Annotated in this window: 59 protein-coding genes, 1 tRNA gene and 1 pseudogene (2 of these 61 running past the window's edge); 42 read left to right on the forward strand and 19 right to left on the reverse strand. The window is 57.9% G+C overall.

Going from position 1 to position 55,661, the window contains the following annotated elements; genetic code table 11:
* From ICA16_RS05750 to norR, 5 genes are all read right to left on the reverse strand, one after another.
* Positions 1-700 carry the 5' portion of a YkgJ family cysteine cluster protein gene (locus ICA16_RS05750; RefSeq protein WP_210700198.1) on the reverse strand. 50 nt of this gene lie to the left of the window's left edge, so 700 of the gene's 750 nt are visible here — the first part of the coding sequence; its start codon is at positions 698-700; its stop codon lies beyond the left edge, outside the window.
* An 83-nt stretch (positions 701-783) separates the two neighbouring features.
* A complete protein-coding gene (locus ICA16_RS05755) occupies positions 784-1,110 on the reverse strand; it encodes a hypothetical protein (protein ID WP_210700199.1) in 327 nt (108 codons plus the stop codon).
* Between the two features lie 156 nt (positions 1,111-1,266).
* Positions 1,267-1,749, reverse strand: coding sequence for a GNAT family N-acetyltransferase (locus tag ICA16_RS05760; protein WP_210700200.1), 483 nt, complete (start codon positions 1,747-1,749; stop codon positions 1,267-1,269).
* A 3-nt stretch (positions 1,750-1,752) separates the two neighbouring features.
* Positions 1,753-2,655 (reverse strand): chemotaxis protein CheV, encoded by a 903-nt coding sequence (locus tag ICA16_RS05765; RefSeq protein ID WP_042560964.1) that lies wholly within the window; start codon positions 2,653-2,655, stop codon positions 1,753-1,755.
* 193 nt (positions 2,656-2,848) lie between these two features.
* Positions 2,849-4,405 carry a nitric oxide reductase transcriptional regulator NorR gene (gene norR / locus ICA16_RS05770; RefSeq protein ID WP_210700201.1) on the reverse strand — a complete coding sequence of 519 codons (1,557 nt, stop codon included), beginning with the start codon at positions 4,403-4,405 and terminating at the stop codon, positions 2,849-2,851.
* Between the two features lie 165 nt (positions 4,406-4,570).
* Here norR and hmpA point away from each other — a divergent pair, with 165 nt between their 5' ends.
* The 8 genes from hmpA (at position 4,571) to ICA16_RS05810 (ending at position 13,000) form a co-directional block, all read left to right on the forward strand.
* Entirely contained in the window at positions 4,571-5,752 is a 1,182-nt protein-coding gene (gene hmpA / locus ICA16_RS05775; protein ID WP_210700202.1) for an NO-inducible flavohemoprotein, read from the forward strand.
* A gap of 254 nt (positions 5,753-6,006) precedes the next feature.
* Positions 6,007-6,516, forward strand: a complete 510-nt coding sequence (locus ICA16_RS05780; RefSeq protein ID WP_150604334.1) for a disulfide bond formation protein B — start codon at positions 6,007-6,009, stop codon at positions 6,514-6,516.
* A gap of 825 nt (positions 6,517-7,341) precedes the next feature.
* On the forward strand, positions 7,342-8,283 hold the full coding sequence (cyoA, locus tag ICA16_RS05785; RefSeq protein WP_210700203.1) for a ubiquinol oxidase subunit II: 942 nt from the start codon (positions 7,342-7,344) through the stop codon (positions 8,281-8,283).
* A 3-nt stretch (positions 8,284-8,286) separates the two neighbouring features.
* Positions 8,287-10,317 carry a cytochrome o ubiquinol oxidase subunit I gene (gene cyoB, locus ICA16_RS05790; protein ID WP_150604332.1) on the forward strand — a complete coding sequence of 677 codons (2,031 nt, stop codon included), beginning with the start codon at positions 8,287-8,289 and terminating at the stop codon, positions 10,315-10,317.
* 3 nt (positions 10,318-10,320) lie between these two features.
* Positions 10,321-10,944 (forward strand): cytochrome o ubiquinol oxidase subunit III, encoded by a 624-nt coding sequence (gene cyoC, locus ICA16_RS05795; protein WP_042560958.1) that lies wholly within the window; start codon positions 10,321-10,323, stop codon positions 10,942-10,944.
* On the forward strand, positions 10,944-11,279 hold the full coding sequence (gene cyoD, locus ICA16_RS05800; RefSeq protein WP_150592687.1) for a cytochrome o ubiquinol oxidase subunit IV: 336 nt from the start codon (positions 10,944-10,946) through the stop codon (positions 11,277-11,279). The genes cyoC and cyoD overlap by 1 nt, the downstream gene beginning before the upstream one ends.
* A 10-nt stretch (positions 11,280-11,289) precedes the next feature.
* A complete protein-coding gene (gene cyoE, locus ICA16_RS05805) occupies positions 11,290-12,177 on the forward strand; it encodes a heme o synthase (protein WP_150604331.1) in 888 nt (295 codons plus the stop codon).
* 331 nt (positions 12,178-12,508) lie between these two features.
* Complete coding sequence (locus ICA16_RS05810) at positions 12,509-13,000, forward strand: RidA family protein (protein WP_095191598.1); 492 nt, start codon at positions 12,509-12,511, stop codon at positions 12,998-13,000.
* Between the two features lie 70 nt (positions 13,001-13,070).
* Here ICA16_RS05810 and ICA16_RS05815 read toward each other — a convergent pair whose 3' ends face one another.
* Both ICA16_RS05815 and ICA16_RS05820 read right to left on the reverse strand, forming a co-directional pair.
* Positions 13,071-13,775 carry a hypothetical protein gene (locus ICA16_RS05815; RefSeq protein ID WP_150604329.1) on the reverse strand — a complete coding sequence of 235 codons (705 nt, stop codon included), beginning with the start codon at positions 13,773-13,775 and terminating at the stop codon, positions 13,071-13,073.
* A 437-nt stretch (positions 13,776-14,212) separates the two neighbouring features.
* On the reverse strand, positions 14,213-15,016 hold the full coding sequence (locus tag ICA16_RS05820) for an HNH endonuclease (RefSeq protein WP_210700204.1): 804 nt from the start codon (positions 15,014-15,016) through the stop codon (positions 14,213-14,215).
* 109 nt (positions 15,017-15,125) lie between these two features.
* On the opposite strand from ICA16_RS05820, the gene ICA16_RS05825 reads away from it, so the two are divergent.
* Positions 15,126-16,007, forward strand: a complete 882-nt coding sequence (locus ICA16_RS05825; RefSeq protein ID WP_210700205.1) for an exonuclease domain-containing protein — start codon at positions 15,126-15,128, stop codon at positions 16,005-16,007.
* Here the strand turns inward: ICA16_RS05825 and ICA16_RS05830 are convergent.
* Positions 15,969-16,376: a GNAT family N-acetyltransferase gene (locus ICA16_RS05830; protein WP_210700206.1), complete on the reverse strand. Its 408-nt coding sequence runs from the start codon at positions 16,374-16,376 to the stop codon at positions 15,969-15,971. The two genes, ICA16_RS05825 and ICA16_RS05830, sit on opposite strands and share 39 nt — an antisense overlap.
* 48 nt (positions 16,377-16,424) lie before the next feature.
* Positions 16,425-17,330, reverse strand: a complete 906-nt coding sequence (locus tag ICA16_RS05835; protein WP_210700207.1) for a LysR family transcriptional regulator — start codon at positions 17,328-17,330, stop codon at positions 16,425-16,427.
* A 102-nt stretch (positions 17,331-17,432) separates the two neighbouring features.
* Here ICA16_RS05835 and ICA16_RS05840 point away from each other — a divergent pair, with 102 nt between their 5' ends.
* Positions 17,433-18,617 carry an aspartate aminotransferase family protein gene (locus tag ICA16_RS05840; RefSeq protein WP_210700208.1) on the forward strand — a complete coding sequence of 395 codons (1,185 nt, stop codon included), beginning with the start codon at positions 17,433-17,435 and terminating at the stop codon, positions 18,615-18,617.
* Here ICA16_RS05840 and ICA16_RS05845 read toward each other — a convergent pair.
* The 5 genes from ICA16_RS05845 to ICA16_RS05865 all read right to left on the reverse strand — a co-directional run bounded on the left by ICA16_RS05845 (position 18,614) and on the right by ICA16_RS05865 (position 22,554).
* Positions 18,614-18,868, reverse strand: coding sequence for a Txe/YoeB family addiction module toxin (locus tag ICA16_RS05845; protein WP_150604325.1), 255 nt, complete (start codon positions 18,866-18,868; stop codon positions 18,614-18,616). The genes ICA16_RS05840 and ICA16_RS05845 overlap by 4 nt on opposite strands.
* Positions 18,865-19,119, reverse strand: a complete 255-nt coding sequence (locus ICA16_RS05850; protein ID WP_150604324.1) for a type II toxin-antitoxin system prevent-host-death family antitoxin — start codon at positions 19,117-19,119, stop codon at positions 18,865-18,867. The genes ICA16_RS05845 and ICA16_RS05850 overlap by 4 nt, the downstream gene beginning before the upstream one ends.
* Positions 19,120-19,350: 231 nt before the next feature.
* On the reverse strand, positions 19,351-21,270 hold the full coding sequence (locus tag ICA16_RS05855) for an alkaline phosphatase D family protein (RefSeq protein ID WP_210700209.1): 1,920 nt from the start codon (positions 21,268-21,270) through the stop codon (positions 19,351-19,353).
* A gap of 71 nt (positions 21,271-21,341) precedes the next feature.
* Positions 21,342-22,070, reverse strand: a complete 729-nt coding sequence (locus tag ICA16_RS05860) for a hypothetical protein (protein ID WP_210700210.1) — start codon at positions 22,068-22,070, stop codon at positions 21,342-21,344.
* 109 nt (positions 22,071-22,179) lie between these two features.
* Positions 22,180-22,554 carry a hypothetical protein gene (locus tag ICA16_RS05865; protein WP_150616416.1) on the reverse strand — a complete coding sequence of 125 codons (375 nt, stop codon included), beginning with the start codon at positions 22,552-22,554 and terminating at the stop codon, positions 22,180-22,182.
* 121 nt (positions 22,555-22,675) lie between these two features.
* Between ICA16_RS05865 and ICA16_RS05870 the strand changes: the two genes are divergently transcribed.
* Together ICA16_RS05870 and ICA16_RS05875 are read left to right on the forward strand one after the other, a co-directional pair.
* The gene (locus ICA16_RS05870) at positions 22,676-23,425 is read left to right on the forward strand and encodes a hypothetical protein (protein ID WP_210554959.1); all 750 of its coding nucleotides are present in this window, start codon (positions 22,676-22,678) and stop codon (positions 23,423-23,425) included.
* An 86-nt stretch (positions 23,426-23,511) separates the two neighbouring features.
* Positions 23,512-24,150, forward strand: coding sequence for a hypothetical protein (locus ICA16_RS05875; protein WP_210700211.1), 639 nt, complete (start codon positions 23,512-23,514; stop codon positions 24,148-24,150).
* A gap of 13 nt (positions 24,151-24,163) precedes the next feature.
* Here ICA16_RS05875 and ICA16_RS05880 read toward each other — a convergent pair whose 3' ends face one another.
* A complete protein-coding gene (locus ICA16_RS05880) occupies positions 24,164-24,493 on the reverse strand; it encodes a hypothetical protein (protein ID WP_210554961.1) in 330 nt (109 codons plus the stop codon).
* A gap of 281 nt (positions 24,494-24,774) precedes the next feature.
* Here ICA16_RS05880 and ICA16_RS05885 point away from each other — a divergent pair, with 281 nt between their 5' ends.
* The 3 genes and pseudogenes from ICA16_RS05885 (at position 24,775) to ICA16_RS05895 (ending at position 25,709) form a co-directional block, all read left to right on the forward strand.
* Positions 24,775-25,062: a hypothetical protein gene (locus ICA16_RS05885; protein ID WP_210554962.1), complete on the forward strand. Its 288-nt coding sequence runs from the start codon at positions 24,775-24,777 to the stop codon at positions 25,060-25,062.
* Between the two features lie 150 nt (positions 25,063-25,212).
* Positions 25,213-25,455 (forward strand): annotated as a pseudogene (locus ICA16_RS28325) (HNH endonuclease signature motif containing protein); the annotation flags it as partial.
* A complete protein-coding gene (locus ICA16_RS05895) occupies positions 25,452-25,709 on the forward strand; it encodes a bacteriocin immunity protein (RefSeq protein WP_210700213.1) in 258 nt (85 codons plus the stop codon). The pseudogene ICA16_RS28325 and the gene ICA16_RS05895, both read left to right, overlap by 4 nt.
* Positions 25,710-26,072: 363 nt before the next feature.
* Here the strand turns inward: ICA16_RS05895 and ICA16_RS05900 are convergent.
* Positions 26,073-26,157, reverse strand: a tRNA-Leu gene (locus tag ICA16_RS05900).
* 108 nt (positions 26,158-26,265) lie between these two features.
* On the opposite strand from ICA16_RS05900, the gene queA reads away from it, so the two are divergent.
* From queA to ICA16_RS05930, 6 genes are all read left to right on the forward strand, one after another.
* Positions 26,266-27,330 (forward strand): tRNA preQ1(34) S-adenosylmethionine ribosyltransferase-isomerase QueA, encoded by a 1,065-nt coding sequence (gene queA / locus ICA16_RS05905; RefSeq protein ID WP_150604306.1) that lies wholly within the window; start codon positions 26,266-26,268, stop codon positions 27,328-27,330.
* A 14-nt stretch (positions 27,331-27,344) separates the two neighbouring features.
* A complete protein-coding gene (gene tgt / locus ICA16_RS05910; protein WP_191627681.1) occupies positions 27,345-28,460 on the forward strand; it encodes a tRNA guanosine(34) transglycosylase Tgt in 1,116 nt (371 codons plus the stop codon).
* Positions 28,461-28,503: 43 nt separating this feature from the next.
* Positions 28,504-28,842 carry a preprotein translocase subunit YajC gene (gene yajC, locus ICA16_RS05915; RefSeq protein ID WP_007916913.1) on the forward strand — a complete coding sequence of 113 codons (339 nt, stop codon included), beginning with the start codon at positions 28,504-28,506 and terminating at the stop codon, positions 28,840-28,842.
* 64 nt (positions 28,843-28,906) lie between these two features.
* Positions 28,907-30,775 carry a protein translocase subunit SecD gene (gene secD / locus ICA16_RS05920; RefSeq protein ID WP_150604304.1) on the forward strand — a complete coding sequence of 623 codons (1,869 nt, stop codon included), beginning with the start codon at positions 28,907-28,909 and terminating at the stop codon, positions 30,773-30,775.
* 9 nt (positions 30,776-30,784) lie between these two features.
* Complete coding sequence (gene secF / locus ICA16_RS05925) at positions 30,785-31,699, forward strand: protein translocase subunit SecF (RefSeq protein WP_150604303.1); 915 nt, start codon at positions 30,785-30,787, stop codon at positions 31,697-31,699.
* 120 nt (positions 31,700-31,819) lie between these two features.
* Complete coding sequence (locus ICA16_RS05930; protein ID WP_150592708.1) at positions 31,820-32,368, forward strand: glycine zipper 2TM domain-containing protein; 549 nt, start codon at positions 31,820-31,822, stop codon at positions 32,366-32,368.
* 263 nt (positions 32,369-32,631) lie between these two features.
* Here ICA16_RS05930 and suhB read toward each other — a convergent pair whose 3' ends face one another.
* Entirely contained in the window at positions 32,632-33,450 is an 819-nt protein-coding gene (suhB, locus tag ICA16_RS05935; protein ID WP_150604302.1) for a type III secretion system regulator SuhB, read from the reverse strand.
* A gap of 145 nt (positions 33,451-33,595) precedes the next feature.
* Here suhB and trmJ point away from each other — a divergent pair, with 145 nt between their 5' ends.
* From trmJ to ICA16_RS06040, 21 genes are all read left to right on the forward strand, one after another.
* Positions 33,596-34,366, forward strand: coding sequence for a tRNA (cytosine(32)/uridine(32)-2'-O)-methyltransferase TrmJ (gene trmJ / locus ICA16_RS05940; RefSeq protein ID WP_210700214.1), 771 nt, complete (start codon positions 33,596-33,598; stop codon positions 34,364-34,366).
* A gap of 3 nt (positions 34,367-34,369) precedes the next feature.
* Complete coding sequence (gene cysE / locus ICA16_RS05945) at positions 34,370-35,146, forward strand: serine O-acetyltransferase (protein ID WP_210700215.1); 777 nt, start codon at positions 34,370-34,372, stop codon at positions 35,144-35,146.
* Positions 35,147-35,393: 247 nt separating this feature from the next.
* Positions 35,394-35,885 (forward strand): Fe-S cluster assembly transcriptional regulator IscR, encoded by a 492-nt coding sequence (gene iscR / locus ICA16_RS05950; RefSeq protein WP_150592710.1) that lies wholly within the window; start codon positions 35,394-35,396, stop codon positions 35,883-35,885.
* A gap of 47 nt (positions 35,886-35,932) precedes the next feature.
* Complete coding sequence (locus tag ICA16_RS05955; protein WP_150604301.1) at positions 35,933-37,147, forward strand: IscS subfamily cysteine desulfurase; 1,215 nt, start codon at positions 35,933-35,935, stop codon at positions 37,145-37,147.
* Positions 37,148-37,247: 100 nt separating this feature from the next.
* Entirely contained in the window at positions 37,248-37,634 is a 387-nt protein-coding gene (iscU, locus tag ICA16_RS05960; RefSeq protein WP_042560931.1) for a Fe-S cluster assembly scaffold IscU, read from the forward strand.
* A gap of 34 nt (positions 37,635-37,668) precedes the next feature.
* Positions 37,669-37,992 carry an iron-sulfur cluster assembly protein IscA gene (gene iscA / locus ICA16_RS05965; RefSeq protein WP_003227904.1) on the forward strand — a complete coding sequence of 108 codons (324 nt, stop codon included), beginning with the start codon at positions 37,669-37,671 and terminating at the stop codon, positions 37,990-37,992.
* Between the two features lie 8 nt (positions 37,993-38,000).
* Positions 38,001-38,522, forward strand: a complete 522-nt coding sequence (hscB, locus tag ICA16_RS05970) for a co-chaperone HscB (RefSeq protein WP_210554980.1) — start codon at positions 38,001-38,003, stop codon at positions 38,520-38,522.
* 51 nt (positions 38,523-38,573) lie between these two features.
* Positions 38,574-40,439 carry a Fe-S protein assembly chaperone HscA gene (hscA, locus tag ICA16_RS05975; protein WP_210554981.1) on the forward strand — a complete coding sequence of 622 codons (1,866 nt, stop codon included), beginning with the start codon at positions 38,574-38,576 and terminating at the stop codon, positions 40,437-40,439.
* A complete protein-coding gene (gene fdx / locus ICA16_RS05980) occupies positions 40,439-40,780 on the forward strand; it encodes an ISC system 2Fe-2S type ferredoxin (RefSeq protein WP_150592713.1) in 342 nt (113 codons plus the stop codon). The genes hscA and fdx overlap by 1 nt, the downstream gene beginning before the upstream one ends.
* Before the next feature lie 14 nt (positions 40,781-40,794).
* The gene (iscX, locus tag ICA16_RS05985) at positions 40,795-40,995 is read left to right on the forward strand and encodes a Fe-S cluster assembly protein IscX (RefSeq protein ID WP_150604298.1); all 201 of its coding nucleotides are present in this window, start codon (positions 40,795-40,797) and stop codon (positions 40,993-40,995) included.
* Between the two features lie 87 nt (positions 40,996-41,082).
* Positions 41,083-41,508, forward strand: a complete 426-nt coding sequence (ndk, locus tag ICA16_RS05990) for a nucleoside-diphosphate kinase (RefSeq protein WP_042560926.1) — start codon at positions 41,083-41,085, stop codon at positions 41,506-41,508.
* 28 nt (positions 41,509-41,536) lie between these two features.
* Positions 41,537-42,685 (forward strand): dual-specificity RNA methyltransferase RlmN, encoded by a 1,149-nt coding sequence (gene rlmN, locus ICA16_RS05995; RefSeq protein WP_042560925.1) that lies wholly within the window; start codon positions 41,537-41,539, stop codon positions 42,683-42,685.
* Between the two features lie 12 nt (positions 42,686-42,697).
* Entirely contained in the window at positions 42,698-43,456 is a 759-nt protein-coding gene (gene pilW / locus ICA16_RS06000) for a type IV pilus biogenesis/stability protein PilW (protein WP_150604297.1), read from the forward strand.
* The gene (locus ICA16_RS06005; RefSeq protein WP_210700216.1) at positions 43,456-44,499 is read left to right on the forward strand and encodes a RodZ domain-containing protein; all 1,044 of its coding nucleotides are present in this window, start codon (positions 43,456-43,458) and stop codon (positions 44,497-44,499) included. The genes pilW and ICA16_RS06005 overlap by 1 nt, the downstream gene beginning before the upstream one ends.
* 3 nt (positions 44,500-44,502) lie before the next feature.
* On the forward strand, positions 44,503-45,612 hold the full coding sequence (gene ispG, locus ICA16_RS06010) for a flavodoxin-dependent (E)-4-hydroxy-3-methylbut-2-enyl-diphosphate synthase (RefSeq protein ID WP_150592716.1): 1,110 nt from the start codon (positions 44,503-44,505) through the stop codon (positions 45,610-45,612).
* A 33-nt stretch (positions 45,613-45,645) separates the two neighbouring features.
* The gene (gene hisS, locus ICA16_RS06015; RefSeq protein WP_016984369.1) at positions 45,646-46,935 is read left to right on the forward strand and encodes a histidine--tRNA ligase; all 1,290 of its coding nucleotides are present in this window, start codon (positions 45,646-45,648) and stop codon (positions 46,933-46,935) included.
* A 41-nt stretch (positions 46,936-46,976) separates the two neighbouring features.
* A complete protein-coding gene (locus tag ICA16_RS06020; protein ID WP_150601800.1) occupies positions 46,977-47,618 on the forward strand; it encodes a YfgM family protein in 642 nt (213 codons plus the stop codon).
* Complete coding sequence (gene bamB, locus ICA16_RS06025) at positions 47,611-48,762, forward strand: outer membrane protein assembly factor BamB (RefSeq protein ID WP_042560919.1); 1,152 nt, start codon at positions 47,611-47,613, stop codon at positions 48,760-48,762. Before ICA16_RS06020 ends, bamB begins: the two co-directional genes overlap by 8 nt.
* Positions 48,763-48,901: 139 nt before the next feature.
* A complete protein-coding gene (gene der, locus ICA16_RS06030; RefSeq protein WP_042560918.1) occupies positions 48,902-50,371 on the forward strand; it encodes a ribosome biogenesis GTPase Der in 1,470 nt (489 codons plus the stop codon).
* A gap of 291 nt (positions 50,372-50,662) precedes the next feature.
* Entirely contained in the window at positions 50,663-51,811 is a 1,149-nt protein-coding gene (locus tag ICA16_RS06035; protein ID WP_210700217.1) for a pyridoxal phosphate-dependent aminotransferase, read from the forward strand.
* Complete coding sequence (locus tag ICA16_RS06040; RefSeq protein WP_150616276.1) at positions 51,799-52,590, forward strand: amidohydrolase; 792 nt, start codon at positions 51,799-51,801, stop codon at positions 52,588-52,590. The genes ICA16_RS06035 and ICA16_RS06040 overlap by 13 nt, the downstream gene beginning before the upstream one ends.
* Positions 52,591-52,735: 145 nt before the next feature.
* On the opposite strand, the gene leuA is transcribed toward ICA16_RS06040, so the two are convergent.
* Complete coding sequence (leuA, locus tag ICA16_RS06045) at positions 52,736-54,415, reverse strand: 2-isopropylmalate synthase (protein ID WP_150601797.1); 1,680 nt, start codon at positions 54,413-54,415, stop codon at positions 52,736-52,738.
* 479 nt (positions 54,416-54,894) lie between these two features.
* Positions 54,895-55,661, reverse strand: the 3' portion of a protein-coding gene (locus tag ICA16_RS06050) for a M23 family metallopeptidase (protein WP_150601796.1). 55 nt of this gene lie beyond the right edge of the window; 767 of the gene's 822 nt are visible here — the last part of the coding sequence; the start codon falls outside the window, past its right edge; the stop codon is at positions 54,895-54,897.

The raw sequence follows: 55,661 nt of genomic DNA on the forward strand, positions 1-55,661 counted from the left end.
CCACCTGCGCGCCCGCCGCCCGCACTTGCCCGGCCACGTCATCCCCGGACAAATGAAACAGCCATTCACTGGCCACTTCATCCAGTGGCTGCGCGTTCACCTGATCAATTACCTTCGCAAAAGCGTCCATATTCGGCAGATACGCGGTAAACCCGTCGCCCTTGAGCGCCGTGGTGCGGATACCCAGCGCAGCGCAGATCGCATCCTTTGACCTAATGTCATCACGATCAGCCTGACGCGAACGCTGAATCAGCTCGACCAGTTCCTGATCAACCAGCTCGCCCCCAACGATCAACAGCGGCCCCTGTTCCCAAGACTCTGGCGGGCAATCCTTGGCGGCAGGGTTGAGCGGGATGTGCGGATTGATCTCCGCCGGATAAATCCTGCACACCAACGGTCGACGCTCGTAGATGCGGCACAGCTTGTCATCGTCAAGATTCCGACAAGGTCCGACGTTGTAAGCGGCAAAAGTGATGGCTACATGGGCTGCCGATTCACCGCTGCGCACCGCTACCGAACGCCGTTCGGCATGTTCACGCTGCTGCGCCGGCAAGCCCAGGCCGTTGCCGAGAAAAGCCTCTACCAGCACGATCACCTGACCACCGTCCGCCGCCCACATGCGGGCTTCGGCCAGGGTCAGGGGAACGTGGTGGTCGGTGCAGCACTTGCCGCAGCCTACGCAGGAAAACGTCGTATTCATTGAACGATCAATCTTCAATCAGGGTGTGAATCGGCGACATAAAGCCGCCATGGGATTACCGATCGAAGCAAGTTATGCGCCATTCATTGGGTTTTGGAGGTCGGGCGGATCGAGTCCCACTCGGTGACGAACGCGGTTTTCGATTTTTTGTTGTACAGGCACAGCTCGGTGCCTTGTTGGCCCTTCATGTGTTTTTGCGGGTATTGGCCTTGCAACAACACAGCGGTGTAGCCGACGCGATCGTCGAATTGCGCGGCATTGCCGACCGGTTTGGCGTTCTTCAAGCCGCTGGCTTTGGTGCAACTGGCGAGCACGGTTTTGTCGTAGGCAGCCCAGGCATCAGGGCTGGACGCGTGGGCGTTGGAGGCGAGGGCGGTGAGGCAGAGCAGGCTTAAGGTGATGGCTTTCATGGTGGGTGTCCTTGGTCTTGGGTGGCCAAGGTTGGAGTCTGCCTAAAGAGTTTTGTTGCCTGGGACACCGCTAAAAGATCGCAGCCTTCGGCAGCTCCTACATGGATATGCGGTTCCCTGTAAGAGCTGCCGAAGGCTGCGATCTTTTGATTTTCTTCAGGTCGGTACGATTTCCCGGCGGACTACGTACATCCCGGCACTTTCATACAATCGCTGTGCCCGCAGGTTGTCTTCCAGCACTTTCAAATCGACAAACCCTTCGCGCCGTTGCTGAAACACCTTGAATGCATTGAGCAGCAATGCCCGGCCCAATCCTCGACCCTGAGCGCGCGGATGCACCACCAGGCTCTTGATATATGAACTGGTCCAGCACTGCGCCACACCAACGACACCCTCGGCATCAATGGCAATGAAACACAGAGCCGGGTCATATTCCGGGTCGCTTTCAAACCGTTGCTGCCAAACCTCCAGCGCCGGCACCCGGCCGCCGCCTTCGAGGTGACCGAGTTGCATCAAGTCATGCACGGCGCCAGCCAGTTTCGGGCGATAGGTGCTGATTTCAACACCCAGCGGCCAGACGACTTCCGGCACGTCTGCACCCAGATCGCGCCGCAGCAAAAAGCAGTAAATCTCGCCCAAGACTCAGTAACCGTTGGCCGCGACGTGTTTGGCCGCTTCGATCAGACGTTGGGTCAACTCCGGCGAGGAAAACTTCGTCAGCACGGCGTTGGCCCCGGCCAGTCGTGCCTTTTCGCTGTTCATCGCGCTGTCCAGCGAGGTGTGCAGCAGCACGTAGAGATGGGCGAAATCCGGGGTCTCGCGCAGGGTGCGGGTGAAGGCGTAGCCGTCCATCTCGGACATTTCGATGTCGGAGACGATCAGGTTGATCTGCTGTGCGGTGCCCTGCAAATCGAGCAGGCAGTCGATGGCTTCCTTGGCGCTGCGTGCGGTATGGCATTGCAGGCCGAGATTGCGCAGGGTGTGCACCGATTGTTGCAGCGCCACCTGACTGTCGTCGACCACCAGAATCCGCGCGTTGCCGAGGACGTCGGCGTCTTCCATGGTCAGGTCGGTCGGGGCCATTTCGATCTGCGCCGGGGCGATGCTGTGGATGACTTTTTCGATATCCAGCACCTGCACCAGCGTGCCGTCTACCGAGGTCACACCCGTGATGTAAGCGCGTGGCCCGCCGGAACCGAACGGCGGTGGTTTGATGTCGGTGGTCAGGCAGTGGACGATTTTGCTCACCGCTTGAACGTGCAGGCCCTGTTTGGAGCGGCTGACATCGGTGACGATCAGGCAGCCACCGTTGGGGTCTTCCAGCGGTCGCTCGCCGATGGCGCGGCTGAGGTCGATGACCGACAGCGCGGCACCGCGCAGGGTGGCGATGCCTTTGACGTGCGGATGCGACTCCGGCAGCTTGGTCAGCGGCGGGCAGGGGATGATTTCACTGACTTTCAGCAGGTTGATCGCCATCAGCTTGCCGCTGCGCAAGGTAAACAGCAGAAGCGAAAGTGAATCTGCGCGGGCTTTGTTGGAAGACATAAAAACCTTCTGTGGAAAAAGGTGATGGGCGAGGGTGGAAATCGCCAGAAACTATTGATGCCGGGTTATCGACTTGTCGGGGGCAGGCTTTAGTGCCTTTGGGCAGGTGAAGATCAAAAGATCGCAGCCTGCGGCAGCTCCTACAGAGATCACCTATCCCTGTAGGAGCTGCCGCAGGCTGCGATCTGTGCTTTTATTTCATGCCGAGGCGCTTGGCCATCCGCCCAAGATTCGCCCGATCCACCCCCAACTCCCGCGCCGCACTCGCCCAATTATCCTGATTACGTTCCAGTGCCGCGCTAATCAACTGCCGCTGATACGCCTCGGTCGCACTGCGCAAATCCCCGCTGATCAATGGCACCGACGCCACAACCCCAGCCACTGGCTCAGGCAAGTTGTCCACAACCTCACGCGGCAAATCGAGATCCGCCGCACTCAAGCTCAGAATCTTCGGCCGCACCTTGCAGTTGCCCAAGGCCTTCAAGGCACTGCGCCCGATCAAGTGCTCCAGCTCACGCACGTTGCCCGGCCAAGTGTAGGCGAGCAGGGCATCCTGAGCATCGCTGTTCAGTCGCAGGCTATTGAGGCCCATGCGCGAGCGGTTCTGTTCGAGGAAGAAACCGCTGAGCAACAACACATCACGCCCGCGATCACGCAGGGCCGGCACCCGTAGCGGGTAGACGCTCAGGCGATGGTAAAAGTCGGCACGGTAGCGACCGCTGCGCACTTCTTCGGCCAGGTCGCGGTTGGTCGCGGCGATCAAGCGCACGTCGACCTGATGCTCCTTGTCTGAGCCCAAACGTTGTAACTGGCCGCTCTGCAGCACGCGCAACAGTTTGGCCTGCACGGTCAGCGACAATTCGCCCACTTCATCGAGAAACAGCGTGCCGCCATTGGCCAGTTCGAATTTGCCGCGGCGGTCACTGGTGGCCCCGGTGAAGGCGCCGCGCACGTGGCCGAACAGCTCGCTTTCCACCAACGTGTCGGGCAATGCCGCGCAGTTGAGGCTGATGATCGGTTTGTCGGCGCGGGCTGAGGCGGCGTGGATTGCCTGAGCCACCAACTCCTTGCCAACCCCGGTTTCGCCGGTGATCAACACGGTCAGGTCGCTACCGCCGACCAGGTTGATCTCTTCCACAAGGCGCTTATGCGTCTTGCTCTGGCCGATCATTTCGCGGTTCTGCTGACCGCTGGCCTGCCTGTAAATCTCGGCGCGCTGGTGCTCGTCTTCGGCGCGGATGGCCAGACGCTCGATGCGTTCGGCGGCGTTGACCGTGGCCGAGGCAAGGCTGGCGAAGGCTTGCAATACGTCCAGTTCGATCGGCTCGAAGCGCTCCGGATCGAGCGCGTCGAGGGTGATCAGGCCCCAGAGTTTTTCATCGACAAACAGCGGACAGCCGAGGCAATCGTGAACTTCCAGGTGATCGTCGAGGCCGTCGATCAAACCGTCGTAAGGGTCGGGCAAGTCGCTGTCAGCGGCAAACCGGGTCGGCCCGGCGCCTGCCAGCAAAACTTCAAAGCGTGGATGCTCACTGACTTTGAAGCGGCGGCCGAGGGTGTCCGTACTCAAGCCATCCACCGCCAGTGGCACCAGCGATTCGCCGTCGAGGCGCAACAACGCGGCGGCATCGCAGGGCAGCAGGGCGCGCATGGCTTCGAGCAATCGACGATAACGCTCACCCTCCGGCAATTCGCGGGAGAGGTCGGAGACTAACGGAAGCAGGGCGGTCAGCAGGGATTTGGCGATCATGGTCGTGTAGTCAAAGAGACAAGATGTAGTCGGGATGACTATAAGGTGTCCTGAGTCGATATGACTACGTTATTTTCAAGTGGCTGATTTAAAACAGAAAAATAGTTGGCACGAAAACTGATAAAGCCACGTTAACTTTTCAAAGAAAGCTCAGGAGTCACCCTTATGCTTAGCGTCCAGGATCGTGCCATCGTCAAATCCACCGTGCCTCTGCTGGAAAGCGGCGGTGAGGCGCTGATCACGCACTTCTACCGCATGATGCTCTCCGAATACCCGCAAGTGCGCCCATTGTTCAACCAGGCGCACCAGGCCAGCGGCGACCAGCCGCGTGCGCTGGCCAACGGCGTGTTGATGTACGCCCGCCACATCGATCAGCTCGACCAGTTGGGCGATCTGGTGGCGAAGATCATCAACAAGCACGTCGCCTTGCAGATCCTGCCGGAGCACTACCCGATTGTCGGTGCGTGCCTGTTGCGCGCCATCTCAGAAGTGCTTGGCGAAGAGATCGCCACGCCAGAAGTGATGAGTGCCTGGGGCGCGGCGTACGGGCAACTGGCCGACATCCTGATCGGCGCCGAAACCGCCATCTACGATCAGAAAGAGCAAGCCGTTGGTGGCTGGCGCGGGGCGCGCGAATTCATCGTTGCGGCCAAGGTCGAGGAGAGCGCGGAAATCACGTCCTTCTACTTTGAACCTGCGGACAAAGGCCCGATTCTGGCGGCCGAACCGGGTCAGTACATCGGCATGAAACTGGTGCTGGATGGCGAAGAGATCCGCCGCAACTATTCGCTGTCGGCGCTGGCGAATAAAGGTCAGTACCGTATCAGCGTCAAACGCGAACCGGGTGGTCGTGCATCCAATCACTTGCACGATCAGTTGCATGTCGGCGCGAGCATTCAACTGTTTCCGCCATCGGGTGAGTTCACCTTGGCTGCCAGCGACAAACCACTGGTGCTGATCAGCGGCGGCGTCGGCATTACTCCGACGTTGGCGATGCTCGAAGCAGCGCTGGAAACCAAGCGCCCGGTGCACTTTATCCACTGCGCGCGCAATGGCAGTGTGCATGCGTTCCGCGACTGGATCGACGGCCTGGCTGCGCGTCATCCGCAACTCAAGCGTTTCTACTGCTACGCCGAAGACGACGGCGTGAGCCCGGCAGCGGACAAGGTCGGGATGCTGAGCCAGGAGTTGCTCGCTCAATGGCTGCCGGAGCAGCGTGATGTCGACGCCTACTTCCTTGGGCCAAAAGGTTTCATGAGCGCGATCAAGCGGCATCTGAAAGCGCTGGGTGTGCCGGAGAAACAGAGCCGGTATGAGTTCTTCGGGCCGGCTGCTGCTTTGGAGTAACTGCTAAGACCGAGTCGTCTGGATCGAGAGCAGGCTCACTCCTACAGGTTTTGTATTGCTCACAGAATTTGTGGGCGATGCATATCCATTGTAGGAGTGAGCCTGCTCGCGATAGCCGTTACACGGTTCTGATTTGCAAAAATCCCTTTGAATTAATGGTTCCTTAACCGCTTTATCGTTTATTTCCCCGGTGTAGACTTGCGACAACTTTCAGTCGCCAGACGGCTGAACCATGGACATATAAGGGAAACGCGATGAGCGAGGAAACAATTCGATTGGGTCGTGAGCGGCGCTTTCTGGTTTTGCTGGGCATCATCTGCCTGGCGTTGATCGGCGGCGCGCTGTACATGCAGATCGTGCTCGGCGAGGCGCCGTGCCCACTGTGCATCCTGCAGCGTTATGCGTTGCTGCTGATCGCGCTGTTCGCCTTTATCGGTGCGGCCACGCGCACTCGGCGCAGCATCACCGTATTCGAAGTACTGGTGGTGATCTGTGCGATTGCCGGGGCGGCAGTCGCCGGGCACCACGTGTACACCCAGTTCTATCCGGCGATTAGCTGTGGCATCGATGTATTGCAGCCGATTGTTGATGATCTGCCGCTGGCGAAGATCTTCCCGCTAGGGTTCCAGGTCGACGGTTTCTGCTCGACGCCGTACCCGCCAGTCCTCGGTCTGTCGCTGGCGCAATGGGCGCTGGTAGCGTTCGTGCTGGTGGTGATCCTGGTGCCGTTGCTGACCTTGCGTAATCGAAAAGCCCTGCGCTGAGTCAACTTTTCGGATCGCTTGCCGATACAGAAAACGCTCCGATTTGCGGTTCAGCAGATCGGGGCGTTTTGCATTTCAGAGTGTTTGTGAAAACACCGTGACGAACGGCAAGGAAGGGTGTGGCAGGTGTGCGACATGTTGTCACACAGGCGGTGGCGCAAGCCGATCCACCTACCCGGATTGGCGCACTGTTACAAAAAAGGATTGGTCAGTTTCGGTGTTTTTGGGCTTTTGAACGCGTGTGCCAGATCAGGCAGTTTTAACAAGCGCGGGCAAATGGCCAGAAGCCTTGGGGTATCGGGCTTTGCGCCGATCCGGTCCTCTGAAAAAGCCTTCAGAGCTGTCTGAACTGAGGCGGGTACACCTACAAATCTTGGCGTTTTTGTTGAGAATTTATTTCGATAACATGCGGCACTTTTGCAAAAATGGCGATGGATTGTTGCTTGAACGGATAAAAATTATTTCGGGATAAGACATGGTGTATAGGGCGCTACCTATCTACAATCGCCCGCACTGAATTCCCGGCGCTGTTCAGCCTTCATTAAGGAGGCGGGCAGGAAGTCGGGTGTCGAGCAGGCTGTAAGGCTTTCAAGACACCCAGGTGTCGGTGCCTTCCAACTTTCCGCACCAAATGGAATTGGTCTGTAACAAGGCCTTTGACCACGAATTCGAATAAGAACTTACCGCTGTCCCAGGTTTTGTCGAGCGTCTGACGCGCGACGGGCGGCCCTTATTCAATCCAAAGAAAATGCCAACCCTTGGCAGGGTGAAGTGTTGGCGATCAAAACCCAACTGCATTGCGCAAGCTGCTTTAGAGGTCGTGAGATGAGTAAAAACAGGTACCCCAGATTACTAGGCCTAGTGCCGCTGCTCGGCACGTTGTTGCTGGGAGGCTGCAACATGACCCTGCTCAATCCAACGGGCCAGGTCGGCCTGGAACAGCGCAACCTGATCATCACCGCGACCCTGCTGATGCTGTTGGTCGTCGTGCCGGTTATCGTCATGACCTTCCTGTTTGCCTGGAAGTATCGCGCCTCCAACAAAGACGCCATCTACACGCCGAAATGGTCGCACTCGACCAAGATCGAAGTGGCCGTCTGGACCATTCCGGTTCTGATCATCATCGCGCTGGGTTACATCACCTACATTTCGACCCACGAACTGGACCCGTATCGTCCAATCGAATCCGACGTCAAGCCGATCACCATCGAAGTGGTTGCGCTGGACTGGAAGTGGCTGTTCATCTACCCGGAACAAGGCATTGCCACGGTCAACAAGATCGTGTTCCCGGCGCACACGCCAATCAACTTCAAGATCACCTCCGACGCCGTGATGAACTCGTTCTTCATCCCGGGCCTGGGCGGCCAGATCTACGCGATGGCGGGCATGCAGACCAAGCTGCACCTGATCGCTGACCGCAACGCTGAAATGGACGGTATCTCCGCCAACTACAGCGGCGCGGGTTTCACCGGCATGAAGTTCAAAGCCATCTCGACGACTCAGGAAGATTTCGACGCCTGGGTAAGCGAAGTCAAGAAGTCACCTAAACAGCTTGATCAAGCTGAATACGCAGCCCTTGCCAAACCGAGCCAGAACAACCCAGTCGAGCTCTACTCGTCGGTCACGCCGAACCAGTTCCAGATCATCGTCGACAAGTACGAAGGTATGAAGCCGGGCAAGCCGCTGAAGCACGAGAAGAAAGAGAAAGAAGTGGCGGCCACGGATATTGACGCGGGTTCGCATTCAGCTGCCGGGGCAGAGGAGTAAACGATGTTTGGTAAATTAAGTTGGGAAGCGGTCCCGTTCCACGAACCGATCGTGATGATTACCATCGCCATGATCGCGCTCGGTGGCGTGGCGCTGTTCGCTGCAATCACCTACTTCAAGAAGTGGACCTACTTGTGGACCGAGTGGTTGACCTCGGTTGACCACAAGAAAATCGGCGTGATGTACATCATCGTCGCCATGGTCATGCTGCTGCGCGGTTTTGCCGACGCCATCATGATGCGTACCCAGTTGGCCATGGCCACCGAGGGTTCGCCTGGCTACCTGCCACCTGAACACTATGACCAGATCTTCACCGCTCACGGTGTGATCATGATCATCTTCATGGCGATGCCATTCTTCACCGGCCTGATGAACCTTGCAGTGCCGCTGCAGATCGGCGCGCGTGACGTTGCCTTCCCGTTCCTGAACTCCCTGAGCTTCTGGCTGCTGGTATCGGGCGTTGTGCTGATCAACCTGTCGCTGGGCGTTGGCGAATTCGCCAAGACCGGTTGGGTTGCTTATCCGCCGCTGTCGGGCCTGCAATACAGTCCGGGCGTGGGGATGGATTACTACATCTGGGCGCTACAGTTATCCGGGTTAGGTACAACGCTGACGGGGGTTAACTTCCTCGCCACCGTGCTGAAAATGCGTACCCCTGGCATGAAACTGATGGACATGCCGATCTTCACCTGGACCTGCACCTGGGCAAACGTTCTGATCGTGGCTTCGTTCCCGATCCTGACCGCTACCCTGGCACTGCTGACCCTTGACCGTTACATGGATTTCCACATTTTCACCAATGAACTTGGTGGCAATCCAATGATGTACGTCAACCTGTTCTGGGCGTGGGGCCACCCTGAGGTATACATCCTGATCCTGCCGGCATTCGGCATTTTCTCGGAAGTCATCTCGGCCTTCACCGGCAAGAAACTGTTCGGCCACCACTCGATGATCTACGCCTCGGGCGCGATCTCGGTACTGGGCTTCATGGTTTGGCTGCACCACTTCTTCACCATGGGTTCGGGTGCCAGCGTCAACGCCTTCTTCGGTCTGGCGACGATGCTGATTTCCATCCCGACGGGTGTGAAGCTATTCAACTGGCTGTTCACCATCTACCAGGGCCGTCTGCGCTTCACCAGCCAGGTTCTGTGGACTCTGGGCTTCATGGTGACCTTCGCCATCGGCGGCATGACCGGCGTACTGCTGGCCATCCCGGGTGCTGACTTCGTTCTGCACAACAGCCTGTTCGTGATCGCTCACTTCCACAACGTGATCATCGGCGGTGCGGTATTCGGTTACATCGCAGGTTTCGCGTTCTACTTCCCGAAAGCGTTCGGCTTCAAGCTGCACGAAGGCTGGGGTAAAGCAGCGTTCTGGTTCTGGATCTCGGGCTTCTTCGTCGCGTTCATGCCGCTCTATGCACTGGGCTTCATGGGCATGACCCGTCGTCTGAACGCCACCACCAACCCTGAGTGGGTACCGTACCTGTACGTTGCCATGTTCGGTGCGGTGATGATCGCTGTCGGTATCGCCTGCCAACTGATTCAGCTGTACGTCAGTGTGCGTGACCGCAACAAGCCAGAGAACATGTGCGAACACGGTGATCCGTGGAATGCACACACCCTGGAATGGTCGACCTCGTCGCCACCGCCGTTCTACAACTTCGCTGTGCTGCCTAAGGCTGACTGCATCGACCCGTTCACCGAAGCCAAGGAAGACGGTACCGCGTACCAGCGTCCGGCCAAGTACGAGCCGATCCACATGCCGAACAACACCGCCACTGGCGTTGTGATGGGCGCGCTGTTGACCGTCTTCGGTTTTGCCATGATCTGGCACATCTGGTGGCTGGCAATCGCGAGCCTGGTAGGCACTGTCGTCTACTTCGTGATCCACGCTGCACGTGACGACCAGGGCTATATGGTTCCGGTTGAAACGATCGAGCGCATCGAAGCCGAGCAGCACAAGCGTCTGGTCGCGGCAGGGAAAATCCCGGCCGGTGCCACCCGTGTTGAAACCTCGTTGGAACAGGCTTAAACCATGTCGAATTTAGTGACCAATGCTGGACACGCCCATGGTGAACATGGGCACGATGACCATCACCACGATTCGGGCGAGATGACCGTATACGGTTTCTGGCTCTACCTGATGACCGACTGCATTTTGTTTGCGTCGATCTTCGCGGTATACGCGGTACTGGTAAACAACGTTGCCGGTGGCCCGTCGGGCCACGACATCTTCGAACTGCCATACGTGCTGGGCGAAACCGCTCTGCTGTTGTTCAGCTCGATCACCTACGGCTTCGCCATGCTGGCGTTGTACAAAGGCAAGAAGCAGCAGGTTCTGGGCTGGTTGTTCATGACCTTCCTGCTCGGCGCTGGCTTCATCGCCATGGAGATCAACGAGTTCCACCTGCTGATCTCCGAGGGCTTCGGTCCTAGCCGTTCGGGCTTCCTGTCCGCGTTCTTCACCCTGGTCGGTACCCACGGTCTGCACGTATCCGCAGGTCTGATCTGGATGGGCATCATGATGTACCAGGTCAACAAGCACGGCCTGACGGCGACCAACAAGACCCGTCTGAGCTGCCTGAGCCTGTTCTGGCACTTCCTGGACGTGGTGTGGATCTGCGTATTCACCGTTGTTTACCTGATGGGGACTCTGTAATGGCTAACGCACACTCCCATGACAGCCATGATGCTGGCCACGGCAGCGCCAAGTCGTACGCCATTGGCTTCATTCTGTCGGTGATCCTGACCGTCATCCCGTTCGGCCTGGTGATGTACCCGACCTTGCCGAAGATGACGACTCTGGCAATCGTCCTGCTGTTCGCAGTGATCCAGGTGATTGTTCACCTGTATTACTTCCTGCACCTGGACCGTTCCATTGCTCAGCGTAACAACGTGATTGCGTTCGTCTTCACGGCCATCGTGATCGTGCTGCTGGTTGGCCTGTCGCTGTGGATCATGTTCAGCATCCACACGTACATGATGGCGAAGTGAGGTAGACCCGATGTCGCTCAAGCACTTTATCCAAATCACCAAACCGGGGATCATTTTCGGTAACGTGCTTTCTGTGGCAGGCGGGTTCTTCCTGGCCTCGAAAGGGCATGTCGATCTGGCGGTGTTTCTGGCAGCCATGATCGGCACCTCCCTGGTTGTAGCCTCCGGTTGCGTGTTCAACAACTGCATCGACCGCGACATCGACCTTAAGATGGAACGCACCAAGAACCGGGTGCTGGTCCAGGGCTTGATCTCCCTGAAACTGGCCCTGATCTACGCGACCATCCTTGGTGTTCTCGGCGTTGCATTGTTGTACAAGGTGGCCAATCCGTTGGCCGCCCTGTTCGCGGTAATCGGCTTCGTGATCTACGTCGGCTTCTACAGCCTGTACCTCAAGCGCAAGTCGGTACACGGCACGCTGGTGGGTAGTCTGTCGGGCGCCATGCCGCCAGTGATCGGTTACGTCGCTGTAACCAATAGCTTCGACATGGCCGCGCTGGTCCTGCTGGTGATGTTCAGCCTGTGGCAGATGCCGCATTCCTACGCCATCGCGATCTTCCGCTTCAACGATTACCTGGCCGCATCGATTCCGGTGCTGCCAGTGAAGCGCGGGATTCAAGTGGCCAAGAAGCACATCCTGCTCTACATCCTGGCGTTCCTCGTGGCGACCTTGATGCTGACCTTCAGCGGCTACGCCGGCATGAGCTACCTCGCCGTCGCCGCCGCGATGGGCATGTACTGGTTGTACATGGCCTGGACCGGTTACAAGGCAGTGGATGACACCGTCTGGGCACGCAAGCTGTTCGTGTTCTCGATCTTCACCATCACTGCGTTGAGCGTCATGATGTCCCTGGACTTCAAGGTGCCGAGCGAGTTGTTGCTGACGTACGCGCCGTAAGGTTTCAGGTTGTACAAAAACCCCGCCATCGAGAGATGTGCGGGGTTTTTTGTTGGCTGACTTTCGGTGATTGAGGCGCCATCAATCGCGAGCAGGTACCACCTCCACGCGATACCTTTGTAGGAGCTGCGGCACGCTGCGATCTTTTGATTCTGATCTTTAAAACTACAATCAAAATCAAAAGATCGCAGCGTGCCGCAGCTCCTACAGGGTTTAGTTGCGGTATCGGAGTAAAAACCCTAGATTCGGATCCAACCAGGACAGTGATAGCGCCATGCCATTTCCCGGATGCTCAACTGTTTTTCATGCACCGATAACGAGGCTGGGCGAAATGACTGAAAGGATGACCTGCGACGAACGCTTCATTGCCCTGGCACAAGAGCTGAACTACGACATCTACGGTGAGAACACAGCCGGTGGCAATTACGCGCCGCTGATCCGTCATCACGATGAGCTGTACATCAGCGGCATGGTGCCACGCACTCACGGCAAGATTCAGTATCCCGGTCGGGTGGGCCTGGAGTTGACGCTCAAGGATGCGCAAGCCGCCGCGAGCATCAGCGCGATGCGTTGTCTGGCGCTGATCGTCGATGCAGTCGGTTCGCTGGACAAGATCCGGGCGCTGTTGCGGGTCACGGTGTACGTAAAGTCCACGCCTGACTTTGTTGACCTGAGTGAAGTGGCCAACGGCGCGTCGGATGTGTTCAGCCATGTGCTCGGCGATGCTGGTCGGCACACGCGCACCACGGTGGGTGTCTATCAGTTGCCGAAGAATGCGGCGATTGAAGTCGACATGATTGTGGCGTTGCACTCGGGCGCATAATCCTCGCGCCGGAAAACAAAAAGCCCCGCCTGATCACTCAGCGCGGGGCTTTTCCGTCAGCGTGGCCAGATTACTGCGCGGCGATGCTGTAACCATCAAACGCGGTCTGCTGTTGCAGGGCGGTGATGATGTTCTTGCGATTCACGGCGTGTTCGGTGCCAGCATTGTCGACGAATGTTTCGCCATCGACTTCGGCTTCCTCACCTTCACCGACGAAGGTGAAACCAAGGAACTCCAGCGCTTCACGGTCAACATTCAGGCGCGATCGTGGCGTGCGCAATGGCAGGGTCACGCTGCTGCCATCCTTGCTGATGGTGAAGATTTCGACTTCTTTCTTCGCACGTGCCGCTTTGCTCTTGCCGCCACTCGGGTTGCTGATCGCCTGATGGGTCTGATTCAGCACTTTGAGCGCCAGGCCGTAAACGATTTCCTGGAAAGCCGGATCGTCCTTGAAGCTGGAGAGGATGCGGCCGATCGAGAACTTGCTGCTCAGGTCTTCGAGGGCGGCGATGTCGGCAGCCTCGGCATCCTTGAGGCTCTTGAGTTCGCCCATCAGTTCGTAGGCCTTGTCGTCATCGAAGCGGTCGTGAGCTTCACGGATCGCCGTGCGCAGTTCACGGATCTGGTCGCTCTCGCGGCTCGACTGGAACGCGTCCAGCACCATCTCGCTGATGATTTTGGCTTGTGGCAGGTGTTGTGAAAGATTGATGGAGTTTTCGTATTCCGCTTTGGACGATTCGGTGACTACGGATTCAGCGGTGTTGAAATCGGACATTGAAATTTCACTACTTTTTAACTTGAGTGGAGATGAGCAAGCACGGGGCTTTTTCAGGTCGACTAATTTAGGGGAGCGGGGCGACGTTGTCACGGAGCAACGGGCTGGCGGTGCGGATTATTTTTTGCGTGTTCCCGCCAATCGAAGGTGGCGTAGCCAATCGGGCCTGTTGTTTGCAAAGGCTCTGCACTAGCCAGTAACGCTAAAGCAATTGAAGGCTATCAGCCCGCAAACTGAACCTGATAGTGCCGATTTGATCAGCAGCAAATCCGAAGCTGCGCCCGCTCCGGACACGCCTTAGCTAGATAAGTGAAGTAGCTACTCATAGCAAACAGGAAATGCAGCAGCAAAACACACGCTTGGAAAGATGAAGCTTGGAGTTTCGGCGGCAGGACGCTAAGCAAAGCCCTCCATGCCAGGCCTACGGATTGGAGACCTTAAAGTTCCCATCCATACCACTTGTGGCTTCTTTTCAAATAATCAGTCCCGGGAGCCAGATTGAGTGGCGTGGGCAAGTTGATTGATCGCCCATGAAGCCGGGTAGAAAGATTGTGATCGCTTTCAGTGTAAGGGCCGTCTTCTAGTTCCATATCGCCATAAATGAGATTCAGGTTCAGATCCAAGGTGATGATTCCCCGGTCAAACAATCTGTGGTGATTGGCGTTCAATAAGATGCCGTTTCGTACATCGAGCCTTTCTGTCTCGGTACTTTGGCTCCAGGGCAGGATGTGACAAGCCTCCAGGACCTGTGTAAAGGTCGTATCAGTCAATGCGCATCGATATCCATAAGCTTTAAGGAGGGCTGTTCTGAAAAGACGTTGAATTTTCCCTCGCACTTTTACCATCGAATAGATCTCGCCTGCACTGGATGGGCTTTGCAGAAGCTCGTTGGCCAACTGCTCCCCGGTAAAGCCTAGTACCGCGTAACCGAAGGGATTTTCCTGAGCATTCCACGGAAATTGTTGAACCTCCGTCCGTTGTTGCGCAATCAATCGATAGTCGTGCACGACACAACCTTGCCCGGGAGTTTTTGTGCCGCTGTTCACTACAACCATTGTCAGAGGTGGGAAGTCATTTTCCAGACAATAGTCTTGAATCTCTAACAAGACATATCGACATGCCCGGTGATGGATGCCGAGAAGCGCTCCCAATTCACCGTAAGTCAGCGCCGTTCCTTGAATCGCATGCCCTGTCAAAATTGGCCATGCGCGTGCTGCGCGCTCTTCTTGATTGATCTTCATCTCGCCACTCCCTGTGCTTTTTACATATGAGACTGGATGATGGCATATTGGAATTCTAAGCGGTATCCGTCATGGGATGATGTATCAGGTTCGACATGGAGATTTTCAGATGAATTTTGTAGCGATCGACGTTGAAACCGCTAATGCCGATATGGCATCGATCTGTCAGATCGGTATCGCTTGTTTTGAGAATGGAGTGCTCACTAAAGAATGGAAAACGCTGGTCGATCCAGAGGATTACTTTAGTGAGATCAACATTGGTATTCACGGTATCGACGAACACGATGTCAGGGACGCGCCGAGACTTTTGGACATTGTCGGATTGCTCCGTAGCTATCTCGAAGGAGCTATCTGCGTATGTCATACCCATTTTGATCGGATATCCCTTGATCGAGCTTTTACTAAATATGGTTTGCCGAAGATGAATATCGATTGGCTGGATTCGGCAAGAGTTGCCCGGAGGAGCTGGCAGCAGTTCTCGAGTAAGGGGTATGGCCTCAAAAGTGTCGCGGCGCACATCGGTTACTCGTTTCAACATCATGATGCTCTCGAAGATGCCAAAGCGGCGGGATACATCCTGCTAGCGGCGGTGCAGGCTACTGGAATTAGTGTCTCTGATTGGCGGCAGCGTATTAGTCAGCCGCTACTCATTGGGGTTGAGGTTGCGCAGAATCTGGACGGAATTTTGCTGGATGAGGTGATTTGTTTCACCGGAAGTCTGAGCCTGGTCAGAAAAGAAGCTGAAGCGATGGCGTTGAATTGTGGGTGTGCTGTGGGTAGCGGGGTGACTCAAAAGACTACGCTTCTGGTCGTCGGTGATCAGGATGTCGTTAGATTGGCCGGCAAAGAAAAAAGCGCGAAACATCTGAAAGCAGAACAACTAATCTTAAGTGGCCACAACATCCGAATACTGAAAGAAAGTGATTTTATTGCTCTGATGGCAAACTCGATTTCAGTAGCGAGTACGAGTCCGCTCCATCGCGATCACTGAGGTCTCAAACCCCAGACCGGCAAAAAACGCCTCCGCACCTTCACGGCCAGCCCGCAGCACCCAAGTGATGTCGGGGTTGTCGCCCATGATGTGCTCGACCAATGCCCGGCCAATCCCTCGGCGTCGATGTTGCCCGTCGACCACGACCATCGACAGGTAACCATTGGACAAGCTATCGGTGATGCCGCGAGCGAAGCCGATGATCTGTTCGCCATCCAGTGCGACGGCAGTGCGTTGGGAATTCCTGGCAAGTTGCGCAAAGTACTCGCTGGACCCAGTCCGGTGTCCCCAGCCATTTTGCCCAAGGAACTGTCGAACCGACTCTACTTCGGCCGGCAGCATGTCGCGTACGTTCGGGTTGTTGTTCATCGGTGGGGCGACTCCTTGTCGGTGATCATTCGAGGATAGTTTTCTGAATCAGGATCTACCCCAAGCCCTCATCGCAAACTCGACAAAGCGCCGAAGCTTGGGCAATCGATACCGATCCGGGGCGTAAAGCAGGTGCAATGGGCGGCTTGGCGGCTGGTATTCAGGGATGACCGTCACCAGTCTGCCGTCGCGCAGATCCTGTTCCACCAGTGCATCGGGCAGCATCACGATGCCCATGCCGGTGCGTGCGGCCTGATGCAAACCGGCGGAGCTGTTGATCAGCATCGGGCCGCTGACGTCGACCATGATTTCCCCTTCCGGGCCGCTTAGGCGCCAGCTTTTCTCTACCGATTGCCAGTCATCGCCAGTGGGGTAGGCGAAGGCCAGGCAGTCGTGCTGCTGCAATTCTTGCGGCGTAAGCGGCATGCCGCGTCGTGCGACATATTCCGGCGATGCGCATACGGTCAGGGTGTAATCGATCAGCGGCCGGGCAATCAGGTTGGACTGCTCGAAGTGGCCCAGTCGAAAGGCAACGTCGAGGCCGCTTTCCAGCAGATCCGGACGGCTGTTGGTCAGCACCACGTCGAGTTTGACCTTCGGCCATTGCAGCGAATATTCACTCAGTGCCGGGGCCAGCCGTTCAACGCCGAAGGTCAGCGGCGCGGTAATGCGCAGGATGCCGCGCGGCTCATCGAGCGCCTGTTCGGCGAGGCGTTCGGAGTCCGCCACGAGCCCCAATACATCCAGACAACGCTGGTAGTAAACGCTGCCGAATTCGGTAAGCCGTTGCCGCCGGGTGGTGCGTTGCAGCAATTGCACACCGAGCCGTTGCTCCAGCGCGCGCAGATGATTTCCTACCATCGTCGTCGACATATCGCACTGCAACGCGGCCGCCGTCATGCTTCCGGCTTCAACGACTTTGACGTAGACGTTCATCGACTGGAACAAATCCATTATCAAGCTCAGCTTCTAAATGATTGAAGTTATACCGAGTTTATCCAGTTCTGGTGGCTAACCATACTGCAAACACACCGACCTTCACTGGAGTTTGAAGTCATGACCGCCGCCCTGATGAACACTTACCAACCGCTGGCCCTGAGCTTCACCAAGGGGCTGGGCACACGTCTGTGGGATCAGGCTGGCCGCGAATATCTGGATGCGGTCGCTGGTGTCGCCGTGACCAACGTCGGCCACTCGCACCCACGGATCGTATCGGCGATTAGCGAGCAGGCCGGACTGCTGCTACACACATCAAATCTGTACAGCATCGATTGGCAGCAGCAATTGGCAAAACGGTTGACCGAACTGTCGGGGATGGAGCGGGCGTTCTTCAACAATTCCGGGGCCGAGGCCAATGAAACTGCACTGAAACTGGCACGGCTCTACGGCTGGCGCAAAGGCATCGAGCAACTGCTGGTGGTGGTGATGGCCAACGCGTTTCATGGCCGCACCCTCGGCACGCTGTCTGCCAGCGACGGGCCGGCGGTGCGTTCGAGCTTCAGTGAACTGCCGGGTGATTTCGTCAAAGTGCCGTTCGGTGATCTCGCCGCGCTGGAACAGGTTCAGCGCAAGCACGGCGAGCGGATCGTGGCGATTCTGGTCGAGCCGATTCAGGGCGAAGGCGGCGTGCAACTGGCGCCGCCCGGTTACCTGAAAGCCCTGCGCGACATCTGTAATCGGCGTGCCTGGCTGCTGATGCTTGACGAGATCCAGACCGGCATCGGCCGCACTGGCCAGTGGTTTGCGTTCCAGCACGAAGGCATCGTCCCGGACGTCATGACGTTGGCCAAAGGACTCGGCAATGGCGTGCCGATCGGTGCGTGTCTGGCACGCGGCAGGGCGGCGGATCTGTTTACGCCCGGCAGTCATGGCAGCACGTTTGGCGGAAACCCATTGGCCTGTCGGGTTGGCTGTACTGTGCTGGATATCATCGAAGAACAAGGCCTGCTGGAGAACGCCCAAGTGCAGGGTGAGCGCCTGTTGACGCGGTTACGCGCAGAACTGGCGGACAACCCCAATGTGCTGGCGATTCGTGGGCAGGGATTGATGATCGGCATCGAGCTGAAACAGCCGATTCGGGATCTGACACTGATCGCAGCGCGGGATCATGGGCTGCTGATCAACGTCACGCGCGGCAAGACGATACGGCTGCTGCCGCCGCTGACGATTGATGAGCGGGAGGTGGGGATGATTGTTCGTGGCGTTGGGCGGACGTTGGGTAATAGCTTTGCGGCTGGTTAGTAGTGATATCTGCACGTGAAGACGCAGACTTCACCATTGTCGATCTTGTACACCAAGCGATGCTCGGCAGTAATCCGTCGAGACCATAAGCCGCTCATGTTGTGCTTGAGCGGCTCAGGCTTACCCACACCTTCAAAGGGCTGGCGCTGAATTGCTTTGATCAACAGGTTGATGCGTTTGAGCCCGGCCTTGTCGTTCTGCTGAAACCATAAATAGTCTTCCCAGCCTGTTGGCGTGAACTCGATTTTCATTCTTCGATCAATTGCCTTACTTGGGCTTTACCGGCGCGCTCTTCGCCAATCGATTTGATTAGCCGCTCGGCGTTGGCGGGGGAGCGCAGCAGGTAGGCTGTTTCCTCGAGTGCGTTGTACTCAGCCAGCGACATCATTACAACGGGCTCACCTTTTTGCCGGGTAACAAGAAGAGGGGCTCGATCTTCGTTGACGCGATCCATCGTCTCGGCCAAGTGCGCACGGGCGGTGGTGTAGTTGATGGTTTGCATGAAGTAGTCCTCGCTGTATGCAAAGAACGTACAGAAATGAGTACATGATGACAAGGCGATACCTACTAGTGGTTGTTTCGCAGACGGGCTGACTGCGAGCAGGTTTAGTATCACTCAAGAACTCTGGAGACGTTTCTGAGAAGGTTGTAATCCTAATCTGCGGTCCCATGCATCAAGAAACCGTCCAGCTGTCGTCATCTCACATTCTCACTGTAGGAAAAGGACAGGCGATCAGTCCGGATAATCCGCCAAATCCGGCGCCATCATCCGCGTCTTCGGCGCGCCGTTCGAGTTGTGCTGAATGATCTCTCGCGGCTGTCCCTGTTCATTGAAAAACACCTGACCGATCCCCGCCGAATTCCATAACCGTTCGCCGGCTTCAGCATGTTCTGGCGTGTACGGCACGATGCGCATAAGTCTGCGTTTGGTGAACCAGTTCAGCGGTGAGCGGGGTGAGTAGAGCCAGCGGTTGAGGCGATCAAACCACTCCAGCAGCGTAGGCGGGAACTCGTTCTTGATGCCGCTGCTGGTGATCTGCCAGATTCGCGGGCCGGCCTTGCGGTGTCGGATAAGTACTTCGTAGACGAAGGAATAATGCACATCGCCGGACAGCACCACGTAGTTTCCCGGCGTGCGCGAGTGTCGGAAAATGTTCAGGATCACCTGCGCGGCGCCCCGGTGGGCCATCCAGTTTTCGGCATCGACCAGCAGTGGAAAACCGCACCAGCTAAAGATCTTTTGCACGGTTTCAATCAGCTTCACACCGAAGATCGGCGCGGGTGAAACGATGATCGCCGACGGGTGATCGAGCAACTCCTGCTGCAGTTCGCTCAACGCTTCCCAGTCGAGCAGTCCTGATGGTTGCTTGAGCGCCATTTCGCTGCGCCAGCGTCGGGTCCGGGTGTCGATGACCACAAGCGCCGGGCTGGTGGGCAGCACGAAATGCCAGTGCTGAAAGCGCAGCAGCTCATCAATCAGATCATCCTGCACCGGACTGTCGAGGTAATGGTCATCGCCGCTGGCGATCAGACCTCGGGTTTTCTCCAGCACATCCTTGAAAGCGTCCGGGTTATTGCCCCAGCCCTGGCACAACATGTAGGCGATCAACGCATTGCCGATGATGCGTTTGGAGAACGGATGGCCGTAGGCCGTTTCCTCCCATTGCGCGGACAGATTCCAGTCATCGGTAATGTCGTGATCGTCAAAAATCATCAGGCTCGGCAGATGCGCCAGCGCCCGGGCGACGTTGTCCAAACCGGCCTTGAAGGCGTCGATACGCGTCTGTTCGAGGTTGTAGCGCTTGAGGCGCTCGGGCGTCAGCGTTGGCGCTGTCGGATTGATCAACGCCCATGCCACCGGCGACCACACCAGCAAGTACATCGCCATGACTTCGGCAAACGTCACCAGATGATTGTCGGCGCTGCTGCTGGTGAAAATCGGCTTACGCGCACCGCCGAAAAATCGCTCGCGCAATGTCTCGTTGCTCTCAAGCGCGGGTAACAAATCTGCACGATGGTAGTAGCTCGCCGGATGGTCGTAGAGCTTGGCGCTGTCGCTGACCACGGCGCCTTCGAGGTGTTCGTCGAACAGGCCGAGGCGTCCGATCAACGCATGAATCGCTCGCAGCGTGGGCCCGGCGACGTCATCGGCGTAGACCTGATCACCGCTCATCATCAGCAGCGCCGGGCGCTGTTGCGGGTCGGTTTCGACGGCTAACAGTTGGTCGACGCAGAGTAAACCATCCACCGCCGGATGATGCGGCTTGCGGCAAGAGCCGTGCAGCAACTGGTCGATCCGCGAACGCACCACGAAGTTTGGGCACTTGGCGTCGCCATACAACAGATGCGGCGCCCAATCGGCGATGCAAGCGTCGCCTTCAATCAACACGTCGTAACCGACAAACTCGTCGAGGGGCAGGGCGTTTTCGAGGCTGACATCAATGAGATGAACGAATGCGCGAGTGCCTACGGGAATGACCGTGCATTTCTCGGCATCGAGAGGAATGTCTCCTACACCTTGCACGCGCAAAGTCAGCGACAGTTGGCGCGTGCCAACCAGCCACAGCACCAGTCGCTTGGGCTCCAGCCGTCGCAACAACGGGCCGGCCAAAACCGGAGGCAGCGGGGTCAGTTCATCAAGTGTTGGGGACATCCGGGGACGAGACTCAAGGCGCACGGCCGGCGATGATAGCGCAGCCGGCGCCTTGAACGCTTAAGCGAGGCTTAAGAGTCGGCTTTTTGCAGTTTCAGACCGAGCAGACGCCATTCGGGCGGTGTCGCGTCAACTCTCGGCAGCTCTTGCAAGGAGCAATCGAAACGGTAAGTGACATCGTCGCCGGTCATGTTGCGAGCGATGACGGTGTTGCTGAAGGTGTAAACCTGATCCTTGAAGCGATGGCTGACGAGGGTCTTGCTGTCAGCAAAGCGAGCCGAGGCGGGGAAGCGCAATGTGCCGGTAACGTACGGGCTGCACATGACATACGCGAGCATCGACTTGTCGGCTTGTGCGTCACTGCGAAACTTTTTGCTCAACGCCGCGAGGGCTTTGCGCCCCTCATCGTCACTTTGGTCGAGCACGGTTTGTACCGCCATCGACTTCGGCGCTCGGCTGGCGTAGTTCGGCAGCAAGGCAGAGTCGGCGGGCGAAGGCTTGTCATCCGGTTCGATGGCGGCAAACACCGGCGCATCTTTCAGCGCAGCAGGAGGGGTGACTGATTCGGCTTCGGGCAACAGCGAAGTAGGTTCGGCCTCCTGCGTCTGCACGGTTTCGTAATCCTGTGAAGAAGGAAACAGCGACAAGGTGATCGACAGCACCACCATGGCCACAATAAAACCACCGGCTGCGCCAACAATGTTGCCGTAGAAAATATTCCAGCTGCCACGGTTCTTGACCACCCAGCGCCACATGAAACCCCAGGCCGCGACAAACGCCAGAAAACGCAGAAACTCCATTTGATCCTTTCCTTAAACCTTCAAAATCCTGAAAACAGCGCACCGCGATGATGAGCCCTGACGATGGGCGGCAAGATATCAAAATAGAAGTCTGGTGCCACGAGGACATTTACATCAAATGGCCGGGGTGGACTATTTGAGCGAAAAACATCAATACAGTCACGCCGGCCACAACGCCGCAAACGCCTGCGAGAAGTTGACGTGCGATCGGATGTTCAATCCCTGAGCGGCGCGCCACCCACATCCATGCACCCGCCAGAGCCGCGGCGATGGTCAGGAATTCAAACACCGTCCACATGCCCTCTGGACGGGGCGGGCGAGCTGATCCGAGCAGTCCGATGTAAAGCTCCGAGAAGACCAGACCCACCATCATGCCGCTGGCGGCGCCCAACGCATTGGCGACTATCAGATTCCACGCCCCCCGATGCCGGACGACCCACACCCACATTGCCGCCCAAGCCAAAAAGAAAACCGCCCAATCCATCGTATTCTTCCCTTTTAAATCGACACTGGTTGAGGCTGTTGGCACCCTCACCGACAGTGGACGGCAAGATAGCAAAATAGTAGCGTCGCGCCACTCACTTGATTCCCGTAATGGACTACACATGTCGACTATCACGTCAGCCTTACGCTTGCTCTGCGGACTTTCCTTCGCCGCCGGCATGAGCCCGGCCATCGCCGCAGTGCAAGAAAATCCGCAAAACAGTTGGGACTATTACTTCGCCAATTGCCAGCGTATGCAGGAAAAAATGGCCGACGTCCAGAGCGGTCGGGTTCCGGGTGCTTTTGAGGTGATGTTTGATCTGGAAGGCAGCCTGCGGTCCATGGCTCAACGCCGCTCGAACCTGGCCCCGCAAAACCTCGGCTCCCGCGAATTCGCGCAATGCGAAAACGTCGCCGCCCAGGCCGAAGCGACGATTGCCCAAGGCAAAGCCGAGTTCGCCGCCAAAATGGAGCGTGGCGTACAGGAAGGCAGAATCGCCCACCAGAACTCCCCCGAATACCAACGCGCCCGCTCCCTCGGCTTCAGCGACGTCGGCGATATCTCCTTCCTGAAACTGCACGAAGACACCGAAGGCGAAGCACGCCTGAAAACCATGCTGATCACCGTCGACGAAGTCTGTGGCCAGTACTTCCGCGCCACGCAATATGTGAATCCGTATGTGATCTACACCGTTCGGCCGTCGGATGGTGGGTGTGGAGAGGTAAAGCGCGTGGCGGTGGTGGGCGGTCGAGCGGTGGAGAAGGGTGACTACATTGATGAGAAAGGCGAGTTTCAGTATGTGGGGTGGAAGAAGCTTGCAGGCGCGGATGGCTTCCCGACAGACATTCGGGTGCTGAAGTTACTGCGTTAGCTAGTGTGGCTGGGCAACTGTTTTCCAGGAGTTGCTACTTTAGAACTCCTGTAAAAAGATAAATGTAATGAGTTTTTGGAGCGTCGATGTTAAAGATCATATGGAACATAATCGCGGGTGCTGCTGTTTTGTCCGGGTTGTACCAAGGGTACGCTACTTATAAAGTGCCAAAGGCAGAAGTGTCATTGGCGTACAGTGTCTCGGATTTCAATTTTCCCCCTTCATTGACATCTGTTTTCGATGAGAGCGGTGACAGAAAGTTGTTGGAAGCCAGTTACTCAGACGTCGTCAAGTACTCCGGAATAAATTCCATTGCTTACGCCGGATTGCATAATGAGGGCAATAAATCGGCGGCTGACATCCGAGTGACCTTCCCGACAGCCCGACTGATCACCGTCGAACCCGAAAGATCCAAGGCCTATGAAATCCGGGATGGAGCTAACGTGATCATTGAGAAGCTCGCCCCTGGAGAATCGGTCTATATCAGGGCGTGGCTGAATGATTCGGCGGAGAAGGCGCTGGACAAAATATCTTCAGTCCATTCCGAAGGAGCGGTTGAGTTGTCGCCACTCACAGAGGTACCCAAAAGTTCGTTAACTAAAAATGACACAGCGTTTTACGGGATGTTTGCAATTGCCGTCATGCTGCTTTTGCTTGCAATATTTCTGGCCTATAACCTTTATTGGACTCATGAAGATCCCAAAGCCAGTTCTTCCCGCGCCTGATGACGCTTGAATCTCAAAGAATGTCTTTCAAGTAACCCTTGAGTGCAAGGAGCGGCTGATCAAGCTGCTCCAGCGATTGCGCCTGACGGAAGTCGGCGGATAGTTTATGCAACTCACGCCCCAAAGGCTTCTCGACACCGCCCAAGGCGTCCATTGCCAGACCAAGACACTCATTCATCTTCAACTGAATGGTCTCGACATCACCCCGCCGCACCAGCAACTCGAAAATGTCCTTCTGGTAATCACCCATGACCATGTCGTCCCGCAAAATCGGGCTCAGGCCTTCTTCCTCGTAAGCGAGCTTGAGGGAGAAGAGGGCGACTGTTTCCAGTGACGTTTCCATGGGGTGCCTTTTGCGATGTCCTTCGTAACAAGAGATGAGGGTTCTGGGGGCAGCCAACGCTGCACCGGGGACGGGCGCGATTATACGTATCCGACTGCATTCGGGGGAGTGATCAACAACGATACCGCCCCTTTCGGTACAGTCAGGACTCGAGAGTGGTGACGCTGCATTCAAAGCAGTTCTGATAAATTCTCCATTGCTAAAATCGCTGACAGGGAGTCATGCATGGCACAAATAACCGAATCCAAAACGCAGCAGTTGCGACCATCGGCACCGCAAGGATGAAAAAGTTACTGGTCGGGGCGGCGCTCGTGATGGGGGCTATGCTCTACAGCGGCTACTACCAAGCCCTTGAAGACGGTGACATTGAAACCATCCTGTTTATCAAAAAGCATCCGACGTGGCAGATGAGGTTCTACAACATCCACGCCAACGACGGGAAGATCAGGCAAGTGGAACGGCTTACGGACGAGGAGCGGAAAATGATCATCGATTACTGTCGGTATCGACTGGGGCTCGATACAGCGCTGAGAACGCAGGATGATGTTGAGAGATGCAGAATTAAATAGCCCCGTTCGATAAGGGTTACGGGTACAGGCCCGGTCGAATGGGTATCGGAGTTGTGCCCCCACAAACTCGACGTTAGATGTTGAACGCAAGCGGAGTTCGCAGATCAGCTAAGGGGAAAGAGCTTTAGCAGCTTCGACGCTTTCAGAAAGGCATTCTGGATTGCGGTAGGGAACGATGCGGAGCTCGCCAGCCAATTCAACGACAGCAATAAAGCCCGAATGCTTGAAGGTATGGCGCCCCGAGCACGCGCTATCGATACCGTGGGTAAGCGCCGATCCTTTGAGCTTCACCACGGGATTCCAGTTTCCGAAGGTGGCGAGGTTTACGAAGTCGACAACCTCAGCGCCATGACACCCAAACACCATATTGATACACACCGGAGCTCGAAATGATCGCAGTCAAAAACAGCCTTTCCGAATACTCGGAGGACGAGTTTCTCGAACTGATCAAAGAAATCTGCAGCGCCGCTGGCACCGAAAACTATCAGGACGAGTTACTGGAAAATTTCATTAAAGTAACTGGCAATCCAGCCGCCTCTGACTGGATTTATTACCCAGAAAATGGCCAAGACGATTCGCCTAAAGGCATTCTCAAAACCGTCAAAGCCTGGCGCGCATCACAGGGTTTGCGAGGCTTTAAAGAGTAAGGTAGGGAAGGGGGCTATTGGAGGTAAGAATAACTAAAAAGGGCCCGGGTGGGCCCTTTTTCAGGTGACGCTACTTTACTTTTTTAGCCAGCTTTCAACAGGTGATGCGTGAAGTATGCGCTTAGGCCGACGCTTATTAAGTAAGCGTAATACCCATTTCGGTCGACGATAGGTCTTGAGGTGACAAGTAGATGGCGGGCGATTGGTGCAGGGTTTGAAGTTGAATAGCCGGGAACCGTATCGACTTAATGGTAGGCAACGCAGCGCATGGCATCGCCGCGCCGAAAGTGAATGGGGGAGGGGGAAAGCACTTTTTCGCAGACGAAAAAAAAGGCCTTGCCTAAGCAAGACCTTTCTTAATTTTGGTGCCCCGAGGGAGACTCGAACTCCCACTCCTTTCGAAAACGGATTTTGAATCCGCCGCGTCTACCAATTCCGCCATCAGGGCTCAATGGCGGCGAAGTATAGAGATGAGATTACCGTTGGTCAATCACGTTTCATGGTCAATTTTCGATATTTCCGCTAGACTTTCGGCCCCTGCTAGACGAACCCCATCATGCGCGTTGCTGACTTTACCTTCGAACTCCCTGATTCGCTGATCGCCCGCCACCCTTTGGCCGAGCGTCGCGGTAGTCGCCTGTTGACCCTTGATGGGGTCAGCGGTGCTCTGGCACACCGTCAATTCACTGATTTGCTTGAGCATTTGCGCTCGGGCGATTTGATGGTGTTCAACAATACCCGGGTGATTCCGGCGCGGCTGTTCGGGCAGAAAGCGTCCGGTGGCAAGCTGGAAATCCTCATCGAACGGGTACTCGATACGCATCGCGTACTGGCGCATGTGCGTTCCAGCAAGTCGCCGAAGCCGGGTTCGAAGATTCTCATCGATGGCGGTGGCGAAGCCGAGATGCTTGCGCGTCATGACGCGTTGTTCGAGTTGGGCTTTGACGAAGAAGTGCTGCCGCTGCTTGATCGCGTCGGGCACATGCCGTTGCCTCCTTATATAGACCGCCCGGATGAAGGCTCGGATCGCGAGCGCTATCAGACGGTGTACGCCGAGCGCCTGGGCGCGGTGGCGGCGCCGACGGCGGGGCTGCATTTCGATGAGTCGCTGATGGAGGCGATTGCCGCCAAAGGCGTCGAGACCACGTTCGTCACGCTGCACGTTGGCGCTGGTACTTTCCAGCCCGTGCGCGTCGAGAAGCTTGAAGATCACCACATGCACACTGAGTGGCTGGAAGTCGGCCAGGACGTGGTCGATGCCGTCGCCGCGTGTCGTGCGCGCGGTGGTCGAGTGATTGCCGTGGGCACCACCAGCGTGCGTTCGCTGGAGAGTGCGGCGCGCGATGGTGTGCTCAAGCCGTTCAGCGGCGACACCGATATCTTTATCTTCCCGGGCCGGCCGTTCCATGTGGTCGATGCCCTGGTGACCAATTTCCATTTGCCTGAATCCACGCTGTTGATGCTGGTTTCGGCCTTCGCCGGTTACCCCGAAACCATGGCCGCCTATAAGGCTGCCGTCGATAACGGTTACCGCTTTTTCAGCTACGGTGATGCGATGTTCATCACCCGAAATCCCGCGCCGACTGCCCCTAGTGAATCGGACCCAGAGGAAACAGTATGAGTCGCACCTGTCGTATGTCGTTCGAGCTGCTTGCCACCGATGGCAAGGCCCGTCGTGGTCGTCTGACCTTCCCGCGTGGCACCGTCGAGACCCCGGCCTTCATGCCGGTCGGTACTTACGGCACGGTCAAGGGCATGTTGCCGCGTGACATCGTCGCCACCGGCGCGGAAATGATCCTGGGCAACACCTTTCACCTGTGGCTGCGTCCTGGCACCCAGGTGATCAAGGAGCACGGCGACCTGCACGATTTCATGCAGTGGAAGGGCCCGATCCTGACCGACTCCGGCGGCTTCCAGGTGTTCAGCCTCGGCGCCATGCGCAAGATCAAAGAGGAGGGCGTGACCTTTGCCTCTCCGGTCGACGGCGCCAAAGTGTTCATGGGCCCGGAAGAGTCGATGCAGGTTCAGCGCGATCTCGGTTCCGACGTCGTGATGATTTTCGACGAATGCACGCCGTACCCGGCTGACGAAGACGTCGCCCGTGTGTCGATGGAGCTGTCGTTGCGCTGGGCTCAGCGTTCGAAGATTGCTCACGGCGAGAATACCGCTGCACTGTTCGGCATCGTTCAGGGCGGCATGCACCCGGATCTGCGCATGCGCTCGCTCGACGGCCTTTGCGAGATCGGCTTTGATGGCCTGGCCATTGGCGGTCTGTCGGTGGGTGAACCGAAGCACGAGATGATCAAGGTGCTCGATTATCTGCCGGGCATGATGCCGGCTGACAAACCTCGTTACCTTATGGGCGTTGGCAAACCGGAAGATCTGGTTGAGGGTGTGCGCCGCGGTGTGGACATGTTCGATTGCGTGATGCCAACCCGTAATGCCCGCAACGGGCATCTGTTCATTGATACAGGCGTGCTGAAGATCCGTAACGCGTTCCATCGCCATGATGAATCGCCACTGGATCCGACCTGCGATTGCTATACCTGCCAGAACTTCTCTCGCGCTTATCTGCATCACCTGGACAAGTGCGGCGAAATGCTGGGAAGCATGCTCAATACCATCCATAACTTGCGCCATTATCAGGTGCTGATGGCTGGTTTGCGCGAGGCTATTCAACAGGGTACATTGGCCGCCTTTGTCGATGCCTTCTACGCCAAACGCGGGCTCCCCGTTCCGCCTTTGGACTGAGTTTTCTGACCCCAAGATTCAACATTTGCAACTGGAGTGCTAAATGAGCTTTTTTATCTCTAACGCCATGGCTGACGCTGCTGCACCGGCTGCTGCAGGCCCAATGGGCGGCGGCTTCGAGTGGATTTTCCTGGTCGGCTTCCTGGTCATCTTCTACTTGATGATCTGGCGCCCACAGGCCAAGCGCGCCAAAGAGCAGAAGAACCTGCTGAGCAGCCTGCAGAAGGGCGACGAAGTGGTCACCACCGGCGGCATCGCCGGCAAGATCACCAAAGTGGCCGATGACTTCGTGGTTCTGGAAGTTTCCGACACTGTGGAAATGAAGTTCCAGAAAGGCGCCATCGCCGCCACGCTGCCAAAAGGCACGCTGAAAGCGATCTAAGGTTCCAACTTCTACTCAATCGACGGGGCGCGCAAGGCGCCCCGCGTTCATAACGGGCGGCGTGATGCTGAACAAATACCCTCTGTGGAAATACATTCTGATCCTGGCGGTGCTGGCGGTCGGTCTGATTTATTCCGCTCCCAATCTATATCCTGATGACCCGGCCATTCAGGTCAGCGGCGCCAGCACGGCACTGCAGGTCAATCAGGCCGATCTGGATCGCGTAAGCACCGCGCTGAAAGAATCCGGGATCAACGTCAAGGCTGCCACGCTGGCGGCGAACGGCAAGGGCGGTCTGATCCGTCTGACCAAGGCTGAAGATCAGCTGCCGGCCAAAGACGTTGTGCGCAAGGCATTGGGTGATGACTACGTCGTCGCGCTGAACCTGGCACAGACCACCCCGCAATGGCTGCGCAACCTGGGCGCGCACCCGATGAAGCTGGGTCTGGACTTGTCCGGTGGTGTGCACTTCCTGCTGGAAGTGGACATGGATAAAGCCCTCGATGCACGCCTGAAAGTCTACGAAGGCGACGTCAAGAGCCTGCTGCGCAAAGAGAAGCTGCGTTATCGCAGTCTGCCGCAGCTCAATGGTGCCATTCAGCTGGGCTTCAGTGATGAAGATTCCCGCGAACAGGCCCGTGCGCTGATCCGCAAGAACTTCAACGATTTCGACATTGTTCCGGCCGACCTCAACGGTCAACCGGTGCTGCGTCTGGCGATGACCCCGGCCAAGCTGGCGGAAATCCGTGAATACTCCATCAAGCAGAACTTGACCACGGTACGTAACCGCGTCAACGAACTGGGTGTTGCCGAACCGATCGTCCAGCGTCAGGGCGCCAACCGCATCGTGGTTGAGCTGCCGGGCGTGCAGGACACTGCCGAAGCCAAGCGTATTCTCGGCAAGACGGCCAACCTTGAGTTCCGTCTGGCTGCAGAGCCTGGCGCTTCGAAAGCCACTTCCGAAACTTTCGAGTTCCGTGAAGGCAATCGTCCTTCGGCGCAGATCGAGCGCGGCCTGATCATCACGGGTGACCAGGTAACCGACGCTAAGGCCGGTTTCGGCGAGCACGGCACACCTGAAGTGAACATCCGTCTGGATGGTCACGGTGGTGAGCTGATGAGTCGTGCGACCCGCAGCAACGTCGGTCGCAGCATGGCTGTGATCTTCATTGAGCAGCGTCCCGTCACCACTTACACCAAGCAAATGGTGAATGGCGTCGAAAAAGACGTCGCGGTGCAGACGTTCAAGGAAGAGAAGAAGATCATCAGCCTGGCGACCATCCAGTCGCCGCTGGGTGCTCAGTTCCGTATCACTGGCCTGAACGGTCAGGGTGAGTCGTCCGAGCTGGCGCTGCTGCTGCGTGCCGGTGGTCTGGCCGCTCCAATGTACTTCGCTGAAGAGCGCACAATCGGCCCGAGCCTGGGTGCTGACAACATCACCAAGGGTATCGATGCGTCGTTGTGGGGCATGCTGTTCGTGTCGCTGTTCATCATCGCGATCTATCGCTTCTTCGGCATCATCGCCACTGTCGCTCTGTCGGTGAACATGGTGTTGCTGCTGGCGCTGATGTCGCTGCTGGGTGCAACGCTGACCCTGCCGGGTATCGCCGGTATCGTCTTGACCATGGGTATGGCGGTCGACGCCAACGTGCTGATCTTCTCGCGGATACGTGAAGAGATCGCCGCCGGCATGACCGTGCAGCGCGCAATCAACGAAGGCTTCGGCCGGGCATTTACCGCGATTCTCGACGCCAACCTGACCACTCTGTTGGTCGGCGGGATTCTCTTTGCGATGGGCACGGGCCCGGTCAAAGGTTTCGCAGTGACGATGTCCCTCGGGATCTTTACCTCGATGTTCACGGCCATCATGGTGACCCGCGCAATGGTCAACCTGATCTTTGGCGGACGTGACTTCAAGAAGTTGTGGATTTAAGGGGCTGCCATGTTACGTACAATCAACTTCATGGGCGTTCGCAACTTCGCGTTCGGCGTCACAGTATTCCTCACCCTGCTGGCTCTGTTCAGCGTCGCTACCAAGGGCATGAACTGGGGTCTGGACTTCACCGGCGGTACGCTCATCGAGCTGACCTACGAGCGTCCGGCCGATGTCACCAAGGTGCGCGAGCAACTGGTGAGTTCGGGTTACCACGAAGCCATCGTGCAGAGCTTTGGTGCGACGACCGATCTGCTGGTGCGGATGCCGGGTGAAGACCCGCAGCTGGGCCATCAGGTCGCGGAAGCGCTGCTGAAGGTTGGCGGCGACAACCCGGCGATGGTCAAGCGTGTCGAGTTCGTCGGCCCGCAGGTCGGTGAAGAGCTGCGCGACCAGGGCGGCCTCGGCATGCTGCTGGCGCTCGGCGGCATCCTGATCTACCTGGCTTTCCGCTTTCAGTGGAAATTCGCGGTCGGCGCTATCGTTTCGCTGATCCACGACGTGATCGTGACCATCGGTATCCTGTCGTTCTTCCAGATCACTTTCGATCTGACAGTACTGGCAGCGGTGCTGGCGATCATCGGTTACTCGCTGAACGACACCATTGTGGTATTCGACCGGGTTCGTGAGAACTTCCGTGTGCTGCGCAAGGCAACGCTGATCGAGAACATCAACATCTCGACCACACAGACCCTGCTGCGCACCATGGCGACGTCGATTTCGACCTTGCTGGCGATCGCTGCGCTGCTGTTCTTTGGTGGCGACAACCTGTTCGGCTTCTCGATTGCTCTGTTTATCGGTGTTCTGGCGGGTACGTACTCGTCGATCTACATCGCTAACGTGGTGCTGATCTGGCTGAACCTGACAACCGAAGACCTGATTCCACCGGCTAACACCGAGAAGGAAATCGACGACCGTCCATAACGGTCATCGTTTTCCCTGCTGTCAGCCAAAAAAGGCGCGAGTTGAACTCGCGCCTTTTTTTATGCTCCAAGGCTGGGAGAAGCGCGGGCCCGTCCCGCATGTGATGGTCAGGAGGTTCATGTGAACAAGTCGTTGCTGGTTGGTGCGGTATTGGGTGCTGTCGGTGTGACTGCCGGGGGTGCTGTTGCCACCTACAGCCTGGTTAAAAGCGGCCCTGAGTATGCGCAAGTATTAGCCGTTGAACCGGTCAAAACACAGATCAAGACGCCACGTGAAGTGTGCAAGGATGTAGCAGTGACCCGGCAGGCGCCGGTCAAGGATCAACACCAGATTCTCGGTACCGCCATCGGTGCGGTAGCGGGTGGTTTGCTGGGTAACCAGATCGGCGGCGGCAACGGCAAGAAGATTGCCACGGTCGCCGGCGCGGTCGGTGGCGGTTATGCCGGTAACAAGGTTCAGGAAGGCATGCAGGGTCGTGACACCTACACCACGACACAGACTCGCTGTAACACCGTAAACGACATCAGTGACAAGGTTGTCGGTTACGACGTTCGTTACTCGCTGGATGGCAAGGAAGGTAAAGTGCGCATGGATCGTGATCCGGGCAACCAGATTCCGGTCGATAAGGAAGGCAAACTGGTTCTGTCGCAGAATGAGCCGGCTCAGTGATTCGCTGAGCGTTTGAAAAGAAGCACCCTTCGGGGTGCTTTTTTGTGCCCGTATTCTTGCCAGTCGACTGATCCGTCGGTGATCACCTGATACCCAATGTAGGAGCTGCCGAAGGCTGCGATCTTTTGATCCTGTTTTTAAAAACCAGAAGCAAAAGATCGTCCGATCGCGGCCCGAGCCTTCGGCAGCTCCTACAGGGGGAGTGTTGAATTTCAGGCATAAAAAAAGCACCCCGAAGGGTGCTTTTTCGTTTCGCCGGAAGCTTAGCGCTTCAGCGAAGCTGGCAGGTGCGGCTGGATCGCCGTCAGCACTGCCTTGAAGCATTTGGTGTTGCCGGCAACGATGTGACCTTTTTCAAGGAAGTCGTGACCACCGGTGAAGTCGCTCACCAGGCCGCCAGCTTCTTGAATCAGCAGGGCGCCTGCAGCCATGTCCCACTCGGACAGGCCCGACTCCCAGAACGCGTCGAAACGACCGGCAGCCACATAAGCCAGGTCCAGGCTCGCCGAACCGGCGCGGCGGATGCCGGCAGTCTGGCCAACCAGAGCGCGGAACATGCCCAGGTAGTTTTCGAGGTTGTCCATCTGGTCGTCACGGAACGGGAAGCCAGTGCCCAGCAGGGCGCCTTCGAGGCTGGTGCGACCGCTGACGCGCAGGCGGCGACCGTTCAGTTGAGCGCCGCGACCACGGCTGGCGGTGAATTCTTCCTGGCGAACCGGGTCCAGAACAACAGCGTGTTCCAGGCGACCGCGATATTTGCAGGCGATGCTGACAGCGAAGTGAGGAATGCCGCGCAGGAAGTTGGTGGTGCCGTCCAGCGGATCAATGATCCACAGGTATTCTTCGCCTTCGATACCGGTACCGGCGTGCATGCCGGTCTCTTCGCCACGGATCGAGTGGTTCGGGTAAGCCTTGCGCAGCGCGTCGATGATTTTCTGCTCGGCGGCGCGGTCCACCTCGGATACATAATCCTTGGCGTCTTTTTCGTCGACCTTGATGGTATCCAGGCGCTCGATGGAGCGGAAGATCAGTTCACTGGCGCTGCGGGCGGCGCGCAGCGCGATATTCAGCATGGGCTGCATGGATGTGTCACCTAAGGTTGTTAAAGAAAGCCGCGCATTCTATCAGAACTTTTCTTCAGGTGAAGGTCGCTGTTCGCTTTCATAGCTTAACGGTAGGCTGTTCTGTAAGATTTGCACCCCTTTCCTGTGTCCGAGAGCGCCTCCCTTGCTGCAGAACATTCGTGTCGTCCTGGTCAATACCAGCCACCCCGGCAACATCGGCGGGGCCGCGCGCGCCATGAAAAACATGGGTCTGTCGCGCCTGGTGCTGGTCGAACCGCGCCTGTTTCCGCACCACGAGGCCGATGCTCGCGCCTCTGGTGCCGGTGACATCCTTGAAAACGCGCAAGTCGTCGCCACCCTGGAAGATGCCTTGGTCGGTTGCAATCTGGTGCTCGGCACCAGTGCTCGTGACCGGCGCATTCCCTGGCCGCTGCTGGATCCGCGCGAATGCGGGACCAAAGTGGTCGAGGAGGCGGGGCAGGATGCGCAGATCGCACTGGTGTTCGGTCGTGAAGATTCCGGCCTGACCAATGACGAGCTGCAGCGATGTCACTTTCACGTGCATATCCCCTCTGATCCTGAGTTCAGCTCGCTGAATCTCGGAGCGGCGGTGCAGGTTTTGAGCTATGAAGTGCGCATGGCCTGGCTGGCCTCACAAGGTCAGCCGAGCAAGATCGAGAAAGAAGAAGTGGCCTCGGTGAAAAGTGCCGAGCTGGCAACCATGGATGAGCTTGAGCGATTCTATGAGCATCTGGAGCAGACGCTGGTCGCCATCGAATTCCTCGATCCGGAAAAACCGCGGCACTTGATGGCGCGCCTGCGCCGGTTGTACGGACGCAGCTCGGTCAGCCGGGCGGAAATGAATATATTGCGTGGCATCCTCACGGAAACCCAGAAAGCGGCCCGTGGTGAGCTTCTAAAGCGGAAGGACTGAATGATGTTTGAGCGTTTGCGTGAAGATATCCAGAGCGTATTCCATCGAGACCCGGCGGCGCGTAACGCTTTTGAAGTCCTGACCTGCTACCCCGGCATGCACGCTATCTGGATCCATCGATTGGCGGGCATGCTCTGGCGCAACGAGCTGAAATGGTTGGCGCGGCTGGTGTCGAACTTCGGTCGCTGGTTGACCGGAATCGAAATTCACCCGGGGGCCAAGGTCGGTCGGCGTTTTTTCATCGATCACGGCATGGGCATCGTCATCGGTGAAACCGCCGAGATTGGCGATGACGTGACCATTTATCAGGGTGTGACCCTGGGTGGCACGAGCTGGAACAAGGGCAAGCGTCACCCGACACTGGGCGACGGCGTTGTCGTGGGCGCTGGTGCCAAGGTGCTCGGGCCGTTCACGGTCGGTGCCGGTGCCAAGGTTGGCTCCAACGCGGTGGTGACCAAAGAAGTGCCGCCGGGTGCCACTGTCGTGGGCATTCCGGGTCGAATCATCGTCAAATCCGATGAGGAGCAGGACGCCAAGCGTAAGGCCATGGCCGAGAAGATCGGTTTCGATGCCTATGGCGTCAGCGAAGACATGCCCGACCCAGTGGCGCGTGCCATCGGTCAGTTGCTCGATCACCTGCAAGCGGTAGACGGGCGGTTGGAGGGGATGTGCGGCGCGCTGAAGGATCTGGGCAGTAATTACTGTGCGAAAGATCTGCCTGAACTGCGCGAAGAAGACTTCGCCTGCGTGAAGGATAAAGACGAATCCAAAGCCGGATAACGCCCGTGTAGGAGCTGCCGAAGGCTGCGATCTTTTGATCTTGCTTGTTCATAAAATCAAAAGATCGAAGCCTCCGACATTTCCTGCAAAGGCCTACGCCAGCCGGTGTGCCATTAAGCCGCAGACCCTGATATCATTCGCGCGCTCTTTTGCGGGTAAACCCGACTAAAGCACTAGGTCTTATAGTTGACTTAAATGCTCGGGAATTGCATACTCCCGCCCATTCTGAACTCCGTGGTAATTGTCCATGCGACTGACTACAAAAGGCCGATACGCCGTGACTGCCATGCTTGACCTGGCGTTGCACGCGCAGCACGGGCCGGTGTCCCTGGCCGATATCTCCGAGCGCCAAGGCATTTCCCTGTCCTATCTCGAACAGCTTTTTGCCAAGCTGCGCCGCAGTAACCTGGTTTCCAGCGTTCGCGGTCCGGGTGGTGGCTACCAGTTGTCCCGCGACATGCAGGGCATTCAGGTGGCTCAGGTGATCGACGCAGTGAATGAGTCGGTCGATGCCACCAAGTGCGGGGGGCAGGGTGATTGCCATTCCGGCGATACCTGCCTGACTCATCACCTGTGGTGCGACCTGAGCCTGCAGATTCACGAATTTCTAAGTGGTATCAGCTTGGCTGATCTTGTGACTCGCCGTGAGGTGCAAGAAGTAGCCCAGCGTCAGGACCAGCGCCGTTGCAACAGCAAGGCGCCACGCCTGGACAAGATTGAAGCGTCCGCCGTCGAATGACAGCCGTAGAGCCAGCGGCACGCCAGCCCTGATTTAGGAGATAGTCCATGAAATTGCCGATTTACCTTGATTACTCTGCGACCACCCCGGTCGATCCGCGCGTTGCGCAAAAAATGAGTGAATGCCTGCTGGTCGACGGAAACTTCGGTAACCCGGCGTCCCGTTCCCACGTGTTCGGCTGGAAGGCTGAAGAGTCCGTCGAAAACGCCCGTCGTCAGGTGGCCGATCTGGTCAACGCCGACCCGCGTGAAATCGTCTGGACCTCCGGCGCCACCGAGTCCGACAACCTGGCGATCAAAGGTGCGGCACATTTCTACGCCTCCAAGGGCAAGCACCTGATCACCACCAAGATTGAGCACAAGGCTGTCCTCGACACCATGCGCCAACTCGAGCGTGAAGGTTTCGAAGTGACCTACCTCGAGCCTCAGACTGATGGTCTGGTGACTCCGGCAATGATCGAAGCCGCACTGCGCGAAGACACCATTCTCGTGTCGGCGATGCATGTGAACAACGAAATCGGCACCATCAACGACATCGAAGCCATCGGCGAGATGCTTCGCGCCAAAGGCATCCTGTTCCACGTCGACGCCGCTCAGTCCACCGGCAAGGTCGACATCGACCTGTCGAAGCTGAAAGTCGACATGATGTCGTTCTCCGCCCACAAGACCTACGGTCCTAAAGGCATCGGCGCGCTGTACGTGAGCCGCAAGCCGCGTGTGCGTATCGAAGCGACCATGCACGGCGGCGGTCACGAGCGCGGCATGCGTTCCGGTACCCTGGCGACCCACCAGATCGTCGGCATGGGCGAAGCGTTCCGTGTGGCCAAGGAAGACATGGCTGCCGAAAACGTGCGCATCAAAGCCTTGAGCGACCGTTTCTACAAGCAGGTCGAGCATCTGGAAGAGCTGTACGTCAACGGCAGCCTGACTGCCCGCGTTCCGCACAACCTGAACCTGAGCTTCAACTACGTTGAGGGCGAGTCGCTGATCATGGCGCTCAAGGATCTGGCGGTTTCGTCCGGTTCGGCGTGCACCTCGGCATCGCTTGAGCCTTCGTACGTACTGCGCGCCCTGGGCCGCAACGACGAACTGGCACACAGCTCGATCCGCTTCACCTTCGGCCGCTTCACCACCGAAGAAGAAATCGACTACGCCGCGCAGAAAGTCTGCGAGGCCGTTACCAAGCTGCGCACTTTGTCGCCGCTGTGGGACATGTACAAAGACGGCGTCGATATCTCGAAAATCGAGTGGGCGGCACACTAAATATAGAAGCCGCCGGATACAGATCCTGTAGCGACGCGGCGACTGATGCAGCGCAGCTACAGGGCCTCAAGAGCGGCCCTGATGAGTGAGGATTAGAATCATGGCTTACAGCGAAAAGGTCATCGACCACTACGAAAACCCGCGTAACGTCGGCAAGATGAATGCCGAAGACCCGGATGTCGGTACTGGCATGGTCGGCGCACCAGCGTGCGGCGACGTAATGCGTTTGCAGATCAAGGTCAACGATCAGGGCATCATCGAAGATGCCAAGTTCAAGACCTACGGCTGCGGTTCGGCAATCGCTTCCAGCTCCCTCGCTACCGAGTGGATGAAGGGCAAGACCCTGGACGAAGCGGAAACCATCAAGAACACCCAGCTGGCCGAAGAACTGGCCCTGCCGCCAGTGAAAATTCACTGCTCGGTACTCGCTGAAGACGCTATCAAAGCGGCTGTTCGCGATTACAAGCAGAAGAAAGGCTTGATCTGACTTTCAGGATTTGGCGACGAGTAAGGAGTCACCGATGGCTATCAGCATGACAGAAGCGGCTGCTCGACACGTGCGGCGCTCCCTCGACGGGCGCGGCAAAGGTGAAGGGATTCGTCTGGGTGTTCGCACCACAGGTTGTTCCGGCCTTGCCTACGTGCTGGAGTTTGTCGACGAGGTGGTTGCAGAGGATCAGGTGTTCGAAAGTCACGGTGAAAAAGTGATTATCGACCCGAAAAGCCTGGCCTACCTGGACGGCACCGAGCTCGATTTCGTCAAGGAAGGGTTGAACGAAGGCTTCAAGTTCAACAATCCCAACGTACGCGGTGAGTGTGGCTGCGGCGAAAGCTTCAACATCTGAGGCTTGTCGTGGGTAGTCCTTGTCATTTCGCTTTATTCGAGCTGCAACCGAGCTTCCGTCTGGATCTCGAGCAGTTGGCCGCGCGCTACCGTGAGTTGGCGCGTGGTGTTCATCCTGACCGCTTTGCCGATGCTTCCGAGCGCGAGCAGCGGTTGGCGCTTGAGCAGTCTGCCGGCCTCAACGAGGCGTATCAGGTGCTCAAGAGCCCACCCCAGCGTGCGCGCTACCTGCTGAAGGTCAGTGGGCATGAAGTGCCGATGGAAGTCACCGTCCAGGATCCCGAGTTTCTTTTGCAGCAGATGCAATGGCGCGAAGAGCTCGAAGACCTCCAGGACAGTGCCGATCTCGACGGCGTCGCAGTTTTCAAGCGTCGCTTGAAAGTGGCCCAGGAAGAACTCAACGAAAGTTTTGCAGCCTGTTGGGATGATGCAGCACAACGTGATCAGGCCGAACGCCTGATGCGGCGCATGCAGTTCCTCGACAAGCTGACCTACGAAGTGCGCCAGTTAGAAGAGCGCCTCGACGATTAACCCAGTGCCGCTCCGGTCGCACGCCTGATATACAGATAAGTCCTGATCACGATGGCCCTACTGCAGATCGCCGAACCCGGCCAAAGTCCTCAACCGCACCAGCGCCGTCTGGCTGTGGGGATCGACTTGGGCACTACCAATTCGCTGGTCGCTGCGTTGCGCAGTGGTCTTTCCGAGCCGCTGGCCGACGCAAACGGGCAGGTCATCCTGCCGTCTGCCGTGCGTTACCACGCCGATCACGTCGAAGTCGGCGAGTCGGCCAAACTGGCTGCCGCCTCCGATCCTTTGAACACTGTGCTGTCGGTCAAGCGCTTGATGGGTCGTGGTTTGTCCGACGTCAAGCAATTGGGCGAGCAACTGCCATACCGCTTTGTCGGCGGCGAATCGCACATGCCGTTCATCGATACCGTGCAGGGCCCGAAAAGCCCGGTCGAAGTCTCCGCCGATATCCTCAAAGTGTTGCGTCAGCGTGCTGAAGCGACCTTGGGTGGCGAACTGGTTGGCGCGGTGATTACCGTTCCGGCGTATTTCGACGATGCTCAGCGCCAGGCCACCAAAGATGCGGCCAAACTGGCCGGTCTGAACGTGCTGCGCCTGCTCAATGAGCCGACCGCTGCTGCTGTGGCTTACGGTCTGGATCAACACGCCGAGGGCCTGGTTGCGATCTATGACCTGGGCGGCGGCACCTTCGATATTTCGATTCTGCGTCTGACTGGCGGTGTGTTTGAAGTTCTGGCCACCGGCGGCGACAGCGCGCTGGGCGGCGATGATTTCGATCACGCGATTGCTGGCTGGATCATCGAGAGCGCGGGCCTGTCCGCCGATCTCGATCCGGGCGCACAACGTAATCTGCTGCAAACCGCTTGCGCGGCCAAAGAAGCCCTGACCGATGCGGCCAGTGTTGAAGTTGCCTACGGCGACTGGAAAGCACAGCTGACCCGCGAAGCCTTCGATGCGCTGATCGAACCGATGGTCGCGCGCAGCCTCAAAGCCTGCCGCCGCGCCGTTCGCGATTCCGGCATTGAGCTGGAAGATGTGCACGCCGTGGTCATGGTCGGTGGTTCGACTCGCGTCCCGCGCGTTCGCGAAGCAGTGGCCGAAGCTTTTGGTCGTGAGCCATTGACCGAAATCGATCCGGATCAAGTGGTGGCCATCGGTGCTGCGATCCAGGCCGACACTCTGGCTGGCAACAAGCGCGATGGCGGCGAGCTGTTGCTGCTCGACGTGATTCCGCTGTCCTTGGGGCTGGAAACCATGGGCGGCCTGATGGAGAAGGTGATTCCGCGCAACACCACCATCCCCGTTGCCCGTGCTCAGGACTTCACCACTTATAAAGACGGCCAGACGGCCATGGCTGTTCACGTCTTGCAGGGCGAGCGTGAGCTGATCAGCGACTGCCGCTCTCTGGCGCGTTTCGAATTGCGCGGCATTCCAGCGATGGTCGCCGGTGCAGCGAAGATTCGCGTGACCTTCCAGGTCGACGCTGACGGTCTGCTCAGCGTTTCCGCCCGCGAACTGGGTTCGGGCGTTGAGGCGAGCATTCAGGTCAAGCCGTCCTACGGTCTGACCGACGGCGAAATCGCCAAGATGCTCAAGGATTCGTTCCAGCACGCCAATGACGACAAGGTCGCTCGCGTTTTGCGTGAACAGCAAGTCGATGCCCAGCGTCTGATCGAGGCCGTGCAGGGTGCTCTGGAGGTGGATGGCGAGCGTTTGCTCGACGCCGAAGAGCGCATGGTCATCGACCTGCAATTGCAGGAACTGGCCGAACTGATGAAAGGTACCGATGGTTACGCCATCGAGCAGCAGACCAAGCGTCTGTCGCAAGTGACCGATGCTTTTGCTGCCCGCCGCATGGATCTGACGGTGAAAGCCGCTCTGTCGGGGCGCAATCTGAATGAAATCGAGGATATCTGATGCCGCAGGTCATTTTTCTGCCCCACGACAAGTTCTGCCCTGAGGGTATGGTGGTCGACGCTGCGCCCGGCACATCGATTCTTGAACTGGCCCACGAACACCACATCGAGATGGAAAGTGCTTGCGGCGGCGTCTGCGCTTGCACCACTTGTCACTGCATCATCCGTGAGGGTTTCGACTCGATGGAAGAGGCTGACGAGCTGGAAGAAGACTTCCTTGATCGTGCCTGGGGCCTGGAAGCGCAATCGCGTCTGGCCTGTCAGGCTATCGTGGGTGAAGAAGACATCACCGTCGAGATTCCGAAATATTCGCTTAACCATGCGGCCGAAGCGCCGCACTGACTGGTAAGACTGTCATGAGCTACGGTTGGAATGATGTTCAACGTATTGCAGAAGAGCTGGCCGAGGCCCATGCCGGTGTCGATCCATATTCTGTAGGTTTCGTACGTCTGCAGCAGATGATCCTGGATCTGCCTGAGTTTGATAGCACTTCTGGCCGAGTCGGTGAGAAGGTGCTGGAAGCGGTTCAGGAGCTTTGGGCCAAAGAATTGGACTGATCGTCTCGCAGGTTAGGCAATACCCAAGAACCCGCGTATAATTCGCGGGTTTAATTTTTCACAAATTACCGTTTCTGGAGTTACACCATGGCTGTTCAACGCACTTTCTCCATCATCAAGCCTGACGCTGTTGCAAAAAACGTCATCGGCGAAATCACCACTCGTTTCGAAAAAGCCGGCCTGCGCGTTGTAGCTTCGAAACTGAAGCAACTGTCCAAAGCTGAAGCTGAAGGCTTCTACGCTGAGCACAGCGCTCGTGGTTTCTTCGGCGACCTGGTTTCCTTCATGATCTCCGGTCCTGTTGTTGTTCAGGTTCTGGAAGGCGAAAACGCTATCGCTCTGAACCGTGAGCTGATGGGCGCTACCAACCCTAAAGAAGCTGCTGCCGGTACCATCCGCGCTGATTTCGCTGATTCCATCGACGCCAACGCTGTTCACGGTTCGGACTCCGAAGCCGCAGCTGCTCGTGAAATCTCGTACTTCTTCGCAGCTACTGAAGTAACCACTCGCTAAGCATTGGCTTAAGAGTGAAGGTGAATCCATGACTACATCGACTGTTAAAACCAACCTGCTGGGTCTGACCCAGCCGGAAATGGAAAAATTCTTCGACTCAATCGGGGAGAAGCGTTTCCGTGCCGGTCAGGTAATGAAATGGATTCACCACTTTGGCGTCGATGATTTCGACGCCATGACGAACGTCAGCAAAGCCTTGCGCGACAAGCTCAAGGTTATTGCCGAGGTCCGTGGTCCCGAAGTTGTCAGCGAGGACATCTCCACCGACGGCACCCGTAAGTGGGTGGTGCGCGTGGCGTCCGGCAGCTGTGTCGAGACCGTGTACATTCCCCAGGGCAAGCGCGGCACTTTGTGCGTTTCGTCCCAGGCAGGCTGTGCCCTGGACTGCAGTTTCTGCTCCACCGGCAAGCAAGGCTTCAATAGCAACCTCACCGCCGCCGAAGTCATCGGTCAGGTGTGGATTGCCAACAAATCTTTCGGCAGCGTCCCGGCCACCGTCGACCGTGCCATCACCAACGTGGTGATGATGGGCATGGGCGAGCCGTTGCTGAACTTTGACAACGTCGTCGCCGCCATGCATCTGATGATGGATGACCTCGGCTACGGGATCTCCAAGCGCCGCGTGACCCTGTCCACGTCGGGTGTGGTGCCGATGATCGATGAGCTGTCCAAGCACATCGACGTATCCCTGGCGTTGTCCCTGCACGCACCGAATGACGCATTGCGTAACCAATTGGTGCCGATCAACAAGAAATATCCGCTTAAGATGCTGCTCGAGTCGTGCCAGCGCTACATGTCGTCCCTGGGCGAGAAGCGCGTGCTGACCATCGAGTACACCTTGCTCAAGGACATCAACGACAAAGTCGAACATGCCGTTGAGATGGTCGAGTTGCTGAAAGACATTCCATGCAAGATCAACCTGATTCCGTTCAACCCGTTCCCGCATTCCGGGTACGAGCGGCCTAGCAACAATGCTATCCGCCGGTTCCAGGATCAACTGCATCAGGCAGGCTTCAACGTCACTGTGCGCACCACCCGTGGTGAAGACATCGACGCGGCTTGTGGTCAATTGGTAGGACAGGTGCTGGATCGCACCCGTCGCAGCGAACGTTACATTGCCGTGCGGGAATTGAACGCCGACGGCGATCTGGCGCAGAACGCCGCGAATACAAACTAAGAGAGGATCTCTATGTCCCTGCGCTTTGCGCTGCTGTTGCTGTTGGCCAGCCTGAGTGCTGGCTGTGTCCTGTCGGGTGACTACAACCCGATGAAGACCAGCAAGGGCCGCGATGAAGCGCGAGCCGCTTATGTGCAGTTGGGGCTGGGGTATTTGCAGCAGGGCATGACTGAACGCGCCAAGGTGCCGTTGAAAAAGGCTCTGGACCTGGACAGCTCCGATCCGGACGCCAATGCTGCGCTCGGACTGGTGTTCCAGGCCGAGATGGAGCCTGCACTGGCTGACGAACACTTCCGCAAGGCCTTGTCTTCACGTCCCGCCGATGCCAGAACCCTCAACAACTACGGCAGTTTTCTCTACGAAGAACAGCGTTACAAGGAAGCCTACGAGCGTTTTGAACAGGCCGCCGCCGATACCCTGTATCCTGAGCGCTCGCGAGTGTTCGAGAATCTCGGCATGACGGCGGCGAAGCTCGGACAGCGTGATCTGGCGCAGCAGCAACTGGAAAAAGCCCTGCGCCTGAATCGTCAACAACCTCGCGCATTGCTGGAAATGGCTGAGTTGTCCTTCGAAGACAGGCATTATGTGCCCGCGCGTGACTATTACGACCGTTTCAGCCTGCTAACCGAACAAAATGCACGTAGTCTATTGCTCGGCGTTCGGCTGGCAAAAGTGTTTGAAGATCGCGACAAGGCCGCCAGTTATGGCCTGCAATTAAAACGACTCTATCCCGGTACGCCGGAATATCAGCAATACCTGTCGGAGCAATGATGAAAGCGGCGCATCCCGAAGTTGTAGCAGCGAATCGCGTTAACCCCGGTGAGACCTTGCGCCAGGCCCGCGAAAGCAATGGCTGGTCGCTGGCCGAAGTGGCCCTCAAGCTCAACCTCACCGTGACTTCCCTGAGCAATCTTGAAGCCGGCGCTTTCGACAAGCTGCCGGGGCACACCTTCGCTCGCGGCTATATTCGCGCCTATGCCAAGTTGCTCGGCATGGACCAGACCGCTCTGGTTCAGCAATTCGACCAGTCCACCGGCACCGATTCCCAGGGCAGCAACGTGCATGCGCTGGGGCGTATCGAAGAGCCGGTGCGGGTTTCCCACACCATTTTGCGCATCGTCAGCCTGCTGTTGCTGATCGCGGTCATCGGCGGCGGTTTCGTCTGGTGGCAGGATCAGACTTCGCAGCGCACCAAAGACCTGACCAGTCTCGCCCCTGAGCACGTCGAAGTCGAAGGCGCCGATGGCACCACGCAGATTCACCCGATTGACGAGCCGGAAGACCAGGCCGTTGCCGAAGGTCAGGCCGAGGGCGCGACTGCCCTGGCACTGCCGCAATCGGAGACCACCGCCGAATCTACCGGCGCCGAGCCTGCCACTGCGGCAACGGCACCGGCAGCACCGGCCGCTCCGGCTGCGGCGCCAACTGCACCGGCTCAAACCCCGGCACCGGTTGTCGCTGCCCCTGCCACGCCGGCACCGAACGTTCCGGCCACTCCTGCTCCGACCGTTACCGCTCCGGTGGTTCCTGCGACGCCAGCGCCAACCGCGCAAGCGTCCGCGCCAGTTGCGGGGCAGGGTCAGGTTTCGGTGCAGTTCGTTGCCGATTGCTGGACCCAGGTTACCGATGCCAGTGGCAAGACTCTGTTCAGTGGCCTGAAGCGTAAGGGCGACAGCCTGTCTGTTGCCGGCAAGCCTCCATTTGCCGTACGCCTGGGCTATGCCCGTGGCGCTCAGGTCAGCTACAACGGCCAAGCGGTCGATGTCGCTCCGTTCACCAGTGGCGAGACTGCTCGCCTGAAGTTGGGTCAATAAGTCATGCACGGCGAATCTCCAATCAAACGTCGCGTTTCGCGCAAGATCTGGGTCGGCAACGTACCGGTGGGCGGCGATGCGCCTATCGCTGTACAGAGCATGACCAACAGCGACACCAATGACGTAGCCGCCACCGTTGCACAAATCAATCGTCTGGAAGCCGCTGGCGTCGACATCGTTCGCGTTTCGGTGCCGGACATGGACGCCGCCGAGGCATTCGGCAAGATCAAGCAATTGGTCAAGGTGCCGCTGGTTGCCGACATTCACTTCGACTACAAGATTGCCTTGCGCGTAGCCGAACTGGGTGTGGACTGCCTGCGTATCAACCCGGGCAACATCGGTCGCGAAGATCGCGTGCGTGCAGTGGTTGATGCTGCGCGTGATCGCGGTATCCCGATCCGCATCGGCGTCAACGCCGGCTCGCTGGAAAAAGACCTGCAAAAGAAATACGGCGAGCCGACCCCGGCGGCGCTGGTCGAGTCCGCTCTGCGTCACGTTGAACACCTCGAACGCCTGAATTTTCAGGACTTCAAGGTCAGCGTGAAGGCTTCCGACGTGTTCATGGCCGTCGAAGCCTACCGCTTGCTGGCGAAAGAAATCGTCCAGCCGCTGCACCTTGGCATCACCGAAGCCGGTGGATTGCGTTCGGGCACAGTGAAATCCGCCGTGGGCCTAGGTATGCTGCTCGCCGAAGGGATTGGCGATACTATTCGCATCTCGCTGGCGGCCGATCCGGTCGAGGAAGTGAAGGTCGGTTACGACATTCTCAAGTCTTTGCATTTGCGTTCCCGTGGCATCAACTTCATCGCCTGCCCGAGCTGCTCGCGGCAGAACTTCGATGTGGTCAAGACCATGAACGAGCTGGAAGGGCGCCTTGAAGACCTGCTGGTGCCGCTGGATGTCGCGGTGATCGGTTGTGTGGTCAACGGCCCCGGCGAAGCCAAGGAAGCCCATATCGGCTTGACCGGCGGCACGCCAAACCTGATTTACATCGACGGCAAGCCGGCGCAGAAACTGACGAATGACAATCTGGTGGATCATCTGGAAAAGCTGATCCGCCAGAAAGCGGCCGAAAAGGTCGAAGCTGACGCAGCGGTTATCGCGCGCGGCTGAGCCTACAGAGCCGAACGAATTTAAGGATTTAAAGTGAGCAAGTCATTGCAAGCCATTCGTGGCATGAACGACATCCTGCCCGAACAGACCCCGCTGTGGCGTTATTTCGAGGGCACTGTTGCGCGTCTGTTGGATAACTACGGTTACAAGCAGATCCGCATGCCGATCGTCGAATTCACCGAGCTGTTCAAACGCTCGATCGGTGAAGTGACCGACATCGTCGAAAAAGAGATGTACACCTTCGAAGACCGCAACGGCGACTCCCTGACCCTGCGTCCGGAAGGCACCGCGGCGTGTGTGCGTGCAGTGCTTGAGCACGGCATCACTGGCGGTGGTCAGGTGCAGAAACTCTGGTACATCGGCCCGATGTTCCGCCACGAGCGTCCGCAGAAAGGCCGTTATCGCCAGTTCCACCAGATCGGTCTGGAGGTGTTCAACCTCGACGGTCCGGACATCGACGCCGAGCTGATCACCATGACCTGGCGCCTGTGGGGCGAGCTGGGCATCCGTGATGCGGTCAAGCTCGAACTCAACAGCCTCGGCACCAGCGAGTCCCGTGGTCGCTACCGTGAAGCGCTGGTCGAGTATCTCTCGGCGCATCACGACAAACTTGACGAAGACAGTCAGCGTCGCCTGAAAACCAACCCGCTGCGCGTGCTCGACACCAAAAATGCCGACACCCAGGCCGTGCTGGTTGATGCGCCGAAGATGGCGGACTACCTGGACGACGAGTCCCGTGCACACTTTGAAGGCTTGAAGGCCCGTCTGGATGCCGTCGGCATTCCGTACGTGCTCAACCCGAAGCTGGTTCGCGGCCTCGATTACTACAGCAAAACCGTTTTCGAATGGGTCACCGACAAGCTCGGTGCCCAGGGCACTGTTTGCGCGGGCGGTCGTTATGACGGTCTGGTCGAGCAAATGGGTGGCAAGCCGACCACCGGCGTTGGTTTCGCCATGGGCATTGAACGTCTGGTGCTGATGCTCGAGACCCTCGAGCAGATCCCGGAAGAAATTTCCCGTCAGGTCGACGTCTACCTCTGCGCCTTCGGTGAAGAAGCCGAGCTGGCCGGTCTGGCTCTGGCCGAGCGTGTACGTGATCAGCTTCCAAACCTGCGTCTGCAAGTCAATGCCGGCGCTGGCAGCTTCAAAAGCCAGTTCAAGAAGGCCGACAAGAGCGGTGCGCTGTACGCACTGATCCTCGGTGACGACGAAATGGCCCAGCAAGTGGTAGGTTTCAAACCCCTGCGTGGCCAGGGCGAACAACAAAGCATTGCCTGGGATGCGCTTGCCGCTCACCTGGCCACCTGCGTCGTGCAGGGTTGAAGCTGTCTTAACAGCCGAATTAGCGATTAAGGAGTATTGGGGTGTCGAGTACCGAAGACGAACAGTTGGCGGATTTGAAAGACTGGTGGACACGCAACGGCAAACCTCTGGTCACCGGCGGCCTGTTGGCGCTGGTCATCGTGTTCGGCTGGCAGGCTTATCACAAATATCAGGGCAACCAGTCGCAAGGCGCCTCGGTGCTCTATCAGCAACTGCTGGAAACCACGCTGACGCCTGACGGCAAGCCTGATGCTGCCCGCGTTGCGGATCTGGCCGGCAAGCTCAAGAGCGAATTCGGCGGCACTGCCTATGCGCAGTACGGCAGCCTGTTCGTGGCCAAAGTTGCAGTCGACAGCGGCAAGCTGGACGACGCCGCGACCGAGCTCAAAACCATCGTCGACAAACCGGCCAATCCGGCGCTGGGCGAAATCGCCCGTCAGCGTCTGGCGCAGGTGCTGGGCGCGCAGGACAAGGCGGATGACGCTCTGAAACTGCTCGACGGCGACGCCGACAAGGCGTTCCTGGCCACTCGCGAAGAACTCAAGGGCGACCTGCTGGTGAAGCTGGGCCGTACCGACGACGCGAACAAGGCGTATCAAAAAGCCAAGGCGGCACTGTCGGATGAAGCGGCGGTCGGTGGCCTTCAAATCAAGCTCGACGACCTGGCCAAAGGGGATGCGTGACGTGATCCGTTGGAAGCATGCAGCATTGCTGGCTCTGGCCATTTTGGCCGCGGGTTGCAGCAGCAACAGCAAAAAAGAATTGCCACCGGCCGAGCTGACCGACTTCAAAGAAGAAGTCGTTCTGCAAAAGCAGTGGAGTCGTTCGATCGGTGACGGTCAGGGCGAAACCTACAACATGCTGGTACCGGCGATCGACGGCGACACCATCTACGCGGCCGATGTGACCGGCGTGGTAATGGCCATGGATCGCAGCAACGGCGACGTGAAGTGGGATCAGGATCTTGAACTGCCTGTCTCCGGCGCCGTTGGCGTGGGTTACGGTCTGGTTCTGATTGGTACGCTGCGTGGCGAAGTCGTCGCTCTGGACACCATCAACGGTGAAGAGAAGTGGCGTGCTCGCGTCAACAGTGAAGTCCTCGCGCCGCCGGCCAACAACGGCGACGTGGTAGTGGTGCAGACTCAGGACGATCGTTTGATCGGTCTGGATGCTTCCACCGGTACTCAGCGCTGGGTGTATGACAGCACTCCTGCCGTGCTTACCCTGCGTGGCACCAGCGCACCGCTTGTGACCAACCGCCTCGCGGTGGCTGGTCTGTCGACCGGTAAAGTAGTCGCCCTGGATATTTCCAATGGCGTGCCGGTGTGGGAACAACGCATCGCCATTCCACAGGGTCGTTCGGAACTGGAGCGCGTGGTCGACATCGACGGCGGTCTGCTGCTGTCCGGCGGCACGCTGTACGTTGCCAGCTATCAGGGTCGCGTTGCGGCACTGGATCTGGAAAGCGGTCGTCAACTGTGGCAGCGCGATGCGTCGAGCTACGCCGGTATTGCTCAAGGTTTCGGCAGCGTTTACGTGAGCCTGTCTTCGGGCACCGTTGAAGGCGTCGACGAGCGTTCTACCACGGCTTTGTGGAGCAACGATTCGCTGGCTCGCCGCCAACTGTCGGCTCCGGAAGTGTTCTCCAGCTATGTTGCAGTAGGTGACCTGGAAGGTTATCTGCACCTGCTGAGTCAGGTTGACGGTCGTTTCGTCGGCCGTGAGCGCATCGACAGCGACGGCCTGCGTGCCCGTCCGCTGGTGGTGGGTGACACGATTTATGTGTATGGCAACAGCGGCAAACTGGAAGCCCTGACCATCAAGTAACAACTATGCTTGGGGATAACACCCCAGGCAGCTTCACTTGTGGGAGTGAACCTGTTCACCCCCGCAGTGTTGCCCCGAGCACCAGCCGCTGCCTCGCAGCGGCTTTTGTATTTTCTGAAATAACGAAGTGGAGAGCCGCATGGTTCCCGTAATCGCCCTGGTGGGCCGACCGAACGTCGGCAAGTCCACCTTGTTCAACCGCCTGACCAGGACTCGCGACGCCATCGTCGGCGACTTGTCCGGTCTGACCCGTGATCGCCAGTACGGTGAGGCCAAGTGGCAAGGGCGTTCCTACATTCTGGTCGACACCGGTGGTATCTCCGGTGACGAGCACGGTATGGACGAAAAAATGGCCGAGCAGTCGCTGCTGGCCATTGAAGAAGCGGATGTTGTGTTGTTCCTGGTAGATGCCAAGGCCGGTTTCACCGCCGCCGACCAGATGATCGCCGAACACCTGCGCAAACGTAACAAGTGTTCCTACGTGGTTGCCAACAAGGTCGACAACATCGACCCGGAAATGGCCCGCGCTGAATTTGCTCCGTTGGGCATGGGCCACGCGATTCCTATCGCCGGTGCTCACGGTCGCGGCATCACCCAGATGCTGGAAATCGCCCTGGGTGAATTCCCGAGAGACGAAGAAGAGCCGGAAGACGGCGAAGAAGAAGTCGTTGCCGAAGGCGAGGAAGCCAAGCGCATTCCTGGCCCGAGCGAAAAAGACGGCATCAAGATCGCCATCATTGGTCGTCCGAACGTTGGCAAGTCGACTCTGGTCAACCGCATGCTCGGTGAAGACCGGGTAATCGTTTATGACCAGCCTGGCACCACCCGCGACAGTATCTACATCCCGTTCGAACGGAATGAAGAGAAGTACACGCTGATCGACACCGCTGGTGTGCGCAAGCGCGGCAAGATTCACGAAGAAGTCGAAAAATTCTCCGTGGTCAAAACGCTGCAGGCGATCAAAGACGCCAACGTGGTGATCTTCGTGATGGACGCCCGCGAAGGTGTGGTCGATCACGACCTCAACCTGCTGGGCTTCGCCATCGAGTCGGGTCGTGCGCTGGTGATCGCGATCAACAAGTGGGACGGCATGACGCCGAGCGAGCGCGACTTCGTGAAGGTCGAACTTCAGCGTCGTCTGTTCTTCGTTGACTACGCCGACATCCACTTTATTTCGGCACTGCACGGCACTGGCGTGGGCAACCTCTACGCTTCCGTACAGAACTCGTTCAAGTCCGCGGTCACCCGCTGGCCGACCAACCGTCTGACCCAGATTCTGGAAGACGCGGTTGGCGAGCACGCGCCACCGATGGTCAACAACCGCCGGATCAAGCTGCGTTACGCCCACTTGGGTGGTGCGAACCCGCCGATCATCGTGATCCACGGTAACCAGATCGAGAAAGTGCCGAAGTCGTACGTGCGCTATCTGGAGAACACTTACCGCCGTGTGCTGAAGCTGGTCGGTACGCCGATCCGCATCGAGTTCAAGGGCGGCGAGAACCCGTACGAAGGCAACAAAAACACGCTGACCGACCGCCAGGTCAACAGGAAGCGTCGGATGATGTCGCACAGCAAGAAAGCCGACAAGAAACGCCGCGACAAGAAGTGATCCGAGGCCCTGCACAGTTTTGTGTGGGGCTTTTGTGGTGAGGGGATTTATCCCCGATGGGCTGCGCAGCAGCCCCAAAACCTGCGCCCGCGGTGTATCAGTCAAACCGCATTCAACAGATTTGCGACTGCTTTGCAGCCGATCGGGGATAAATCCCCTCGCCACAGGTATCGCGGTGTTTTACAAAGAAGAGGGTGCCATCTGGCGCCCTTTTTTTATGGGCGTCGGATGGGCTATCCTCGGGCTCTCCCGCGCCGTCGTCAGAGCCGGGTGTTGAGCAGGGAACCCCCGATGATCACCAGTAAGCTGCCGAATGTCGGCATCACGATTTTCACGCAGATGTCTCAGCTCGCGGCGCAGACTGGCGCTATCAACCTGTCCCAGGGTTTTCCTGATTTCGACGGCCCGCAGTCCCTGCGTGATGCAGTCGGTCGGCATATTGCCGGTGGCCATAACCAGTATTCGCCAATGACCGGCCTGCCTGCACTGCGTGAGCAGATCGCGGCGAAGATCGCCCGCAGCTATGGCGTGAAGGTGGATGCCGAAAATGAAGTCACCGTGACGCCCGGCGCCACCCAGGCGATCTTCTGTGCGATTCAGGCAGTTATCCACAGCGGCGACGAAGTCATCGTGTTTGACCCGTGCTATGACAGCTACGACCCCGCAACGCAATTGGCTGGTGGTCGCTGCGTGCATGTGCAGCTGAGCCCTGACGATTTCTCCATCGATTTTGACAAGCTTGCCGCCGCCCTGAGCCCACGCACGCGCATGATCGTCCTCAACACCCCACACAACCCGAGCGGAGCGCTGATCAGCCGCGCCGAACTGGATCAATTGGCGGTGCTGATCCGCGATCGCGACATCTATCTGATCAGCGATGAAGTCTACGAACACCTGGTGTTTGACGGTCTGCCGCATGTCAGCGTGCTGGCTCATGAAGAGCTGTATCAGCGCGCCTTCGTCATCAGCTCGTTCGGCAAGACGTACCACGTTACTGGCTGGAAAACCGGTTACGTCGTCGCGCCGCCAGCCCTGACGGCTGAACTGCGTAAAGTGCACCAGTACGTCAGTTTCTGTGGCGTCACGCCGCTGCAATACGCCTTGGCCGATTACATGGCCGAGCACCCGGAGCATGTCGAAGAGCTGCCAGCGTTCTATCAGGCCAAGCGCGATCTGTTCTGTGATTTGCTGGCACCGTCGCGATTCACCTTTAATCGGGTTGCCGGCACCTATTTCCAGCTGGTCGATTACTCGCAAATCCGCCCTGACCTCAACGACGTCGAGATGGCCCTGTGGATGACCCGCGAACACGGCGTGGCGAGTATTCCGATCTCGGTGTTTTACCAGAGCCCACCTGAAGGCCAGCGCCTCGTGCGGCTGTGCTTTGCCAAACGCGAGGAGACGCTGCGCGAAGCGGCGGCAAAACTATGCGTGATTTGAGTGCATTACCCGATCTCAACCTGGCGCTGATCCAGACCAGCCTCGCGTGGCACGATCGCCAGGCCAACTTCGAGCATTTCGAGGTGTTGCTGGAGCAGGCGCGCGGGGCGGATCTGATCATCCTGCCGGAGATGTTCACCACTGGCTTCTCCATGGAGTCGGAAACCCTCGCCGAAGCCGAGAATGGTCCGACCAGCAAATGGCTGCGGCTTCAGGCTGCAAAGCTCAATGCGGTGGTCACCGGCAGCGTGATCATCCAGGCGGCTGACGGCAGCCATCGCAATCGCCTGTTGTGGGCACGGCCGGACGGTGAAGTGCTGCATTACGACAAGCGTCACTTGTTTCGCATGGCCGGCGAACACAATCACTACACGCCGGGTGAGCGGCAGGTGCAGTTTGAACTCAAGGGTTGGCGAATTCGTCCGCTGATTTGCTACGACTTGCGCTTCCCGGTGTGGAGTCGCGACGCGCAGGACACCGATCTGCTGCTGTACACCGCCAACTGGCCGGGTGCGCGGCGGCTGCACTGGAATCGGTTGTTGCCGGCGCGCGCCATCGAAAACCTCTGTTACGTGGCAGCGGTGAATCGCGTTGGCACCGACGGCAAAGGCTTTGCCTACACCGGCGACAGCCAAGTGCTGGATTTTCAGGGCGAGTCTTTGCTGGCGGCGGGGGAGGCGGACGGGGTGTTCAAGGCTGTGCTGGAAGCGGCGCCACTGGCGGCATATCGCGAGCGTTTTCCGGCGAATCTGGATGCCGACACCTTCGAATTCACCTGAAAAAGAAAAAGATCGCAGCCTTCGGCAGCTCCTACATCGGGACGGCGTTCATCCTGTAGGAGCTGCCGAAGGCTGCGATCTTTTGATCTTCAACAAAAAGGCCCCGAAGTTCACACTCCGGGGCCTTTTGCATGTCAGCGAAGGCTTAAGCCGCTTTCGCTTCCGGCTGGCTCAACGAGCGATTCAGCGCGCTGAACAGTGCCTTGAAGCTGGCAGTGGTGATGTTTTCATCGATACCCACGCCGTGCACCGCTCGTTCGCCGTTCACGCGCAGCTCGATGTAAGCCGCTGCCTTGGCGTTGGTGCCCGCGCCAATCGCGTGTTCGTTGTAGTCCATGATCTCCACCGGAATCGGCAAGCCGGCCACCAGTGCTTCCAGCGCACCGTTGCCCTTGCCGCGCCAGTGCAGGTTGGTTTCGCCCTGACCCTTGCTCGCGACTTCAACTTCGACGGCGCTGTTGCCGTTTTCTTCTTGCAGGCGATGGCTGACCAGTGCGTAAGGGGTGTTGGCTTGCAGGTATTCGCTGATCAACAGCGAGTGAATCTGCTTGGCTGTCATCTCCAGGCCCAGGCGATCGGTTTCACGCTGCACGACCTGGCTGAACTCGATCTGCATGCGACGCGGCAGGCTGATGCCGTATTCCTGCTCCAGCAAGTAGGCGATGCCGCCCTTGCCCGATTGGCTGTTGACGCGAATCACCGCCTCATAGCTGCGGCCAATGTCGGCCGGGTCGATCGGCAAGTACGGCACTTCCCACAGGGCATCCGGTTTCTGCTGGGAGAAGCCTTTGCGGATGGCGTCCTGGTGGGAACCGGAGAATGCGGTGTGGACCAGATCGCCAACGTACGGGTGACGTGGGTGAACCTGAATCTGGTTGCACTCTTCAACGACTTTGCGCACGCCGTCGATGTCGGAGAAATCCAGCTGAGGGTCCAGGCCCTGGGTGTACATGTTCAGTGCGACGGTAACGAGGTCGACGTTGCCGGTACGCTCGCCATTGCCGAACAGGCAGCCTTCGACGCGGTCGGCGCCAGCCATCAGACCCAGCTCGGTGGCGGCCACGCCAGTGCCACGGTCGTTGTGGGTGTGCAGGCTGATGATCACGCTGTCACGACGGTTGATGTTGCGACCGAACCATTCGATCTGATCGGCATAGATGTTCGGTGTTGCGCACTCAACAGTGGCCGGCAAGTTGAGGATCATCTTGTGCTCAGGCGACGGGTTCCACACCTCGATCACTGCATCACAGACTTCCTTGGCAAACTCCAGCTCGGTGGCGCTGAAGGTTTCCGGCGAGTATTCGAAAGTCCACTCGGTGTCCGGCTGCATGGCGGCGTATTTGACGAACAGCTTGGCCGCGTTCACCGCGATGGCCTTGATGCCGTCCTTGTCCTGGTTGAAGACGATGCGACGGAAAGAAGGCGAAGTGGCGTTGTACAAATGGACGATGGCTTTCTTCGCACCGCGCAGGGATTCGAATGTGCGCTCGATCAGGTCTTCACGGCCCTGGGTCAGCACCTGAATGGTGGTGTCGTCCGGGATGTGGCCTTCTTCGATCAGGGTACGCACGAAGTCGAAGTCGGTTTGCGAAGCGGCCGGGAACGACGCTTCGATTTCCTTCACGCCGACCTGCACCAGGGTCTTCCAGAAGCGCAGCTTTTTCGCCGCATCCATCGGTTCGATCAGCGACTGGTTGCCGTCACGCAGGTCGGAACTGCACCAGATCGGCGCGGTGTCGATGGTTTTCGACGGCCAGGTACGATCCGGCAAGTTGATGACGGGGAAAGCGCGGTATTTCGAGGACGGATCTTTGAGCATGCTCATCGGGAATTCCTTATTGTCTGGGCCGAAAAGAGGCGGCCTGCCGGTACAACGAATATGTTGGGAAAAGCGTGGGACGAGGCGCCGCGATTCAGCCTGGCAGTCGTGCGCTGACGAGGCACAGGCTGCGGTGCTGGCGAAGCTGAATAAGGGTGTGAGAGGTTTTCATGCCTTCAACCCTAACCGCGAGGGGAGAGGTTGGCAAGCAGTCGAAAAAAATTGAGAGGAATACTCGAAAAGACGGCTTTTGCGCGATTTTATTGCTTGTAAGTTGCCGGATCGTTTTGATGTTTGCGCGAGGTTTGGTTGGGGCGCAATTGAGGGTGATGTGTTATTCCAGAATATTTCGGTGACAGTGAGTCCGTCATCGCGGGCAAGCCACGCTCCCACAGAGATTGGTGGTGTACACAACATTCATGTTCACCTCGAACCCTGTGGGAGCGGGCTTGCCCGCGATGAGGCCGGTAGCCTCACCACATAACTCAGGGCTGAAACGCACCAATAAAAATCGCCGGATCCACCCGCGCATCATTCAGGCTGATGTTCCAGTGCATATGCGGCCCGGTCGCCCTGCCAGTAGAACCGACCTTGCCCACAACTGCCCCACGAGCCAGCTGATCGCCAACCTTCACATCGATTTTCGACATATGGCAGAACATGCTGATAAAGCCCTGGCCATGATCGACAAACACCGTATTGCCGTTGAAAAAGTAATTACCGGTCAGGATCACTTTGCCCCCCGCCGGGGTCTTGATCGGCGTGCCGGCCGGGACTGCGAAGTCGAGGCCAGCATGAGGATTGCGTTCTTCACCGTTGAAGAATCGGCGCACGCCGAACTTGCTCGACAGCGGCCCGTTGACCGGTTTATCCAGCAGCAGATTGCTTGGTGTGTTCGGACTGAAGCTGCGGTAAGCCTTGATCTGCTCGGCCAGTTCGCCCTCGATGCGCTTGAGGTTGGCCGGGTTCGGATTGACCTGCTGGGTGTTCTTCAGGGTGATGCGCTGTTCCGGGTATTTCTTGTTACCAACGGTGAACGGCAGAGTACGTCCGCCGCTACTGATCTGCTGCGCGCCAGGCTTGACCGTCAACGGCACACCGACAATCGCCAGCCAGTTGTTCTGTTCTTTCACTACCAATACGGGTTTGCCCTGGTACGTGGCTTTCGGCGCCTGAGCGCCAGCGCCCAGATCAACCACGGCCACACCGCCCGGCACCGGTTTGTTCAGCAGCCGGGTGATGTAACTGTCGG

This window comes from Pseudomonas anatoliensis, from assembly GCF_017976235.1.
GTDB classification, from domain to species: Bacteria; Pseudomonadota; Gammaproteobacteria; order Pseudomonadales; family Pseudomonadaceae; genus Aquipseudomonas; species Aquipseudomonas anatoliensis.

What these genes read in the sequence shown, in the direction of transcription:
- iscA (WP_003227904.1), top strand. Translation starts at nt 37,669, where the DNA reads ATGGCTATCAGCATGACAGAAGCGGCTGCTCGACACGTGCGGCGCTCC.
- ICA16_RS05825 (WP_210700205.1), top strand. Translation starts at nt 15,126, where the DNA reads ATGAATTTTGTAGCGATCGACGTTGAAACCGCTAATGCCGATATGGCA.
- hscA (WP_210554981.1), top strand. Translation starts at nt 38,574, where the DNA reads ATGGCCCTACTGCAGATCGCCGAACCCGGCCAAAGTCCTCAACCGCAC.
- leuA (WP_150601797.1), bottom strand. Translation starts at nt 54,415, where the DNA reads ATGAGCATGCTCAAAGATCCGTCCTCGAAATACCGCGCTTTCCCCGTC.
- ICA16_RS06040 (WP_150616276.1), top strand. Translation starts at nt 51,799, where the DNA reads ATGCGTGATTTGAGTGCATTACCCGATCTCAACCTGGCGCTGATCCAG.
- ICA16_RS05875 (WP_210700211.1), top strand. Translation starts at nt 23,512, where the DNA reads ATGTTAAAGATCATATGGAACATAATCGCGGGTGCTGCTGTTTTGTCC.
- queA (WP_150604306.1), top strand. Translation starts at nt 26,266, where the DNA reads ATGCGCGTTGCTGACTTTACCTTCGAACTCCCTGATTCGCTGATCGCC.
- yajC (WP_007916913.1), top strand. Translation starts at nt 28,504, where the DNA reads ATGAGCTTTTTTATCTCTAACGCCATGGCTGACGCTGCTGCACCGGCT.
- iscU (WP_042560931.1), top strand. Translation starts at nt 37,248, where the DNA reads ATGGCTTACAGCGAAAAGGTCATCGACCACTACGAAAACCCGCGTAAC.
- cyoB (WP_150604332.1), top strand. Translation starts at nt 8,287, where the DNA reads ATGTTTGGTAAATTAAGTTGGGAAGCGGTCCCGTTCCACGAACCGATC.
- ICA16_RS05880 (WP_210554961.1), bottom strand. Translation starts at nt 24,493, where the DNA reads ATGGAAACGTCACTGGAAACAGTCGCCCTCTTCTCCCTCAAGCTCGCT.
- ICA16_RS05765 (WP_042560964.1), bottom strand. Translation starts at nt 2,655, where the DNA reads ATGTCTTCCAACAAAGCCCGCGCAGATTCACTTTCGCTTCTGCTGTTT.
- ICA16_RS05895 (WP_210700213.1), top strand. Translation starts at nt 25,452, where the DNA reads ATGATCGCAGTCAAAAACAGCCTTTCCGAATACTCGGAGGACGAGTTT.
- ICA16_RS05870 (WP_210554959.1), top strand. Translation starts at nt 22,676, where the DNA reads ATGTCGACTATCACGTCAGCCTTACGCTTGCTCTGCGGACTTTCCTTC.
- ICA16_RS05855 (WP_210700209.1), bottom strand. Translation starts at nt 21,270, where the DNA reads ATGTCCCCAACACTTGATGAACTGACCCCGCTGCCTCCGGTTTTGGCC.
- cyoA (WP_210700203.1), top strand. Translation starts at nt 7,342, where the DNA reads ATGAGTAAAAACAGGTACCCCAGATTACTAGGCCTAGTGCCGCTGCTC.
- ICA16_RS05835 (WP_210700207.1), bottom strand. Translation starts at nt 17,330, where the DNA reads ATGGATTTGTTCCAGTCGATGAACGTCTACGTCAAAGTCGTTGAAGCC.
- ICA16_RS05755 (WP_210700199.1), bottom strand. Translation starts at nt 1,110, where the DNA reads ATGAAAGCCATCACCTTAAGCCTGCTCTGCCTCACCGCCCTCGCCTCC.
- secD (WP_150604304.1), top strand. Translation starts at nt 28,907, where the DNA reads ATGCTGAACAAATACCCTCTGTGGAAATACATTCTGATCCTGGCGGTG.
- rlmN (WP_042560925.1), top strand. Translation starts at nt 41,537, where the DNA reads ATGACTACATCGACTGTTAAAACCAACCTGCTGGGTCTGACCCAGCCG.
- ICA16_RS05955 (WP_150604301.1), top strand. Translation starts at nt 35,933, where the DNA reads ATGAAATTGCCGATTTACCTTGATTACTCTGCGACCACCCCGGTCGAT.
- ICA16_RS05865 (WP_150616416.1), bottom strand. Translation starts at nt 22,554, where the DNA reads ATGGATTGGGCGGTTTTCTTTTTGGCTTGGGCGGCAATGTGGGTGTGG.
- ICA16_RS05810 (WP_095191598.1), top strand. Translation starts at nt 12,509, where the DNA reads ATGACTGAAAGGATGACCTGCGACGAACGCTTCATTGCCCTGGCACAA.
- ispG (WP_150592716.1), top strand. Translation starts at nt 44,503, where the DNA reads ATGCACGGCGAATCTCCAATCAAACGTCGCGTTTCGCGCAAGATCTGG.
- cyoE (WP_150604331.1), top strand. Translation starts at nt 11,290, where the DNA reads ATGTCGCTCAAGCACTTTATCCAAATCACCAAACCGGGGATCATTTTC.
- fdx (WP_150592713.1), top strand. Translation starts at nt 40,439, where the DNA reads ATGCCGCAGGTCATTTTTCTGCCCCACGACAAGTTCTGCCCTGAGGGT.
- ICA16_RS05830 (WP_210700206.1), bottom strand. Translation starts at nt 16,376, where the DNA reads ATGAACAACAACCCGAACGTACGCGACATGCTGCCGGCCGAAGTAGAG.
- ICA16_RS05850 (WP_150604324.1), bottom strand. Translation starts at nt 19,119, where the DNA reads ATGCAAACCATCAACTACACCACCGCCCGTGCGCACTTGGCCGAGACG.
- ICA16_RS05840 (WP_210700208.1), top strand. Translation starts at nt 17,433, where the DNA reads ATGACCGCCGCCCTGATGAACACTTACCAACCGCTGGCCCTGAGCTTC.
- secF (WP_150604303.1), top strand. Translation starts at nt 30,785, where the DNA reads ATGTTACGTACAATCAACTTCATGGGCGTTCGCAACTTCGCGTTCGGC.
- iscR (WP_150592710.1), top strand. Translation starts at nt 35,394, where the DNA reads ATGCGACTGACTACAAAAGGCCGATACGCCGTGACTGCCATGCTTGAC.
- ICA16_RS06005 (WP_210700216.1), top strand. Translation starts at nt 43,456, where the DNA reads ATGAAAGCGGCGCATCCCGAAGTTGTAGCAGCGAATCGCGTTAACCCC.
- ndk (WP_042560926.1), top strand. Translation starts at nt 41,083, where the DNA reads ATGGCTGTTCAACGCACTTTCTCCATCATCAAGCCTGACGCTGTTGCA.
- ICA16_RS05885 (WP_210554962.1), top strand. Translation starts at nt 24,775, where the DNA reads ATGAAAAAGTTACTGGTCGGGGCGGCGCTCGTGATGGGGGCTATGCTC.
- bamB (WP_042560919.1), top strand. Translation starts at nt 47,611, where the DNA reads ATGCGTGACGTGATCCGTTGGAAGCATGCAGCATTGCTGGCTCTGGCC.
- ICA16_RS05780 (WP_150604334.1), top strand. Translation starts at nt 6,007, where the DNA reads ATGAGCGAGGAAACAATTCGATTGGGTCGTGAGCGGCGCTTTCTGGTT.
- pilW (WP_150604297.1), top strand. Translation starts at nt 42,698, where the DNA reads ATGTCCCTGCGCTTTGCGCTGCTGTTGCTGTTGGCCAGCCTGAGTGCT.
- cyoC (WP_042560958.1), top strand. Translation starts at nt 10,321, where the DNA reads ATGTCGAATTTAGTGACCAATGCTGGACACGCCCATGGTGAACATGGG.
- suhB (WP_150604302.1), bottom strand. Translation starts at nt 33,450, where the DNA reads ATGCAGCCCATGCTGAATATCGCGCTGCGCGCCGCCCGCAGCGCCAGT.
- norR (WP_210700201.1), bottom strand. Translation starts at nt 4,405, where the DNA reads ATGATCGCCAAATCCCTGCTGACCGCCCTGCTTCCGTTAGTCTCCGAC.
- der (WP_042560918.1), top strand. Translation starts at nt 48,902, where the DNA reads ATGGTTCCCGTAATCGCCCTGGTGGGCCGACCGAACGTCGGCAAGTCC.
- ICA16_RS05820 (WP_210700204.1), bottom strand. Translation starts at nt 15,016, where the DNA reads ATGAAGATCAATCAAGAAGAGCGCGCAGCACGCGCATGGCCAATTTTG.
- tgt (WP_191627681.1), top strand. Translation starts at nt 27,345, where the DNA reads ATGTCGTTCGAGCTGCTTGCCACCGATGGCAAGGCCCGTCGTGGTCGT.
- cyoD (WP_150592687.1), top strand. Translation starts at nt 10,944, where the DNA reads ATGGCTAACGCACACTCCCATGACAGCCATGATGCTGGCCACGGCAGC.
- hmpA (WP_210700202.1), top strand. Translation starts at nt 4,571, where the DNA reads ATGCTTAGCGTCCAGGATCGTGCCATCGTCAAATCCACCGTGCCTCTG.
- ICA16_RS05860 (WP_210700210.1), bottom strand. Translation starts at nt 22,070, where the DNA reads ATGGAGTTTCTGCGTTTTCTGGCGTTTGTCGCGGCCTGGGGTTTCATG.
- ICA16_RS06035 (WP_210700217.1), top strand. Translation starts at nt 50,663, where the DNA reads ATGATCACCAGTAAGCTGCCGAATGTCGGCATCACGATTTTCACGCAG.
- ICA16_RS05815 (WP_150604329.1), bottom strand. Translation starts at nt 13,775, where the DNA reads ATGTCCGATTTCAACACCGCTGAATCCGTAGTCACCGAATCGTCCAAA.
- iscX (WP_150604298.1), top strand. Translation starts at nt 40,795, where the DNA reads ATGAGCTACGGTTGGAATGATGTTCAACGTATTGCAGAAGAGCTGGCC.
- cysE (WP_210700215.1), top strand. Translation starts at nt 34,370, where the DNA reads ATGTTTGAGCGTTTGCGTGAAGATATCCAGAGCGTATTCCATCGAGAC.
- ICA16_RS05845 (WP_150604325.1), bottom strand. Translation starts at nt 18,868, where the DNA reads ATGAAAATCGAGTTCACGCCAACAGGCTGGGAAGACTATTTATGGTTT.